Consider the following 56212-nt stretch of genomic DNA (forward strand, 5'->3'; position numbering starts at 1 on the left):
CGCCAGCTTGGAAACGGCTCACTGGGCCGAACGAGGCGGCCGGAACAAGGACCTCGGCCGCGAGCCCAGGCCCCGACGCCGGGCGACCTACACCCGCCCGCACGGGGTCAGACACCTGCTCGCCGCCTACGACCTGAGCGAAGACAAGCCCTACGGCCACATCAAACCGAAGAAGAACCGCACGAGGTTCCTGGAGTTCTGCCGCTACCTGCGCAGCCTCTACCCGCCCCAGATCCGCATCGCGATCGTGCTCGACAACTTCTCCCCGCGCCTGACCACGAAGAACGACACCCGGGTCGGCGACTGGGCCACGGCCAACAACATCGAGTTCGCCTACACACCGACCAACAGCTCCTGACTCAACCGCATCGAAGCCCAGTTCACCGCCCTACGCTACTTCGCTCTCGACGGCACCGACCACGCCAGTCACAAGGAGCAGGGCAGCATGATCCGCCGCTACATCATCTGGCGGAACAAGCACGCCGCCGACGAACGCCTTCGCGAGATCGTGGATAGGGCGAACGTTGCCTGATGCGGCACTAGGGCCACCCATTGGCCCCAGGCTGTGAAGCTGAGCCCGTATCCGATCCCGCCTCCGAAGGCCGTCCCGATCCCGAGTACGAGCCCGGACAAGAGGCCGGACGCGGGCCTCGCCATGAACCCATTGACGATCCCGCCTCCGAGTCCGAACACAAGTGCCCACGTGAGCAGATGGAAGGCCATGATCCTGCGATCTGCCCGCAACAAGCCGACAGGGCTGGTGGCGGACCCGATGTCGATGGGGGCTTCCAGCAAGGCCGTGATCCCCAGCACGAGCCCGATGCCGAGCCCGACCACGGGCACGAACGCGAGCGTGTTGACGAGCCCGTCGTCGAACTCGTCACCGAGCCCCGCGGCCACCCCCCTGTCGACAAGAACCAGCGCGAGTGCGGTCGGGAGCCCGAACGCGAGCCCGAGCATAAATCTGGAAAGGAACCTCTTGTGCCCACCCCGGTCCCAGCCGAAGGTCCGTATGCGTACGCGTGACGGCCTTGCCGCACCCCCGTAGCGGGACCCGTACAAGACCGCGAAGCCCACCCCGGCCACGAGCCCATGCGGGACCCCGGCTGTGATCCCCCGCACGAGGGCGAACCCGAGCCCGTGCGACGTTGCGATCAAGTCCATGAGTGTATTCGCGGCCCCCGTTGGTACCCCGAAGGCCAGCGCGGTCAAGAACCCGACCACCAGCATGCGCGAGGAACGGCTCATGGCGGTGCCCAGTTCCCACCATGCGAGGTCGCGCGTGCCGAGTCGGTCAAGGTGCGCAGCGAGGTAACCGAGCCAGCGTTGGGCACGTTCGAGGGCCCAGTGCCGGTCACTGCGACCGCTGGTGCCGCGGCCGATGGGGGACCCTACGATACGGCCTCGTGGGCGTTTGATGTCAGACAGTTGGCCCGGTGTCGATGGCGTTGGGCGGGGGCGGCGGGCGATGACTACGTCCCCTTCCCCGGCGAGTCTCAACTGCGGGGTACTGCCGCGCGAGTCGGTCATCCAGCTGTGTACCTGCCTGTAGAGCGCGACGACGGTCAGGTCCTCAGTGCTGTCTGCAGGTGGTGTCGGCAGTCGATGTACCTGCGGCGTGGGCGCGAGCGGCGAGGTGAGGCGAGGTGCGGGGAAATGCATTGTGAGAATGGCTATTTGACGAATCATCGGCCGGAATTGCACATGGTGGTGCGCAAACGGTGGCGCGTATGCGGTGAAGTGCATGCCGTGCCCGGCGGTCCGGTTGTGTGGCGGTACGAGCCGAGGGGCCCGGCCGGGTGACCGGTCGGATCCCTCGGCTCGTTCGGCCTTCAGGGTGAGGGGGCCGGTCAGTGACCGCCCTCGTCCACGACCGCGACCGCCTCGATGTTCTGCTCGATCGACTCGGCCGGGACGGCGGTGGCGAGGGCCCAGTAGTAGATGCCCACCGAGAACACCGCGACGATCGCCATGTCCCACCACAGCGGGATGTGGCCCTGGCCGCCGAAGCCGCCCTGCCAGGAGATGACGCCCATGCCGATGAGGTAGACCGGAAGCCACTGCGCGGCCTTCCAGTCCAGGCGCGGAGCGTTCGGCAGCCGCTTCTTCGTGGCGTACCAGGCGTAGCTGCCGAGCAGGACGTAGCCGATCACGATCGCCCAGCCGAGCCGCTCCAGGGTGGTCCATCCGGCCCAGTAGATGATCAGGCTCGCGACGACGAAGGACAGCGGCGCGATCACGTTGCCGCCGGGCAGGCGGTACGGGCGCTGATGGTGCGGCAGGCGGCCGCGGAACACGCCGAACGCCAGCGGCGCACCGGCGTACATCAGGACGCTCGCCGAGGTGATGAAGGAGACCAGCTCCTGCCAGCTCGGGAACGGCAGGAAGCAGATCACGCCGGTCACGAACGAGATGATCAGCCCGAACCACGGCACGCCGCGGGCGTCGGTCTTCTCGAACAGCCGGGGGGCGTAGCCGTTCTTGCTCAGGCCGTAGGAGATCCGCGAGGTGGAGGTGGTGTAGATCAGGCCGGTGCCGCCGGGGGACACGATCGCGTCCGCGTACAGGACCCAGCCCAGCCAGCCGAGCCCCACCACGGTGGCCAGGCCGGCCCACGGGCCGCTGATGCCGGCGTAGTCCAGCTTGGCCCACCCGTGCGCGAAGGACGCCAGCGGCAGGGCGCCGATGTAGACGACCTGGAGCAGGGTGTAGATGACGGCGCCGATCACGACCGACCCGATGGTGGCACGCGGCAGGTCGCGCTTGGGGTTGCGGCTCTCGCCCGCGAGCTGGATGGCCTGTTCGAAGCCGAGCAGCGCGAAGATGATGCCGCTGGTGCTGATGGCGCTGAGCACGCCCTTGGCGCCGAACGGGGCGAAGCCGTGGGAGGTGAAGTTGTGCGGGTGGAAGTTGGTCGCCGCGATGACGAAGATCGCCCCGAGGGGTACGGCGATCTTCCACCAGGTGGCGGCGCTGTTGGTGTGGGCCAGCACCTTCACGCCCAGGAAGTTCACCGCGACGAAGACCGCCATGAGGGCGACCGCGACGATGAACCCGCTGGTCGAGAGGGTTCCGTTGGCATGCTGGAGCGACTTGGCCCATGACCAGTGCCCGGCGTAGCCGATCATGGCCTCGACTTCGATGGGCGCCACCGTCGCCGCCTGGAGCCAGGAGAACCAGCCGAAGGACATACCGGCCAGACCGCCGAAGGCGTAGTGCGGATAGCGCGCCGTGCCGCCGGCCACCGGGAAGAGGCCACCGAGCTCGGCGTGCACCAGCGCCAGGAGCACGATCGCGACCGCGCCGATGCTCCAGGAGATGATCGCGGCCGGACCCGCCACCACCACGGCCTTCTGGGCTCCGTAGAGCCACCCGGATCCGATGATGGAGCCGACCGAGGCCCACATCAGGCCGATTAGTCCTACGTCCCTGCGCAGGGAGCCCGGTGCGCGTGCCTGCAGTGGCGTGATCTCGTCAACGCTTGCCATGAGGGGGGGCCTTTCAAGACAGCTGGCCGAAAAGTTGCCTCAGAGTAAGGAGCTTTCCGGGCTCTGCAAATAGCCGTTGACTGAATATTTATTTTCCGCGGAAAATTCATAGGGAACCCAGAGATCCGGCACCGCGACAAAACCGGGCCAGGCAGGGGCACTTGAGGACGAGAGGACGATCCGAGCGCCGAGAAAGAGCCGGCCGAAGGACCATTCATCCCACCAATGCGGCGAATTCAATTTGGCAAAAGCTTTGAGATGGTGCACCAATGGCATTACTTTCCAGCGCGTAGGGTCGTGCGTTTTCCGCCGGTGACCCCGCCCGCGCTCACATGCGGGGCACCGCACGGAGGGGACATCCTGGGGGCGGTGGACCGGCGAGGCCGGACGGCGGCCCCTCGACCCTGGAGCGCTGAGCAGCAGATGACCGGCAACCCCAGCGATGCCCCGCCTCCCCCGCCGACCGGCGCCGGCAACGGGCCCGCCGTCTCCCGCCGGGAGTTCGACGCACTCTTCGCGACCGTCCGCACCTGGGGCCGCTGGACGTCCGCCGACCGCGGCGCCTGGAACCGGGTGACCCCGGACCGGGTACGGCAGGCCACCGCCCTGGTCCGGACCGGCACGGTCATCCCGATGGCGCGCCCGTGGGACACGGCCGCCGGCCCGGACAACAGCAAGCCCGCGCTGCACTTCATGTCCGACCTCGGTGACGCCGAGGCCCCGGAACCCTCGACGTACAAGGACTTCCTCGCCGTCGACTACCACGGCAAGGCCGTCAGCCACCTGGATGCGCTCTCCCACATCGCCTACCGCGGGCACCTCTACGACGGCCGCCCCGCACACGAGCTCGTCGACTCCCGAGGGGCCCGGTTCGGCTCCGTGTCAGCGCTCGGCTGCCTGGTGACCCGGGGCGTGCTGCTCGACCTGCCCGCCGCCGCGGGGAGCGCCTGGCTGGAACCCGAGCACGCGGTGCACGCCGAGGACATCGTCGCGACGGAGCGCGCACTCGGCGTGACGGTCGGCGACGGCGACGCCGTGCTGCTGCGGTCCGGCAGCATGCGCCGCCGCCGCGAACGGGGGGCCTGGAACCCCGACGCGGCGAGCGCCGGCTTCCACGTGGACGCCATGCCCCTGCTCGCCGAGCGCGGCATCGCCCTGCTCGGCGGCGACGGCGACAGCGATGTACGGCCCTCGCCGGTCGAGGGTGTGCACTCTCCGGTCCATGCGCTGGCGATCGCCGCGATGGGCGTGCCGCTCCTGGACAACCTCGATCTCGAAGCGCTCTCCACCGCCTGCGCCGAGGCGGGCCGCTACGCCTTCCTGCTGTTGGTGGCTCCCCTGAACATCCCGGGCGGCACGGGTTCACCCGTCACCCCGATCGCGGTGCTGTGAGGCCCGCCTTCCCCCCTGTGGCCAGCACCGCCAACCACGCAAAGCCCTACAATCGAAACCAACGGTACGGCCGCTCCGGTGTACGAGCGGTCATGGCGGCACGTACCGCGAGGGAAGTGATTCGGATGGGGCTCGTGGGAGTTGACATCGGCCCCGCACGCGCCCGTGACCAGTTCCTTCGTGGCGAGTCGGTCCCCGAGACCGTGCGAAGCCCGATCTTCAACTCCTGGCAGCGCTCCCTCTCCCTGGGCCTCTCCCCGGAAGGCTGCGAACTCCCCTACCGCCCTGATCTCGATCTGGAGGGCCGGCTCGTCCGGGCAGCCGAGCCCGTACTGGACCGGCTGCAGGAGATGTTCGCCGACAGGAACATGAACGTGTCCCTCGCCGATGGCCGCGGCGCCGTGCTGGAACGCCGTTTCGGCAATCCCTCCCAGGTCAGGCGGCTGGCCGCGATCCAGAGCGTCCCGGGCTACGTGTTCGCCGAGGAGTTCGGCGGGACCAACGGCATCGGACTGGCGCTCGCCGAACGGCAACTGGTCAACGTCTACGGTGCCGAGCACTTCGCCGAACGCTCGCAGTCCAACGCCTGCTCGGCGATTCCCGTCCGGGACCCGCTCAGCGGCCGCATCGAGGGCATCCTCTGCTTCGGCTATCCGCCCAGCGACGTCGATGCGGCGCTGAACACCGTGATCCGCAGGGCGGCCGACGCCATCGAACGGCGGCTCCTGGAGCAGAGTTCGACCCGCGAGCGCACCTTGCTGCGGGCCTACCTCGACGCCAGGCACCACACCCCGACCGGCAACGGTCAGCCGGGCGAGCTCGCCGAGAGCGGACTGGACTGGCGGGACCAGATGGTCCTCAAGGAGAAAGCCACCGATCTGATCGCCCTGGCCCAGCGGGCGGCCGTGGAGGTACCGCTCCCCAGCGGACGGCAGGCGACCCTGCTGAGCCGCCCGGTCACCGGCGCCTCCGGGGTGGCGGGCCTCGCCATCGAAGCCGTCCTCTCCACCCGGCACCAGCACATCGCCGTCCCCACCACGACGGATACCCCACCCGGCACCCCGGCGCAGCCGGACCCCGGTCCCGCCGCCCCGCGGCTCCGGCGCGATCCCGGCACCGCACCCGGCCCGGCGACGGCTCCGGACCGCGATCCCGGCCCCGCCGGACCCACCACCGCCCACACGACCAGCGGATTGGTGCTGGTCGGCGAGCCGGGCGTAGGGAGGTACGCCGTGGCGGCCCGGCGCCGCCTGGAACTGCTGTCGGAGGCCAGTACCCGCATCGGCACCACCCTGGACGTCGGCCGCACCGCCCAGGAGCTCGCCGAGATGGCCGTCCCGCGCCTGGCCGACTTCGTCACCATCGACCTTCCCGCGGCGGTACTGCGCGGCGAGGAGCCGACCGACCCGCGCGCCGACCTCCACCGCACCGTGCTGCACGGCTACCGGGAGGACTGCCCCTTCTACCCTGCCGGTGAGCCGCTGGACCTCCGCCCCACGACTCCCCAACTCCGTTGCCTGGCAAGCGGGCAGCCGGTGCTCGAACCCGACCTGCGGACCGCCGCGGGCTGGATCGCCCAGGACCCCGGGCATGCCCGGCACCTCCTCGACCACAACGTCCACTCCCTGATCGCCGTCCCCCTCATCGCCCGCGGCATCGCCCTGGGCGTAGCGAGCTTCTACCGGTCGCGGGACCCCGCCCCCTTCGGCGACGACGACCGTTCACTGGCCCAGGAACTCGCCACCCGCGCCGCCATCTGCATCGACAACGCCCGCCGCTACACCCGCGAACACAGCATGGTCCTCGCCCTCCAGCGCAGCCTGCTGCCGCGCAGCTTCCCCGAGCAGAACGCCATCGAGGTCGCCTACCGGTACCTGCCCTCCGAGTCCGGAGTCGGCGGCGACTGGTTCGATGTCATCCCCCTGTCCAGCAGCCGCGTCGCCCTCGTCGTCGGGGACGTCGTCGGCCATGGGCTGCACGCCGCCGCCACCATGGGCCGACTGCGCACGGCGGCCCGCAACTTCGCCGAACTCGACCTGGCCCCGGACGAAGTCCTCACCTCCCTCGACAACCTCGTGGCGCGCCTCGACCGGGACGAGGACGGCGAGGGGCCCGCCGGAAGCACCGCCATCATCGGTGCCACCTGCCTGTACGCCGTCTACGACCCCACCTCGCAGCAGTGCGTCATGGCGCGGGCCGGCCATCCCCCGCCCGCGCTGGTGCACCCCGACGGCACCGTCACCTTCGCCGACCTGCCCGCCGGACCGCCGCTGGGCCTGGGCGGCCTCCCCTTCGAAACCGCCGAACTCCACCTCCCCGAAGGCAGTCAGCTGATCCTCTACACCGACGGACTGGTCGAAGACCGCCACCGCGACCTCGACACGGCCCTCGGCCAGCTGCGCCGGGCCCTGGCACACCCGAACCGCCCACCCGAGGACACCTGCCAGGACATCCTCCGAACCGTGGCCCCCCATCACCCCACCGACGACATAGCCCTCCTCGTCGCCCGCACCCACGCGCTGGACGCCCACCGGATCGCCACCTGGGAACTGACCACCGACCCGGCCCTGGTCTCCGGCATCCGCGCCGCCGTGACACGCCAACTGGCCGCATGGGGGCTGGAGGAGGTCTCCTTCGCCGCCGAGCTGCTGCTCAGCGAGCTGGTCACCAACGCCATCCGCTACGGCACCGCCCCCATCCAGGTGCGCCTGCTCTACGACCGCACGCTGACCTGCGAGGTCTCCGACGCCAGCAGTACCGCGCCGCACCTGCGCCGGGCGGCCACCACCGACGAGGGCGGCCGCGGCCTGTTCCTCGTCGCCCAACTCGCCCAGGCATGGGGCACCCGCTACACCGCCAACGGCAAGGCCATCTGGGCCGAGTGCACCCTGGACATGCCCGGCACCCGCCCCGGTGCCGTCGCCGCATCGTTCCTCGACGACATTCCCGCCCTGTGACCGGCCTACCGGCTTGACGAGGCAGCGCGGGAGAGCGGTGCGGGCGTCCATGCCGGTGGGTCGCGCGACCTGCACAGGCCGATCGTCACACCGTCGCGGCCAGTCTGCGCAGGGTTCTGGCCGAGGGGGATCCCGGGTCGGCGGTGATCAGGACGACTTCCTGGTCGTCCTCGGGGACGAGGAGTACGTCGCAGTTCAGCCGAAGACTGCCGGCCGTCGGGTGGTCGACGGTCTTGGTGCGGTGGCCGGGGGCGTGGACCGGGCGGGTCTCCCAGAGCCGGCGGAACTCCTCGCTGCCGGCGTGCAGTTCGGCCAGCAGGGCGGCGAGCTGCGGGTCGTGCGGGTAGCGGTCGCCGGCCCTGCGCAGCCGTGCGACCACGATGTCCCCGAACTCCTCGGCGCTGGAGCTCTCGTGCATCGGCCCTTCCCCGAGGAAACGGCGCCGGGCCAGGTTCGTCGTCCCCTGCCCGAGGTCGCCGCCCAGCAGGGCCTGGGCCAGTGGGTTCCAGGCGACGACACCGTAGGCCGCGTCGGTGACGATCGCGCCGGTCTCCGGCAGGCGCTGCAGCATCCGGGCCACGTGCGGGCGCACCCGCCGTACGGCGCCGGTGGCGGGTGGCGGCGCGCTCGTTCCGGCCAGGCGGAACAGATGGCTGCGTTCGGCCGGCGACAGACGGAGGGCCTGGGCCAGCCCGTCCAGGATGCGCGGCGACGGACGGGGACCGCGGGCCTGTTCGAGGCGTACGTAGTAGTCGACGGACATGTGGGCCAGCTCCGCCACCTCTTCGCGGCGCAGGCCCGCGGTGCGGCGCGGGGCGTTCGTGGGCAGGCCCAGGTCGTGCGGACGCAGGGCCGTGCGGCGGTCCCGCAGGAATCGGGCGAGTTCCTGCCGCGCCATGGGCGCTCCTTCCCCTGCCTGGTACAGGTTGTCCCTGGCGGGGTGGTCGCCGCCAGGGGACCGTGGCTGTCATGAACGATTGCACAGCACTGGTCACCGGTGCCAACAAGGGAATCGGCAGGCAGATCGCCCGTCTGCTCGCCGCGGAGGGCTTCGGCGTGTACGTGGGCTCCCGCGATGCCGGACGCGGGCGGCAGGCCGTCGAGGAGATCGGTGGCGCCGCGCGTCTGCTGCTCCTCGACGTGACGGACCCGGACAGCATCGCCGCAGCAGCGGAGGAGGTGGACCGACTCGACGTGCTGGTCAACAACGCGGGCATCTCGCCCTCGCTCGCCCCGGCGACCGCGTCCGGCACGGACGACTTCCGGCGCACCTACGAGACCAACGTGTTCGGGGTCGTCGCGGTGACCAACGCCTTCCTGCCCGCGCTGCGCCGTGCCCCGCACCCCCGGATCGTCAACGTCTCCAGTGGGACCGGATCACTGGCCTGGAGCACCCACCCGAACCCCCAGTTCACCCCCGGCAGCGGCGGTGCGGCCGCGTACCGGTCGTCGAAGGCCGCCCTCAACGCCCTCACCGTCCTGTACGCCCAGACCCTGGCCGAGGAGGGTTTCAAGGTCAACGCGCTCGCCCCCGGCCTGCGGGCCACCGACCTCAACCCCCGGGCGGCCGCGGCGGGCGGGGACCCGGTGGAGGCGGCCCGGGAGGCCGTACGGCTGGCGCTCCTTCCGGACGACGGGCCGACCGGCGGGTTCTTCTCCTGGGACGGAACGCCCGTGCCGTGGTGACCGGTGCGGAGGTCAGGGGTTCATGCGTGGTGCGGGTCGAGCGGCCTGATGGCGTGCAGGCGTCCCGCCACGTCGCCGCCGACTTCGAAGTCCGCGGTGTGGAACCGGTAACTCCCCGCCGGCAAGGAGACGGGCAGCGTCTCGCCCTGCTCCAGTGAGTGTCCCGGGGCCGTGGCGTCGAACATGATCAGTTGGTCATGGACGTCCAGCACGGGGCCCCGGTGCCAGTCGTCGATACCCTCGAACGAGCTGCGCGCGCCGTCGATCAGTGCCTGCTCGGACGGTGCGCAGCTCCATTGCAGCAGGCACTGGAGATCCGGCAGGTACGTGGCGGGCAGCGGCTCGTCCGCCACGACGATGCCGGGCACCTTCCGCTCCGCCGGGCCGAACTCCACGCGCCCGAGATAGTCCTCCACGAGACACGCCTCGTCGTAGTCCTCGCCCTCGATTCCCTGCCAGTCGGCGGCGTGCGCGGCGGGGACGATGACGAACGGGCCTCCGGTGGACTCGATCCATTTCGTCGGGTGGTTTCCTCGTTCGGCGGGAGTGTCCATACTGTCCATCACTTCCCCTTGCTCTCGTACAGGGGCCTCATGATAGGCGCGAGCTGCCTCGCCCAGCCCGCCTGCTGACGGCTGCACGGCAGGCATTGCGGGTAGAGGCGCTGCGGCGTCCCGTCCGGAACCCATGAGCTGATGGGTTGATGGTCGGGCACGAAGTTCCCGCCCTTCGACATCGGGTCCTTGGAGCCGCAGGTGTGGCAACCGAACTGCTCACCAAGGTCGTTGATCTTCTGTCGCTCCTCGGCGGTGAACTTCTGGGACTTGCTCTGCGCCGGAATGGACTCATGGGCGTAGTCCCCGACGACGCACACCTTCTCGGGGTCGCTGCGCTGGGCCTTCTTCTTCGGGCAACTCTCCGGGGACAGCCCCAGCGGGTCGGACCAGCTGTGGGGGTTGTGCGGGTAGGTGGCGGGATTCGGCGCGGGCTCCAGCCCGAGGGGGTCGGGCGTGGCGTAGCGCCCCGTATCGGGGTCGTAGTGGCGGTGGAAGTTGTAGTGGAGGGCGGTCTCCTGGTCGTCGTACTGGCCGGGGAACCGCAGTGGTGTGTGGGCGGTGGCATCGCGATTGCGTGCGGTGGTGCCCCAGAGCGTGCGGCGGGAGTACCAGGCGACGTGTCCGGTCTCATCGACGAGGTCCGTGGGCGTCCCGACGAGATCGGTGACGATGGCGAAGAAACGGGAGTCGATCTCGGACTGGTCCCGGTCGAGCCGTCGCTCGGTCTGTGTCAGGGGGCGGTGGTCGTCGTGATCCCAGGTCAGCGTGACGCCCGTACGGGGGGGTGGTCTGCTCCGCGAGGCGTGTGCCGTCCCAGGTGAAGACGGTTTCCTCCGCGGCTGAACCGTCGGCTGCCAGCCGGCGCTTGGCGGTCCTGCGCCCCAAGGGGTCGTATGTGTAGTTCCACACCGTCCCGTCCGGGGTGGAACAGGCGATCAGCCGGTCTTCGGCGTCCCACTCGTAGCGCCAGGTATCCGCTTTCCTCGACAGCCGGGTCTTCTGGCGGCGGAGGGTGCGGCCGGCGCCGTCGTAGGCGTACTGGATCCTGCCGGCGGTCAGGAGGCGGGTGCCGGAGTAGGTGCGCTCGCCGCGGGCGGCGGTGCGGCCGGCGTGGTCCGGCCACTGGGCGGCCGTCTGGTTGCCGGCCGCGTCGTAGGCGTACGACTCGGACCAGTTCTCGGCCGACACCGCCACGGGTCGGCCGACCGGATCCAGGTCGAAGTGCCGTTGCGTTCCCCTCAGCTCGTCGATGACGGCGGTGAGGTAGCTGTCGGGGCGGTAGCGGTAGGCGCGCGAGCGGAGGGTATCGGTCTGCGTGGCCAGCGTCTGGTGGGTGGGCCGACTGCGCTCGTCCCAGGCGGTGGTGAGCGTGACGACGTCGTGCGCGGTGCCGAAGACACGATGTACTTCACCGCCCCGGTCGGATCCGTCAGCTGTGTGACATGCCCGAACGCGTCCCGGACGACGGACGTGGTGTTCCCCAGCGGGTCCCTGACGGCCGTCGGCAGCCCCGCGGCGTCGTTGACGAAGTGCCGCGTCGCCCCCGTCGGATCCGTGACCGCCGTGACGGCCCCGGTCCCCTCGTAGGCGGATGTCGAACGCGCGCCGTCCGGAGTGGTGACCGCCGTGCGGTTTCCCTTGTCGTCCCACTCCTGCCGCCACACCGCGCCATGGGCACCGGTGATCTCCACGGGCAAGTGGAACGCGTTGCAGGTGATCGTTTGCACGCTGCCGTCGGGCAGTTGGACCGCCGCCAGGTTGTGGTCGTCGTCCCATGCGTACCGGGTGACGTTCCCCGACGCGTCCGTGGCGGAGAGGAGCTGGTCCCGGCTGTCCCATTGCTTCCGACTGGTGTTGCCCAGGGGATCGGTCTCGGCCACGACCTGGAGTCGTTCGTTGATCCGGTAATGACTGGTGCGGCCGAGGGAGTTGGTGGCCGTGGTGGTTCGGTGGCCGGTTTCGGGGTCGGTCCGGCCGTATGCGTAGTGGTAGCGCAGGTGGCCTTCGGTACCGCCCTGGGAGACGCAGCGGCCGCTCGCATCGTAGGTGTACTCGTAGCGGCTGGCGTTGGTGTCGACCCAGGCAGTCATCCGGTGCAGCGCGTCGTACTCGTACCGGCCGGGAATCCCACAGGATGCGGTGACCGCGGTGAGGTTGCCCATGTCGTCGTGCCCGTACGACACGACCAGGGCGTCACCGCCGTCTTCCGCGCCGCCGGCGAGGTACAGCGCGGTGACAAGACCCCGCTCGTCGCAGGTGAACCTGAGGTGGTGACCGCCGGAGTGCCTGATGGCCAGCGGAGCGCCGGTCTCGTCGTCGTAGTCGAAGGAGAGGTAGTTGCCGTTGCGGTCCGCCACCTCGTCGAGCGGGGCCAGGCCGGGGGCGTGTGCGGCTTCGGAGAACTAGCGGGTGAGTCCGGTCCTGGGGTCTTCGACGGCCCAGTCGCCCTGCGGTGTGCGAAACCACCGTCCGCGCATGCGCCGTCCGCCCCCGCAGCTCGATCGTCATCCCGTCCCCCTAGTTGACAATCCCCACAGCAAGCTCACCAGAAGATCTCCAACAGCTCGCAAGAAGCAGGCAAAGAGACATCCCCGACGGGGTCAACGACAGCTCTATGAAGTCCAGTTGGCGAGAATCAGCCGGCGCGCCGGATCCGCGGATCCGGCGCGCCGCGCCGCGCACATACCGACCGGCTCCACGGAAGAGCACGGCCCGAGCGCTACGTCCCCGACCTCCCCTGCGCCCGCGTCCTCACCGGCTCTGTCCCGCCGTCTGCCCGGCCTCGGCCTTAGCCTCACGCACCTGCGCCCGTTGAGCGAGGCGGTCGGCGCGCAGCGCGGTCAGGGTGCCGGAGGCGCAGAGCGCCGCGAAGCCCAGCAGGAGGCAGCGCGCGGAGCTGAGCGTCGACGGGCCGCCCAGGTTGACCAGCAGACCGGCGACCGCCGCACCGAACGCCGTCGACATGGTGAGCACCGTCGCGATCGCCGCGGCGGCCTTCTCCCCCTCTTCCTTGTCCGGCGCGCCGGCCATCGCTGCAACGGACAGGTGGGGCATGGCCAGCCCGATGCCCGCGCCCGCGAGGAGAAGAACGGGCAGCCACACGAGGACCAGTGGCAGTGGTGCGTCACGCCGCTGCAGCAGAGCCAGCACGGCGAGCCCGGCCCCGAGGAGACCGGGACCGGCCACCCGCAGCCGGCGAACCGTCCGCTGCCGGTGTGCCGAGGAGCTGACGATCTGGCTTGCCGACCAGCCGAGCGACAACGCCGCCCCGAAGAACCCGGCCGCCGCCGGGGGCAGTCCCCCCAGACGCTGACCGAACAGCGGCAGGAACGTCTCGACGGCGACACCGACCGCGAGGAGGACGATGGTCAGGTAGAGCCACCGCAACGCGGAGCCGGCCTGGTAGGTCGGGCGGGGCAGGACCCGGACCCGGCCGCGTTTCTCCGCCACCACGAAGGCCGCGACCAACGCCAGTGCCAGCGCGATGAACACCGCAGTCACGGCTTCGCCCGAGAGGGCTCCGGCGACGCTGACGGCGCCGACCGCCCCGATCACCAGCAGCAACGAGACCAGCGGTACCGGAACCGCTCCCGCCGCGGTCCGGCCGCATTTCGGCAGTGCGCGGGGCACTGACGCCGCCATCACCGCCGAGGCCGCGGCCAACACGGCGAACGCGAGCCGCCAGGACCCGAACTGGGCGAAGAGCCCGCCCAGAGCGGGACCGACGAAGTTGCCCAGGCCGAACATGGCGGAGATCAACGCGCTGCCCCGCACCCACAGGCGGCGCGGCAGCGCGGAGTAGATCAGGGCGAACCCCAGACCGGTCAACAGGCCCGCCCCGAGCCCCTGCACGCCGCGGCCGACCAGCAGCACGGGCATGGTGGGACTGGACGCGCAGACCACCGACCCCACGGCGAAGAGGCCGAAGCCGAGCAGGTAGGAGCCGATGTTGCCGCGCCGGGAGAGCGTGCGGCCGACCAGCATGGTCGCGACGACCTGGGCGGTCAGGAAGACTGTCGTGTTCCCCGCGTAGAGGCGTTCACCGCCGATCTCGGCGACCGCCGTGGGCAGCAGGCTCGCGGTCAGGTAGATGTTGACGGCTCCCACGAGTACGCCCCCGGCCAGTACCAGGACGGTGCCCATATGCCTGCCGAGCTCCCGCCACGACCCGACGCTCTGATGTTCTTCCACTTCCGAACCCCTCCATGAGTCGGTTGGTTCCGGGCATGATGGCGGGGCGGGGAGACCCGGCAATCCGGCAAAATGGACATGACCTGCGTCACACTTCGCGGCGGTCGAACCCCTCCGGGCGTCGACCCGCTCGGCAGAGACCGTGGCGCAGGCACGCTTCCGCCAATCGGTACGCCGTGTGACGGCCCGTCCGGCATGGAAGCCGGAGGGAAACCGAAGCGGGTCGTAGCATGCGCGCATGCGGTGCCGGAAGCCGCAGTGCACCGAGCGGCCGATCCCCGGAGAAGTCCGTGCATGACGCTCCAGACAACAGCCCTCCCGCGTCCCACGGTCCCGGGCCGCTGGTCCGCATCCACGGCCTCAGCAAGCGGTTCGGCGGCACACTCGCGCTCGACACGGTCGACCTCGACATCCACGCCGGCAGCATCCTGGCCCTGCTCGGCCCCAACGGCGCCGGGAAGTCCACCCTCATCAAGGTCCTCGCCGGAGTCCACCACGCGGACCGGGGCGAGGTGACGGTTGCCGGCCACCCGCTCGGCACCGAGGCGGCGGCCCGCGCCATGTCCTTCATCCACCAGGACCTGGGACTGGTGGAGTGGATGACGGTCGCCGAGAACGTCGCCCTGGGCACCGGCTACGCCCGCCGCGCCGGACTGCTGTCGTGGCGGAGGACCCGGGAGCGATGCACCGAGGCCCTGGGCATCGTCGCCGCCCACCTCGACCCGCGCGCCCCTCTCACCGACCTTCCGCGCGCCGAGCGTTCCCTGGTGGCCATCGCGCGGGCGCTGTCCACACGGGCCGGGGTCATCGTCCTCGACGAGCCGACGGCCAGCCTTCCGGCAGCGGACTGCGCCCGGCTCTTCGGCGTACTGCGCACCCTGCGCGACCAGGGCCACGCCGTCGTCTTCGTCACCCACCGGATCGACGAGGTGTACCAGGTCGCCGACGCCTTCGCCGTCCTGCGCGACGGCCGCCTCATCCGCCACGGCCCGCTCGCCGACCACAGCCCGGCCCGGCTGGTGCGGGACATCGTCGGCCACGAACCCGGCGGCTACCGCTTCTCCCCCGCCACCGGTCGCACCGTCCTGAGCCTCGACCGGGTACGGACCCCCGACACCGCACCGGTCGACCTGGAACTGCACGCCGGTGAGATCCTCGGCATGGTGGGCCTCACCGGCGCCGGGCACATGGAACTGGGCCGCGCCCTCGCCGGCGCCGGGCACCTCCTCGGCGGACGGGTCCTGCTCGACGGACGTCCCTACCGACCGGGGTCGGTCGCGGCCGCGGTCGACCGCGGCGTCGGCTTCGTGAGCAGCAACCGTCAGGAAGAGGGCTGCGCCGCCGAACTGACCGTACGGGAGAACTTCCTGGCCAACCCGCGGGCGAGCGGTCTCCCGCCCTTCCACCGGATCGGCCCCCGACGCGAACGGGCCCGGGCCACCGACCTGATCACCCGGTTCGGGGTGTATCCCCCGGACAGCGAAGCGCCGATCTCCACCCTGTCCGGGGGGAATCAGCAGAAGGTGATGGTCGGCCGATGGCTCGGGACGGGCCGGCGGCTGCTGATCCTCGAAGAGCCGACCGCCGGGGTGGACGTCGGCGCCAAAACGGCGATCTACCGCCTGCTCCGGGACGCGCTGGCCGACGGCCTCGCCGTCCTGCTCCTCTCCACCGACTTCGAGGAGGTCACCCACGTGTGCCATCGGGCCCTGGTGTTCGTCCGCGGGGCGGTGACGACGGAGCTGAGCGGCGGAGCCCTCACCGTCAGCGGACTCACCCGGGCCGCCTCTGCCATGCCCGCTCTCACCGGGACCGCGGGACCGTGACCCGCTCCCCCCGCCACCCGCCGCGGCGCAGGGTCGGACATCTCCTCGGCGCCTACGGCCTCGCGGCCCTGGCCGCCCTGCTGTTCCTGGCCTTCTCGCTCGCCCTGCCGGACACCTTTCCCACCCTGGACAACATCTCCGCGGTCCTGTCGAGCCAGTCGATCCCCGCCCTCCTCGCGCTCGGCGCGACGATCCCCATCGTCACCCGCAAGTTCGACCTGTCCATCGGCTACGGTCTCGGGCTCGCGCACGTCATGACCATGCGGCTCATCGCCGACGACGCCTGGCCCTGGCCGCTCGCCTGTCTCACGGTGGTACTCGGCGGGGCGGCCGTCGGCGCCTTCAACGGTGTGGTCGTCGAATTCGCGAGGATCGACTCCTTCATCGCCACCCTCGGCACCGGCAGCATCCTGTACGCCGTCACCGGCTGGATCACCGACGGGGCCCGGATCGTCCCCGGCCCGCACGGCCTGCCGGCCGCCTTCACCGACCTGTACGACTCCAGGTTCCTCGGCCTCCCGGTGTCCGCCTGCTACGTCCTGGCCCTCACCGCCGTCCTGTGGCTGCTGCTGGCACGGCTGCCCCTCGGCCGGTACCTGTACGTCATCGGCTCCAACCCCCGCGCCGCCGAGTTGGTCGGCATCCCCACCCGGCGCTACGTCATCCACGCCTTCGTCGGATCGGGTCTGGTCGTCGGCGCCGCCGGTGTGCTGCTCGCCGCGCAGCAGCGGATCGGCAATCCCAGCGTCGGCCTGGACTATCTGCTGCCCGCCTTCGTCGGTGCGCTGCTCGGCTCGACCGCGATCACACCCGGCCGGGCCAACGCGCTGGGCACCCTGGTCGCGGTCGTCGTCCTCGCCATCGGACTCGCCGGCATCGGCCAGTTGGGCGCCCGGTTCTGGGTCACGCCGCTGTTCCACGGCACCACCCTGCTCCTCGCCGTCGGCCTGGCCGGCTACACCGCTCGCCGACAGGTGCGACAACGGCGCAAGGAGCCTCCACGGGCTCTCCCCGACCTGCCCAAGGTCACCTCGTGAACTCCGCCCCTCATCGCCGCGCCACCCCGGCACGAGGAGTCCCGCCCCCCGCGCGTCGCCGGACCGCCCTGGACAGCGCCGTCGCCGTGTCGGTGGCGGCCGCCGTCCTCACCGGAAGCGCCGTCCTCACCGGCTGCGAACGCGGCGCTTCGGTCGGCGGTGGATCCTTCTCGCCGGGCCCGGCGAGCACCGGCTGCCCCGCCACCCTGGCCCGCGCCAAGGCCGCCGTCGAGCGGGCCGAGAAGACCGCCCCCGCGGTGAACGGCATCCCCGACGGCCCCGCGGCGGCCACCGGCAAGGACATCGTCTACGTCGCGCAGACCATGACCAACCCCGGCGTCGCGGGCGCCGCCAACGGGGTCCGGGAGGCCGCCCGCGCCATCGGATGGCACCTCCGGCTGATCGACGGCCAAGGCACCCCCGCCGGGATCCATGCAGCCTTCGACCAGGCCGTCACCCTGCGGCCCTCGGGCATCGTCATCGGCGGCTTCGACCCCGAACTGACGTCGGCTCAGGTCGTGAAGGCGGCCGCGCAACACATCCCGCTCGTCGGCTGGCACGCGGTCGGCTCCCCCGGCCCGAGCCGGAACCCCGCGCTCTTCAGCAACGTCACCACCGAGGTCGGCGACGTCGCGAAGGCCAGTGCGGACTGGGTCATCGCGCACTCCAACGGCCATGCCGGAGTGGTCGTGTTCACCGACGCCTCGATCCCGTTCGCCAGGAGCAAGTCCGCACTGATCACGAAGGAACTGGCCACCTGCCGCGGTGTGACGCTGCTGGCGGAGGAGAACATCCCGATCCCGGACTCCAGCAGCCGCACCCCCGTCGAGGTCTCCTCGCTCCTCGCCCGCTTCCGGGACACCTGGACCCACTCGGTCGCCATCAACGACGTGTACTTCGCCGACGCCGCCCCGGCCCTGCGCGCCGCACGCAGGAAGGGCGCCGAGGCCCCCTTCAACATCGGTGCGGGGGACGGCGATCCGTCCGCCTTCCAGCGCATCAACAGCCGGCAGTTCCAGGCGGCCACCGTTCCCGAGCCGTTCTCCCAGCAGGGCTGGCAGATCCTCGACGAGTTCAACCGCGCCTTCGCCGGCGCCCCCGCCAGCGGATACGTCGCCCCCGTGCACATCGCTACGGCCGCCAACAGCCGCGGGGCGACGACCTGGGACCCGCCCGGCTATCGCGCGGTGTACCGGAGGATCTGGGGCAGGTAAGCACGGTTGTCTGGTTCTGCGCACGGATGACACATGGCATGATCATTACCATCATTACCTGCTGGTAACAGCTCGGCCGGAGTGTTTCCTCCCTTCGGCCACCCCCCCATCACGCCCCCGAGGAACCAACTGTGCGCAAAAGCATCAGATTCGCCGTTTTACCTGCCCTCACGGCCGCGTCCCTGCTCGTCGTCAGCGGATGTGCGCAGGGACCGTCCGGCACCTCCGCCGCCGGGAAGAGCGACGGCAGGGGGCCGGCGGCCGCCGTCGAGGACACCGACGCGCAGTCGCCGCTCGCCGTGGCCGCGGCGCCCACCGGGGCCGGTGCCCCCAGCGCCGTGGCGAAGCCGGGGACCGGCGGCCGTCCGGCGGCCAAGTCGCCGCTGAAGCTCGTCGCGTTCGACGGGAACAGCGGCCGGGCCGTCCTCGCCGCCCCGCCGAAGGGCTCCGGCAACGGCGGGGGCCGCGGCGGCAACGAGGGCGGGCACCAGACCGGGGGCAGCGGCACGGGCTCGATACCCAAGCCCCCGGCCCCCGTTGCGGTCGGCGACGTGATCGCCAGCGCCCCTGCGCCCGGTGCGCCGCACGGCGCGCTGGCCAAGGTCACCGCGGTGGTCGGCAAGACCGAGCAGGGCACCGAGGTCAAGACCGCACCGGCCACACTGGGCGCGCTGCTCGGCGGCTCCACGGCGAAGGGGCGGGTCCCCGTCGACCCCTCCGCGGTGAAGGTCGAGCCGCTCACCCCGAACGTGAAGGTCTCCTGGGCGAAGACCGGCAGCGTGCACTTCGGGCCCGAGGGGGCGCAGTTGCCGCTGGGCAACCTGCGGGTCGACGTGAGCGCGGTGCTGCCCACGGTCAGGACGCCGGCCGGGACCGTCGACGCGTCGGCGTCGGGCTTCGTCCAACTCGCGCCCGAGGTCGACTTCTCCTACGACGGCCAGGGCCACGCCACCGGCACACCGGGCACCGCGTCGGTGAGCCTGTCCGGCGACTGGGCCTCGCAGTGGGAGCTCAAGGGCCAGGCGGCCACCACCACTCCGGACGGCCGGCCGGTCCGGGTGCCGTTCGCCAAGCTGCACGCCGACCCCGTCATCCAGGTCGGCGTGGTGCCGGTCGTGGTCAACCTCGACCTGACCTGCTATCTCCAGGTCGATGCCGACGGCAAGGTGAGCGTCGACGTCAAGCAGGACGTCAAGGGGCACTTCCGGGTCGGCGGCTCGTACAGCCGGGCCAAGGGCTGGGCGCCGATCGCCCAGGCCGACATGAACGGCACTCCGGTGACGGCGACGGCGACGGCCGCCGGAACGGTGAAGGCCGCACTGGGCACGGAGGCGAGCGTCGGCCTCTACGGCACCGTCGGTGTCACCGGCACGGTGGCCCCGTACCTGCGTGCCGAGGTCGCGGGCACGGCCACCGGCTCGTCGGACGGCACGGGCGCGCTCGTCGGGAAGTGGGCGGCGTACGGCGGCGTCGACCTCTCCGGCGCCCTCCGGGCCCACCTGGACATCTTCGGCACACCGGTCTTCGAACGGAGCATTCCGCTCGGGCCGCTCAACCGCGAGTGGAAGCTCGCCGGCGGTGAGGGCGCGGTGCGTACGCCCGCGAAGCGGCCCTGACCTCGCCGTGGGACATCGGGAAGCCCCGCCGGATCTCCGGCGGGGCTTCTTTCGCCGCTCCGCCACGGCTGGTCGGCCCGGACGGCGCCCGGCGGTCAGCGGCCCGCGCGGACGACCTTCGCGCCGTCCCGGCCGAGCGGGACCGGGACCGTCCGTGGCGCGTTCCGCCGCTCCCGCCCCGCAAGGTCCTTCTGGACGACGTTCACGTTGAGCGACACTCCCTGGCCGCCGCCGAACTTCCCACCGGCGAAGGCGGCCACCCCGTCCGAAGTGATCTCGTAACCGGTCGTGTCGACGATCGCGTGCGCGCGGCAGTCGCGGAACACCTCCTCGATGGGGACGAACCAGAGCCAGTGGTAGTCACCGTCGTGCTGGAGGTCGGCCTTCTCCTCGAACCAGATCGCCACGTTTCCCGCCAGGTTCACGGTGGCCGTCCAGGCGATGTCGTACTTCTGGGTGCCGACCACGAGCGACGCCTCGATGAGCGACTTCGGCGGGATCCGCAGCGGGAGGTCGACGCTCCAGTTCTGCGTCTCCTTGTGCGTGAACTCCTGCGTCGAGCTCAAGGTCGTCTCGATCGAGGTCGTCTCGCTGACCTTCGCCACGGCCGGGATCTCCGCCGAGACCTCCATCGTGACGCCGATCTTCAGCGACTCCGTCACCGAGATCCGCAGGTCCTGCTCGGTCGTCTTGCTCTGCTTGTACGTGACGGTCTGTTCGACCGCCGAGCCGTTGCGGTAGTTGGTGGTCACGGAGCTGACCTGGCCGGGTATCGGCGAGGGGGCGTCGGGGTCGTAGGTGATGCCGTGGTACTCCGCGCCGACCTGGTACTTGTGGTAGTCACCGAGCGCGCTCTGCCTGCCGTAGTCGGTGGACGCGGTGAACCGACAGCCGCGGGAGGCGGGGAAGCGCTCCTTGGCCATCCACGTCCCCCAGGCGTCCGTGATCTCCTGCAACGAGCGGGCCGCCGCCCGGCGCTTGGGGGCGGCCGCTCCGGCTGACGGCCCGGCACTCGGCCGGCCGGGGGCGGCGGCCGCGGTGCCGGCGGCGGCGAGGGAGCCGGGGACGGCCGCGGCGAGGCCGGCGGCCGGGGCGAGGGCGAGCAGGCGGCGCCTGGAGACATGGCTCATGGAGGTTCCAATCCAATAGGGGCGGAACGGAGGAAACGTCGTGAGCAGCAATGCAACCGACGATCTTCCGCAGCGCGTAGGGGCTTTGGTCCCGACGTCCGCGCGGACCACGTGCCCGTCAGTCGTCCTTGTCCGCACGGGCGCCGCGGGCGCCGCGGGCGGCGCGGACGGCACGTCGCACCAGCGCCAGCAGGGACAGCCGTTCCAGTCCGTGGGCGATGCTGCGGACCGGCAGCCAGGTGAACAGTTTCGGGATCACCGACCACAACTTGGCCAGCAGCACCGGCACCAGCGCCACGCCCAGCGTGACGTGCACACCCTGGGTCAGCCGGTACAGCCAGTAGGGACGGGTGGGCCAGTCGAAGAGGTAGAAGCCCAGCAGGCCCTTGTCCGGGGTCTGGTCGTTGATGCGGCCCAGTCCGGGGTTGTAGGCGGCGTACGACAGCAGTCCGGTGACGAACATCAGCGGGATGCCGAAGAGCAGCACCAGGCCGAACACCGAGGTCAACCAGGGGCCGCGGAGCAGGCTGCGCCAGAATCCCGGGCGGAACGGCCCCGGGGGCGGCGGGATCCGTCCGGCCCGCCGGGCGAGGGCGGCCGTCCGCCCTCTTCCATCGGTGCTCTCCTCCGTCCCGGGCCCACGTGGTGCGGTGCCGGTGGCGTCGCCCGTGTGCCTGGCTCATGGGCCCGACTCACGTACCGGGCACGGGTGCCCGGCTCAGGTGCCCGGTGAGTGGACAGGCTTCAAACTGCCCCAGGTCCGCTCCGCCGGTCGGGTCCGACGTGCCTGCGCGGGTCCGGCGCCAACCGAACGGGCGAACCGCTGCTCCGCACGGTGCGACGACTTCGCCCGTGCCGACCGCATCATGGTGGGGTGCGAAACCCCCGCGCGCAGCCCGCCGCAGCCGGCTCCGCCCGGCCCGGGCGTGCCACGCTGACCAGGGAGGTCGGCTGGTTCGTCGTGATCGGGGCGGCCTCCACAGTCGCCCAGGGCCTGTCGTACTGGGTGCTGCGGCACTGGTGGCCGCCCCTGTCGGCCGACTTCGTCTCGCTCGTCGTCGTCACCGTCCTCAACACGGAGGCCAACCGGCGCCTGACCTTCCGCGGATCCGGGGCCCCGGTCCTCCGGACCCACCTGGCCGCGGGCGGCCTGTTCGTCCTGGCCTACCTGGTCACCTCGGGCGCGGTCCTGCTGCTCCGCCACCTCCGGCCCACCGCCTCGACCGCGGCGGAAATCGCGGTACTGGTGCCGGGCTTCGCCCTGGTGACCGTGGTGCGCTTCACCGTGCTGCGGCTGCTCGTCTTCCGCCGCCGCTGACGCCCCCGATCACCCCGGCGCACGGCGGGGCCGAGCCTTACGGTTCCATGACGTCGGGACGCGGGGGCTGGTCGGCGGCCCCGGAGTGGTGCTCTGCTGGTCGCATGGTCGAAGAAGGACAAGACAGGCCCGTCGGGCGGCGGCTGATCCTGGGGATGCTCGGTCTGGGTGCCGTGGGAGTGGCGGCCGGGGCGCCCCTGCAGGACGGCCTGGGCCGGGTGCTCGGCGCGGTGCGCGACAAGGACCCCACCGGGATCACGGGCGCGCTGCCCGGCTCGGGCGGGTTCCGCTTCTACTCGGTGGCGTCCTCGGTCCCGCGGCGGTCCGCCGCCGACTACCGCCTCTCCGTGGACGGGCTCGTCGAACGTCCGGCGGTGTACACCCTGGCGGACCTCCGGGGGATGCCGCGTACCCGGCTGGTGCGGGACGTGCAGTGCGTCACCGGCTGGCGGGTTCCCCACACGCCGTTCGCCGGGGTGGCGCTGTCCCATCTGCTCACCGCGGCCGGGGTGCGGCCGGGGGCCGCGGCGGTCCGCTTCACCTGCTTCGACGGCGTGTACAGCGAGAGCCTCACGCTGGACCAGGCCCGGCGGCCGGACATGCTGGTCGCGTACGAGATGGCGGACCGGCCGGTGACGGACGCGCACGGCGGCCCGGTCCGCCTGTATGCCGCGCCGATGTACTTCTACAAGTCGGCGAAGTGGCTGTCCGGCATCACGGTCACCGACCGTGTCCGGCCCGGCTATTGGGAGCAGAACGGGTATGACGTGGATGCCTGGGTCGGCAGGTCGAACGGGCGTGACGATGCCCCGGTCACCTGAGCCCTCGGCCCCGGCGCGGGCACCGGAGAGGCTGCGGCGTTTCAGCGTCGCGGAGCGGTGGGTGCACCGGATCACGGCGGCGCTGATGGGCGTCCTGCTGGTCACCGCGGCCTGCCTGTACGTGCCGTCACTGGCCGAACTCGTGGGACGCCGGCGGCTGGTGGTCACCCTGCACGAGTGGGCGGGTCTCGCCCTGCCGCTGCCGCTGCTGGCCGGTCTGGTCTCGCGGGCCCTGCGCGCGGACCTGGGCCGGCTGAACCGGTTCGGCCCGCACGACCGCGGCTGGGTCCGGGCCGCCCTGCGCGGGGAACGCCGCCCCTCGGGAAAGTTCAACGCCGGGCAGAAGCTGTACGCGGCGCTGATCGCCGGATCGGCGCTCGTACTGCTCGGCACCGGTCTGATCCTGTGGTTCCCGCGTCTGGCGCCCCTGCTCTGGCGGACCGGAGCGACCTTCGTCCACGACTGGACCGCCCTCCTCGTCGGTGTCCTCGTCCTCGGTCACCTGTGGATGGCCGCCCGCGCCCCGGAGGCCCGACGTGCGCTGCGCACCGGCTACGTGTCCCGTGACTGGGCCCGGCGGGAGCATCCGCTGTGGGAGGAGGAATCCTGAACGGCTCCGCTCGTCCGGGGAGGCGCCTGGTGGAGGGGCGGACGGCCCGGGTCACGGCGTCGCGCCGGACCCCGCGGATACGGGTCCGCGGCAGCGCAGCGCCCGGCCGGGTCAGGCGGGCGGGCGGCACCGCAGAGGGCGTCCGGTCAGCAGGTGCCGGGCGGCATCGGCACGTACGACGGTACCTGCCGTGACGGCCAGGGCCGCGACGCCGTACGCCACCGCCTGCAGGGGGAAGCCGCGCAGCACGGGCCCGGCGAGGTACAGCACCGCGCCGGTGAGGGGGATCGCCAGCCACTCCCAGCGGCCGTCGAGGGCGACGAGGCCGACCACGAGCAGGGCGTACCAGGGGTAGTTGGGCGAGAGCAGCAGCAGCGCGGTGCCGGTCACCAGGAGGGCGCCGCGCCAGGGGCGCGCGGGGTCGCCGTACCACCACACGAAGAGGGCGAGCAGCACGAGCAGCACGACGGCGGTCACCGCCGCGGCGGTGTCCGGCAGCAGCAGGCGCAGCAGGGCGAAGCGGCGCACGTCGCCGGGTGCGTAGCCCTCCTCCTGGAGGTAGCCGGGCAGGTAGCCCAGGACGGAGTCGCCGGAGAGGAGGAGGTACGGCAGGTAGCCGAGCGCGATCACGGCGAGCAGGGGCGCGACCACGCGGATCACCCGGGCCGGGCCACGCCGGCCGGACAGGGCCCCGGGCAGTGTCAGGACGGGCAGCAGTTTCACGGCGACGGCGGCACCGAGGAGTGCGCCGCGGCGGGCCCCGGCGGTCGCGGTGCCGAGGGCGAGCACGGTGAGCAGGACGCCGAGCGCGTCGATGTGGGCGTTGTTGACCGCGTCGAAGGGGACGGCCGGGCACCATGCCCACAGGGCGGCGCGGGCCGGGGCCCGGTGCGGATCGCCGCGGCGGCGCACCACGGCGAGCAGGGCGACGGTGGTCCCGAACGCCAGGGCGGCGCCGCCGACTTGGAAGGGCTTGTGACGGCTGCCCGGTGGGGAGAGGGCGTGGACGGCGACGAACCAGCCCTCGGCGAGCGGCGGGTAGAGGGTGCGGACCGTGGGGCGGTTGATGCGGGTGCACAGACCGGTGTCGGTGCGGGTCAGGCCCCAGCCCGTGCAGGGACCCGTGGTGGGGAAGAGCCAGTCGTCGCGCAGTCCGGCGAGTGCGGGGGCGGCCGGCGGGTGCGCGTAGGGGGAGATGCCGGCGGCCTGGACGCGGCCGTCCCAGGCGTAGCGGTACATGTCGGTGCTGGTGCGCGGCGGGGCGGTGGTCCCGGCCAGCGCCAGGGCCGCCGCGCCCACCAGGACCAGTCCCGTGGCGGCGCGCGCCGGGACCTTGCGGACGGCCCATGCGGCGGCGGCGAACAGGCCCCAGGCGAGGGCGTAGCCGGCCAGGAGGCGGCCGGGGGCGCGCTGGCTGTCACCGGCCCGCAGGGTGCCGACGACGACCGCGGCGAGGGTGGCGAGGAGGGCGGCGGTGACGGCGGTTCGGGCCGGTCCCTTCACCGCGCTACGCCCGCGAGCAGGGTGACGGTGGCGGCGAACCGCGAGCCCGGTGGGCAGCAGGCGGCGACCGGGGCGACGTCGGCGGCGGTGTCCACGTCGCGCAGCACCGGCAGGTCGCAGACCGTCAGCTCCGCCGCGACGAGCCGGCGGCGCTGGATCTCCCCGGTGCGGTCGGTGGACATCGGGACGCCCCGTACGAGGGCGGGGGCGCGCGACGGGTCGGCGAATCCCAGCGCCCAGAATCCGCCGTCGGCCGCCGGGCCGAACCAGGCGTCGTGCTCGTCGCCGCCGACTTCCGCCAGGAGATCGGCGGTCAACTGGGGTGTGTCCATGCCGACCAGGACCGCCGGTCCGCGGTCGCAGTCGGCGAAGGCGGCCGCGATGCGGTCGTCGAGGCCGCCGGTCACCTGGGGCAGGACGTCGAAGCCCGGCGGAAGCCAGGGGCCCGGTCGGCCGTCGAGGACGAGCACGCGCCGCCGGGCGGGGGTCCGGGACACGGTGTGCAGGGTGTCGGCGAGGGCGGCCTCGGCCAGGGCGGCCGCCTCCCAGGGGGTGTAGGGCGGAGTGAGCCGGGTCTTGACCCGGCCGGGCGTGGGTTCCTTGGCGAGAACCAGGAGCGTGGCCGGGCCCGGTGCCGGGACACGGGCGCTCATCGCTCGGCTCCGGGGACGCGGGCGGTCCGCGCCGGGCCGGTGGCCGGCCGCTCGGCGAGTACCGCGCGCATGTCGCGGACCGCCTGCCAGGTGCCTCGCCAGGTGCCGGTGACCTTCGAGCGGCCCGTGCGCGGGTGGTAGGGCACGTCCGTCTCCCGTACCCGCCAGCCGGCGTCGGCGGCCCGGACCAGCATCTGCAGCGGGTAGCCGGAGCGCCGGTCGGTCAGGGCCAGGGCGATCAGCGCCTCGCGGCGGGCGGCGCGCATCGGTCCGAGGTCGTGCAGCCGCAGTCCGGTGCGCCGCCGGACCAGACGGGCCAACTCCACGTTGGCCAGGCGGGCGTGCAGTGGCCAGGCGCGGGGCGTGGTGGGCCGGCGGCGGCCGAGGACCAGGTCGGCGGAGCCGTCGAGGACGGGCCCGGCGACCTCGGGGAGCAGCCCGGGGTCGAGGGAGGCGTCGCAGTCGCAGAAGCAGACGACTTCGGCGGTCGCGGCGGTCAGGCCGGCGTGGCAGGCGGCGCCGAAGCCGCGGCGGGGCTCGTGGACGACCTGTGCGCCCAGCCGGCGGGCGATGGCCGGAGAGGCGTCGGTGGAGCCGTTGTCGACGACGATCGCCCGCCAGCCCGGCGGGATCCGGTCCAGTACCCACGGCAGGGCAGCGGCCTCGTCGAGGCAGGGCAGCACGACATCGACCGGTGACGGGGAGGAGGGGAAGGGCTCGTTCACCCCACTCACCCTACGAGCCCAAAGCGGACGAAAAGGGCTTTGCGGCCTTACGGATCGCGGACGTCGCGGCACGGGCCGGACCGGCCGTACGACCGGTCCGACCGCCGGCGGAGGGCGGTCGCCGTCCACCGGCATCGCGGCGGGTCAGCCGACGCGCAGCGGTGCCGCCGCGAACTCCGCCATCCCCGCCGCGAAGGCGATCCCCGGCCGCCAGCCGAGTTCCGTGCGCAGCCGGTGCGAGGAGGCGGTGATGTGGCGGACGTCGCCGAGCCGGTACTCCCCCGTGACGACCGGCGCCGGACCGCCGTACGCCGCCGCGAGGGCGGCGGCCATCTCCCCCACCGTGTGCGGCTCGCCGCTGCCGACGTTGTACGCCCGGGTCGTGCCCGACGGCAGGTCGTCCACCCCGGCCAGGGCCGCGAGGTTGGCCGCGGCGACGTCCCGCACGTGCACGAAGTCCCGCCGCTGGCCGCCGTCCTCGAACACCCGGGGCGCCGCACCGCGCGCCAACGCGGAGCGGAACAGCGAGGCGACGCCCGCGTACGGGGTGTCGCGCGGCATCCCGGGGCCGTACACGTTGTGGTAGCGCAGGGCCGCGGCCCGCCCGCCGGTCGCCCGCGCCCACGCGGCGGCCAGCTGCTCCTGGGCGAGCTTCGTGCCGGCGTACACGTTGCGCGGGTCGGCCGGCGCGTCCTCGTCCACCAGCCCGGGGGCGAGCGGCTCGCCGCACGTCGGGCAGGGCGGTTCGAAGCGCCCCGCCTCCAGGTCCGCGACCCGACGCGGCCCCGGCCGTACGACGCCGTGCCGGGAGCACGCGTACCGGCCCTCCCCGTAGACCACCATCGAACTCGCCAGGACCAGGCGCCGCACCCCGGCCGCGGCCAGGCCCGCCAACAGCACGGCGGTGCCCAGGTCGTTGCACCCGACGTAGGCGGGAGCGTCCGCGAAGTCCTTGCCGAGCCCCACCATTGCGGCCTGGTGGCAGACGGCGTCGACACCGTGCAGCGCATCGGCGACGGCGTCCTTGTCGCGGACGTCGGCGTGCCGCCAGTCCACCCCGTCGGGGATCGGCGGGGCGGTGCGGTGGGCGGCGGGCAGCAGGGCGTCGAGCACGCGCACGGCGTGCCCGGCCCCGGTGAGTGCGGTGACGAGGTGCGAGCCGATGAAGCCCGCGCCTCCGGTGACCAGGATCAGCATGGCACCGACCGTACGGCCGCCCGTCCGCACGCCGGCCGCACCGCGACGGAACGTCAGACTTTTGTCATTCTTCGCGCCGGTGGGCGGGGCGCGGCGTGCCGTGCCTGGTCAGCAAGCGCAGTCGGGGGATCCGGGCGGAGCCGTCAACGGGTCGACCGGTGCCCGCCGCACGCCGCCGTCGGTGTCGGCGACCGGCAGTCCCTCGCGGGTCCAGTACTCGATTCCGCCGATCATCTCCTTGACCTGGAAGCCGAGTCGGGCCAGGGCGAGGGCCGCACGGGTCGCCCCGTCGCAGCCGGGCCCCCAGCAGTACGTGATCACGGGCACCGCCGGATCCAGCAGCTTTGCGGCGCGGGCCGGGATGTCGGCGGTGGGCAGGTGGACCGCGCCCGGCACGTGCCCCTGCGCCCATGCGGCGTCCGCACGCGAGTCGATGAGCACGAAGCCGGGGTCACCGGATTCCAGTGCGGAATGCACATCGGACACGTCCGCCTGGAAGGCCAGTCGGGCGGCGAAGAAGGCGGCCGCTTCGGCGGGTGCCGCCGGCGGTACCCGGAGGGGGGCGCTGATCTGGTTCTTGGTCATGCCCCACACGCTATGCTCCCGGCCGCCTCCGCAGAACCAGTGATCCACTGCCCTGTCGGACCTGGGCCGGGGTTTCCGTGGTATTACTCGGCCATGGCCGCTGATTCCCTCGACCCCACCGACATGCGCCTCCTGGAAGCGCTGCAGCGCAACGGGCGGGCCAGTTACGCCGAGCTGGCCCGCAGCGTGGCGATGTCCCCGAGCGCCGTCACCGAGCGGGTACGCCGGCTGGAGGAGAGCGGCGTGATCTCCGGCTACTCCACCGTGGTGCGCCCGGAGGCCCTGGGGCTCGACGTGATGGCCTTCGTCCGGCTCCGCTATCCCAACGGGCACTACAAGCCGTTCCACGACCTGCTCGACACCACGCCCGAGATCGTGGAGGCCCACCACGTGACGGGCGAGGACTGCTTCGTCCTCAAGGTCGTCGCGCGCTCGATGCGCGACCTGGAGGTCACCACCGGCCGCATCGCCGCCCTGGGATCCGTCACCACGAGCGTCGTCTATTCCAGCCCGCTGCCCAACCGGTCGCTGACGACGGCCGTTTCCCGAGGCCCGTCGGCCGGGTAGCGGGCGTGCGGTCGGCCGCACCCGATGCGGCCGACCGTCAGCGGGTCAGACGTCGCCCTGTACGAGCGCGTGCAGATGCTCGTCGTGCCATCCGTCCGCGTGCAGCAGTGCGCTCCGCATGGTGCCTTCGAGGGAGAAACCGGCCTTGGCCGCGACCCGGCAGGACGCCGGGTTGGCCACCGAGTGGCACAGTCGCAGTCGATGCAGTCCGAGGTCGTCCAAGGCCCACCGGCTCACCCGTCGGGTGGCCTCGGCCATGACACCGCCGCCGCGTGCCGCGGGCAGGAGCCAGTACATGATCTCGGCGCTGCCGCCCCGGAGGTCGATGTCGCCCCACCCGATGAGCCCGACGGCCTCGCCGTCCGGTTGCGCCAGGGCCCAGATCGCGCTCAGTTCGGCCCGCCAGCGCTGGTGCATGCCCTCGATCCGCTGCCGGGCCGCTTCGGTCGTCTCGATCAGCAGGCGGCTCCACTGGCGTATCGCCGGGTCCTGACCGGCGGCCACCAGGACGTCGGCGTCGGTCGGGCGCCAGGGCCGTAACGCCCAGCCGTTCGACAGGTCGAGCACGGGTTGGCTGAGCAGGGCCATCCGGCCTGCGGGGACGACGGCCGGGATACCGGTCGGTGCGGTGGCGGCTGCGGCGGTTTGCCCGCCGGTCGGCGGGGGCGAAGAGGTGGTCATCGCGGCATCGTGCCACAGCGAGTCGGGACTCGCTCCGTTGGCCACACACCTCTGCCTGCGGGGCTTTGACGCAGCGTCAGGTACCCGGTCGGCGGCCTCCACTGGACATCGACTGGCCAGGCGGCTAAATTTCTGGCCATGCGGTCAGAAAATGGTCCGGACGGCCAATCCGGCCACGGGAAAAGCACACGGACGGCGCCCGAGCCGGCGCGCTCGCTCATCGAGAAGGTGCGTCGGGCGCAGATCATCGAGGCTGCCATCGAGGTCATCGCGGTACGGGGGTTCGCGAAGGCCTCGATGGCGCAGATCGCCGAACAGGCCGGCGTCAGCAAGGGCGTGATCTCGTATCACTTCGCCGGCAAGAACGAGTTGATCGAGCGGACCGTCGAGCAGGTCTACGAGGGCATCGGCACGTTCGTCGCCTCCCGCCTGCCGGAGCAGGCCGACACGGCCGCGTGGCTGAGCGTCTACATCGGTTCGCTCGCGGAGTACATGGCCGACCACCCGACCCAACTCGGCGCGCTCGGTGAGATCTTCACCCACTTCCGCACCGAGGACGGCGGCCTCCGGTACGGCGTCGCCTCCAGCGAGCCGCTCTACGCCCACGTGGAGGGCGTGTTCCGCACCGGCCAGCAGCGCGGGGAACTGCGCACGTTCGACGCCCGGGTGATGGCCGTCACCCTGCAGGCCGCGATCGACGACATGTTCGCGTACTGGAGCGTCCACCCCGACCACGACCTGTCGGCGCATGCCCGCGAGCTCGTCGACCTCTTCTGGCACGCCACCCGGGCGGACCGCCCGCCCGGTTCCTGAACCACACTCAACGGGGGTAATTTCCATGGCACTTGACTTCGGGCGTCCAGCGGCGCCCGCCGACAGCGCGGGGCCGGCGCGCCCGCGCCTGCACTACGTCGACAACCTGCGCATCGCCCTGACGGCCCTGGTGGTGCTGCACCACACGGCCGTCACCTACGGCAACATCCCCGCCTGGTACTACACCGAGCCCGCCAAGGACGGGAGCGGGCTGGTCCTGGACGCCTTCGTCGTCGTCAACCAGGCGTTCTTCATGGGTTTCTTCTTCATGATCGCCGGCTACTTCACCCCGGCGTCCTACGACCGCAAGGGCACCGGCCCGTTCCTCCGGGACCGGCTCAAACGGCTCGGCATCCCGCTGCTCGCCTTCCTGCTGCTGATCCGTCCGCTCACCGGTCTCGACGGGTACTTCCACCTGAAGTCCGTTTTCGCCGAGCGCGGTGACGCCCTGCCCTACTGGGTCTACTACCTGGCGAGTTGGGACGCGGGCCCGTTGTGGTTCGTGGAAGTTCTCCTGGTGTTCGCGGTGCTCTACGCCCTCGTCCGACGGCGTGGCGCCCGGCGTGACCTGCTCTCCCCCGGCGCGGCGCTCGACGGGCGACCGGCACCGCGGCCGCTGCGGCCACGCGCGATCGTCCTGTTCACCCTCGCTCTCGCCCTGGGCACCTACGGGTGGCGCATCCTCGTACCGGCCGGCACCTACGTCCCGTTTCTCGGGCTGCCCACCCCCAGCTATGCCGTGCAGTACGGGAGTTTCTTCGTGCTGGGCGTCCTCGCCCACCGCCGTGGTTGGCCGCAGTCCCTCTCCCGTCGTACGGGGCGGGTGGGCTTCGCGGTCGCCAGCGTCGCGACCCTCGCCTATCTGCCGGTCCTCGCCACGGCGAAGGCCGGGGCGACCGACGGACACGGCACCTGGCAGTCGCTGGCCGCGGCCGCCTGGGAGTCGACGTTCGCGGTGGGGGTCGTCCTGGGGCTGACCGTGCTCTTCCGTGAACGCCTCAACCGCCAGGGCCGGACGGCCGCGTTCCTCTCCCGGCACGCCTTCGGGGTCTACGTCCTGCACGCGCCGGTACTGGTCGGGCTCGGGCTGGCGTTCCGCTGGTGGCACGCCCCGGCGGTCGCCAAGTTCGCCCTGGTCGCCGCCCTTGCCCTGCCGCTGTGCTGGGTCGTGGCCTACGTCGTCCGCCGCATCCCGCGCGTCGATCGGGTGCTGTAGGGGCAGTTGGCCGGGCCCCCTCCTGCCGCAAGCGGCAACCAGCGTGCCGCGGAGGGAAAATCCACCGGCGTTCTCCGTGCGATCTACGGAAATGCGGTCAGACTCAACGGAGACGGCCTGCCGGGACCCTCACCCCGGCAGGCGCGTCACGTTGCCCCGTGCTTCCCCTCCCCCCGCATCCCGTGCCGAGGAGTCGGCAGCGCATGACCGACACCGAGCAGACCTCCCGCACCCGGCGGGCGGCGTTCCGCGCCGCGGCCTTCGCCCGTGACGGGCGCTGGCATCTGGAGATCACCAGCCTCGACCGCGAACCCGACGTCGGCGACACCCAGGCCGTGCTCGTCACCCTCTGGCCCACCGGTGCGACCCCGGACGGCGCCGGGTTCCCGGCCGACGGCCTGCGCGCGCAGTTGCTCAACAACGGCTTCGCCCTCGATGAACCCGGCGCCGGGACGGGCGGCTGGACGCGTACGGAAGGCCAGGAGCACTACACCGCGGCGTGCCATCCGGCGACGGGAGCAGTCTGATCGGCCGGTGAACGGTCGGGAGGCGGTGGTCGGGGTTCGGTGGCTCCCCCACCGCCCGAGGACGCCGTGCCGTCAGCCGGGCCACCGCGATCCCCATACCGGTGACCGCGACCACGGCGAGCAGCGGGCCGCCGAGGGTGACGACGCGCCGGAGCACCGGTGCGGCCAGGTATCCGGTGCCGGCCTCGGCGGTGGCCCACAACGGGGCGGCAAGGGCGCTGTAGGGGGCGATGCGGCGGTAGGGCAGGTGGCTCGCGCCGGCGAGGTGGGGCATCAGCGTGCGGATCACCGGAACGAAGCGGGCCAGGAAGACGGCCTGTCCGCCGCGGGCTGCCATCAGGTGCTCCGCGCGCCGCCACGCGGCGGCGGGGACGCGGCGGCCCACGCGGCCGGCCCGCAGCCGGTCGGCCAGTAGGCGTCCGGTGCGGTGCGCGAGGAAGTCACCCGCCGGCACGGCACCGGCTGCGGCCGCGATGACCAGGGGAAGGCTCAACTGCCCGGCGCGGGCCAGTGCGCCGGCGCCGAGCAGCAGGGTGAGGGTGGGCACGAAGGCGCCGAGCAGCAGCACCGACTCGGTCAGGACGGCCCCCGCGAGCACGGCGTACGCGGCGGCGCCGGGGAGGTGGCCGACGGTGTCGGGCCAGGCGGTCACCGGCCGGCTCCGGTCGAGGCCTGCCGCGGTTCCGGGAGGGCGGTAGGGGGGGCGCCGGAGCTGCCAGACCCTCGCCGGGGGCAGATTGCCCCATACGGTGCGGCAGTCGGTGGCGTAGCGGCGCCGGTGGGTGGCCAGGACCTCGTCGACGGCCCGGTGCCGGTGTGTTTCGGCCGGTGTGGCCAGTAGGGCGCGGGCCGTGCGGGTGCCCAGGTAGGCGAAGTAGGTCAGGGTGCCGCCGGGGTGAAGCAGTTCCTGGTACCGGTTCATGATCGTCTCCACCTGTTGGGGCGTGAAGTTGGTCAGGGGAAGACCGGAGACGATGACGTCGTAGCGCCGGTGGGTGTCGAGGTGCTCGATGCGGGTGTGGTGGACGTGGATCCGGGCGGGTGCGTCGGCCAGGTGCGGACGGGTCGTGACGAGGTGCCGGAGCCGGATGGCGAAGCGGCGGTTGGCGTCGACGACGTCCAGGCGGCTGCCGGCGGGCAGTTGGGGAATCAGGGCGCGGGTGATCGCTCCAGTTCCGGCGCCCGCCTCCAGGACGGTCAGCGGGCGCGGCGCGCGGGCGCGCACCGGGCCGGTCAGCGCGCGGGCCAGAGCCTTCCCACTGGGGGCGACGGCGCCTGTCGTCCGCATGTCACGGGCGGCTTCGACGAGGAACATCCAGCCCTCGGCGGAGCGTTGCGGAGGAACACGGTCGTGCGAAGTGGTCCGGGATGTCATGACCGTGACGCTAGGAAACCTCCCGCCCCGGTGGAGCCGTCGTTGGGCGACGGCCGTATCGACGAAAGTAGGGGGTCGGCGTGGCGGTTCGTCGGAAGTGGCGTACGCCGTGGGCCACTTAGGATGCGGGGAATGAGCTGGCGAGAGAGCCCGCGGTGGGCCGCCATCGGGCGGTGGGGTCTGGTGGGGGCGCTGACCGTTGTCTCCGTGCAGAGCGGCGCCGTTGCCGCCGGGGGGCGGTACGTGGCGCCGTGTCCGGCCGCCGCGGTGCTGTGCGGCGTGGCCCTCCTGGCGCGGCGGCCGCCCTGGCCGGTCGCTCCCCTGCTGACCACCGCGGCGACGGCCTGGTGGGGGTGGCCGACCATGGGGCTGCTGCTCGTCGCCCTGTTCGACCTGGCGGCGCGGAGTCGCGCCCGGGTGGCGCTGGTCTGCCTGGTCACGGTGCTGGGCGTGAATTTCCTGACCGCTCCGGAGTATTCACTGTGGCGGCCGCAGCAGTACGGGTCCAGTCCGTTCTTGTTGCTGGCCATGGTCGGGGGGTTGTGGATGGGCAATCGCCGCCGGCTGGTGGAGGCCCTCAACACGCAGGTCGAACACCTCAGTGTCGAGCGGGAGTTGCGCGAGGAGGCGGTCCGAGCAGCCGAACGCTCCCGGATCGCCGCGGAGATGCACGATGTGCTGGCCCACCGCCTGAGCCTGATCGCCCTGCACACCGGCGTCCTGGCCACCAGGTCGGATGCGGTGCCGGCGCAGGTCGGCGAGCGGCTCGCGCTGCTGCGGACCGCCTCCACCGAGGCGTTGGCCGACCTGCGCGACGTCCTCGGCGTCCTCCGCGCCCCGGATTCCGCCTCGGCCCCCGTCCTGCGCGAGGTCGACGAGCTGGTCGACCAGGCCCGCGCCGCCGGACAGCGGGTCGAGGTCCGTCTCGACGGCCGCCCCGAAGAGGCGCCGGCCGCGCACCGCCTGGCCGTCCACCGCCTGATCCAGGAGGCGCTGACCAATGCCCGCAAGCACGCGGGCGGCGCCCCGGTGGCCCTGCGCATCGACTACCGGGCGCCCGCCACCACCGTGGAGGTCACCAACTCCCCCGGCGTCCGGAGCCCGGACGCGGTCGCCTCCGGCTTCGGACTCATCGGTCTGCGCGAGCGGGTCACCGCACTCGGCGGCGACCTGCGCACCGGACCCGGCGCATCCGGTGCCTGGCGGCTGACCGCCCGCATCCCCCATCCGACCGGCAGCGAACGGAACGGCAACCGCACATGATCCGCGTCCTGATCGTCGACGATGACGCCCTGGTCCGCCTGGGCCTGACCGACCTCCTCGACGGCGACCCCGGCATCGAGGTCGCCGCCCAGGCGTCGGACGGTCTGCACGCCATCGAGCAGGCCACCGCCCATCGCATCGACGTCGCGCTGGTCGACGTCCGCATGCCGCGCATGGACGGCATCACCGCCACCGCCCGGCTGCGCGCCCTGCCGCACCCTCCGAAGGTGATCACCCTGACCACCTTCGACCTCGACGACTACGTCTACAGCGCCCTGGCGGCCGGGGCCGACGGCTTCCTGCTCAAGGACACCGAGCCGGCCGAGATCCTGCGCGCCGTGCACCTCGTCGCGGCCGGCTCCGCCATGCTCCACCCCGCCGCGGCCCGCCGTGTGATCGACCGGTACCACGCCACCAGCCGCCCGCAGGCGGCCGCCGCCCGCGCCCGCGTCGGCCGGCTCACCCCGCGCGAAGACGACGTACTGGCCCTGCTCGCCCAGGGCGACACCAACGCCGACATCGCGGCCCGCCTGGGCATGCGCGAGAGCACCGTCAAGGCCCATGTCAGCCGCATCCTGGCGGCGTTGGACGTCAGCAACCGGGTGCAGGCCGCCCTGCTGGCCCGCGACGCGGGCATCAGCACCTGACCTACGTGCCGCGGGCGCGGTGGGTCCGGCTGCCGACTCCACGGCTCCGTCCAGGCATTCACGCACAGGGAAGCGGCGTCGATCGACGCCCTCGTCCCGGCGGATGCGGCTCTCGACCGGGTGCCGTGAGGCGGCGGTTGTCAGCGGAGAGCGGGCGTCCGGTCCTCCGTCGGTACCGGGCTCAGCCGCCGGTGGCGAAACCGGGGAAGAGAGTCATACCGCCGTCCACGTAGAGCGTGGTGCCCACCACGTAGTCCATGAGGTCCGAGGCGAGACCGACGACCGCGTGGGCGATGTCCTCCGGATCACCGACGCGCCCGTAGGGAATCAGCTGCAGCAGCTCCTTCTCGGCATCGGGAGTGTTCCAGGCGCTGCGGTTGATGGGCGTCCTGATGGCTCCCGGAGCAATGGCGTTGACCCTGATCCTGTGGGGCGCGAGCTCCTGGGCGAGGGTCTCCATCATCATCTGCACGCCGCCCTTGGAGGCCGCGTAGTTGACGTGACCGGCCCAGGGGATGACCTGGTGCACCGAGCTCATGCAAATGATCTTCCCGGCGGCTCGCGACACCTCGGGGACGACCCCTCTTCGCAGGAACTCCTTCGTCGCCTCCCGAGCGCACAGGAACTGGCCGGTGAGGTTGACGTCCAGCACCTTCTGCCACTGGGCCGTCGTCATCTCGGTGAACGGAGCGTCGCGCTGCAGCCCGGCGTTGGCCACGAGGATGTCGATGGTCCCGAACTCCCGAACCATCCGTTCGATCATCGCGACGACCTGGTCCTCCTGGGACACGTCGGCCTCGTACGCCGCCGCGCGCACGCCGAACCGGGAGATCTCCTCGACCACCTGCTCGGCCTCCGCGCGCCCGGCGACGTAGTTCACGACCACGTCGGCCCCGGCGCGTCCCAGGCCGATGGCCGTCGCCTTGCCGATGCCGGAGTTCGCACCGGTGACGAGTGCCTTCTGGCCTTTCAGCAGATGCGCGGGATTGACGCCCTGAGGTGCTCCCTGAGTCACGCTCACGCCGGTTCTCCTCCTCGACTGGCCGACCGCACGACCGCTTGGGGTCTGGTTGACTCCTTTCGACACCGAACCATCCGAAAGCCCGGGCCACACGCCGGGCACGGGCGAATTGCGCCGATCGGTCGACGACGACCGGGCCTTCACGGCAGGAGCTCCGCCGCCGATCGGCGGGACAACCCTTTCCCGTGGTGCGGGCGGTGTGCGCGCGGGATAGGCTGTCTGGCAGGAAAGTCAGCATCCCTGAGCGGTTTTTTCCGCCGGTCGCCTTGTACGCGATATCCCATTCTTCCTGCGGCGACCCGACGAGCGCGGTGCACCCCCTCGCAGTCCGGGGAGGTGGGCGACGACCACATCTCTTCTCTCTCGCCGTACCGCGCCCTGCGCGCCGGAATGGCGCCGACTTCCGGGCCCGCAGCCTGCAGCCACCGTGGAGGTCGGGATGAGAGTTGTCGTTGATCTTTCCCGATGTGAAGGGTACGCGCAGTGCGCCTTCCTGGCTCCGGACGCGTTCCGGATGCACGGCGAGGAAGCGCTGATGTACGACCCGAACCCCGATGACGCCCAGCGCGACCGGGTGCTGCGCGCCGCGGCGGCCTGCCCGGTCCAGGCGATTCTGGTCGACCAGTCGGAGGGACGGGACGCACCGGCGGAGGCGTCGCCGTCATGACCAGCGCCGACAACCTGCAAGCGTTCAAGCGCGAGGGCCGCATCGTGGTCGTCGGGGCGTCACTGGCGGGGCTGCGGGCCGCGGAGACGCTGCGCGACGAGGGTTTCACCGGATCGTTGACCATGATCGGCGACGAGTTGGGCGAGCCGTATGACCGGCCTCCGCTGTCCAAACAGGTACTGACCGGGTGGGTTCCGGCCGGGAACACCAAGCTGCCGCGCCGCCGTGGCATCGATGCGGAGTGGCTGCTGGGTGTGCCCGCCAGTGGGCTGGACCTGGCGACCGACCACGTGCGGCTGGCCGACGGGCGTGAGGTTCCCTTCGACCGGGTGCTGATCTCCACCGGAGTACGGGCCCGGCCCTGGTTCGTCGAGAGCGAGGCGGCCCTGGACGGGGTGTTCATCGTGCGGACGCGCGAACACTCCGAGGCCCTGCAGCGGGCCCTCGCCGCCGGGCCCTCCCGGGTCCTGGTCATCGGTGCGGGATTCACCGGCTCCGAGATCGCCTCCATCTGCCGCGAGTGGGACATCCCGGTGACCGTCGCCGAACTCGCGCCCGCGCCGCTGGTAGGGGCACTCGGCGCCATGATCGGTCAGGTCGCGGCGGACATGCAGCGCGCTCACGGGGTCGACCTGCGCTGCGGTGTGAAGGTCACCCGGCTGGAGGGCGACGCACAGGGGCGGCTGCGCCGCGCGCACTTCGACGACGGCAGTACGCTCGACACCGACGTGGCGGTGGTGGCGCTCGGGGGCATCCGCAACACCGAGTGGCTGCGGGACTCGGGCCTGGCGGCGGGTGTCTGGGGAATCGCCTGCGACACGGGCTGCCGCGCCCTCGACCTCAACGGCCTGGTCACCGACGACATCTTCGTCGCCGGAGACGTGGCACGCTGCCCGAACCCGATCTACGAGTACCGGCTCATCTCGCTGGAGCACTGGGCCAACGCCGTGGAGCAGGCCGAGGTCGCGGCGCACAACATGGTCAGCGGCCAGGCGGATCGCTGGCCCCACCTGACCCTGCCGCTGTTCTGGTCGATCCAGTTCGGCGTCAACATCAAGTCCGTCGGCGTACCGACCTTCGCCGACGAGGTGGTCGTCACCCAGGGATCGGTGCCCGACCACCGCTTCGTCGCCGCATACGGCTATCGGGGCCGCGTCACCGCGGCGGTGAGCTTCAACAACGCGAAGTGGCTGGACCACTACCGGCAGCTCATCGAGACGGCAGCGCCGTTCCCGCCGCCGTGCCCCGCGCCCGACCAGCCCGCAGACATGAAAGCGGTGCCCGTCGACTTCCCCGGCCCCGAGCTGCTCGCCCAGGGCGCCACCGTGGTCGTCACGGGTCACGACCCGAGTGAGCGCCGTGTCACGGCCGCGTACCAGCACCGGTAGGAGGGAAGCGAGATGACCACGACCCAGGCTGCCGGCATGCTGCGCCGGATCCTCGACTACTCCTCCCGGGCCGACCCGTACCCGCTCTACGCCGAGCTGCGCAAGACACCGGTGGCCCAGCAGGAGGACGGCAGCTACGTCATCAGCACCTACCGCGAGATCGCAGGCATACTGCACAACCCGCATCTGAGCTCGGACACCCGCAACCTCACCCATCCGACGGCGGCAACCGAGGAGCAGACCACTCCGGCGTTCATCAACCTCGACCCGCCCGAGCACGACCGCCTGCGGCGTATGGCGATGCGCCATTTCGGCCCCCCGCACACCCCGCGGCTGGTGACCGACATGGAACCCGCGCTGACCGGCATCGTCAGCAGCCTGATCGACGACTTCGCGGACAAGAAGCAGATCGACATCGTCGACGACTTCGCCTACCCGTTCCCGGTCTCGGTGATCTGCCACCTGCTCGGTGTGCCACGCGAGGACGAACCGCGGTTCCACCTCTGGGTGGACGACCTCATCAACTCGATCGACTACAACCCCAAGACCGACCCGAAGGAAAAGCTGGACAAGGGCGTACAGGCCCGCAAGGACCTGCGGCAGTACCTCGGCGGGCTGCTGGACCAACGCCACGGCCGACCGGGCGACGACCTGCTGTCACGGCTGGCCAACGACGACGGGCCCGACGGGCGGATGACCGACGAGGAGATCATCTCCACCGCCAACCTGCTGCTGATCGCCGGCCACGAGACCACCGTCAACCTCATCACCAACGGCATGCTGACACTGCTGCGCCACCCGCCGATACTGCAACGCCTGCGCGACGAACCGGACTTGATCGTGCCGCTGGTAGAGGAACTGCTGCGCTACGAGCCCCCCGTGCACATCATTCCCTGGCGGGCGGCGTACAGCGACATCACCGTCGCCGACACCGTCATCCCCAAGGGCTCGCAGATCATGTTGATGTTGGCCTCGGGCAGCCGCGACCCGAACCGCTTCCACGATCCCGACCGCTTCGACCCCGATCGGCGCGACAACCAGCACCTCGGCTTCGGCAGCGGCATCCACCTGTGCTTCGGCGGCCCGCTGGCCCGCCGCGAAGCCCAGATCGCGCTGACCGAGTTGGTACGCCGGCTCGACCGGCCCGGACTGGTCGCCGACCCGCCACCGTACCGGCGCAGCCCCGTACTCCGCGGGCCGATCCATCTCCACGTCGAGCGGGGCGGCGGCTAGGCATCGGGTCTTCACCGCGCTGATGGCCCAGCCCGACGCCGACGAGGACCTGACCTGGGCGGTCTCGGCGGGCTCCACGACCGTGCGCGCTCACCGGCCTGCGGCTGGGGCCGCAAAAACCGTTGCATCGTAGGCAAGTTCGGGGCTTCGTCTGTCCTGGCGCAAGGTCGCCGGCCATGGACATGAGCGAAGAGAATGCCTGGACGAGCAGCTCACTGCCGCAGGAGTGGCCGGCCCGCCAGAAGGCTGGATTCGAGGGGTGGTCGCAGGAGACCGGCGGTGGATGGGGCTTCAGCATGGCCTCGCTGGACCGGCTCGAAGACCTCATCCGGAGCCGCTACTCATCCATCAGCAACGTCGGCCAACGTCCCGGTGAAGGGTGAAGCCTCTGGCCCTGCACATGGTTCTCTGACTACAGTCAGAGAATGGACACGGTGCAGATCGACCAGGTGCGGCGGTTCAACCGCACCGTCACCGAGCGTGTGGGCGTGCTCCACGACCACTACCTGGGCCTCGACCGGCCCATCGGTGAAGCCCGGCTCCTCTGGGAGATCGGCGAGGAGGGCCAGGACGTGCGGCAGCTGCGCGAGCGCCTCGCACTCGACTCCGGATACGTCAGCCGGCTACTGCGCTCCCTGGAGACCGACGGCCTGGTGACGGTGGAGCCGCAGCCCCGGGACAGACGGGTGCGCACCGTCCGGCTCACCGATGCGGGCCGCGCCGAGCGCGCCGTGCTCGATGGCCGCAGCGACGAGCTGGCCAGCTCTCTCCTGGAGCCGCTCAACACTGCCCAGCGCGCCCGGCTGGCCGCCGCCATGGCCGAGGTCGAGCGGTTGCTGACCGCCGCGACGGTCACGCTGGACACGGTCGACCCGGACCACCCCGACGCCCAGCACAGCCTGCGGTCCTACTTCACCGAACTGCAGGAGCGCTTCGAGACCGGCTTCGACCCCGCGCGGAGCCTACTGCCCGACGCGGGCGAACTCCGGCCACCGCACGGCCTGTTCCTGGTCGCCAGGCTGCACGGCGAGCCCGTCGGCTGCGCCGGTTTGAAGCTGCCCCCCGGCGCCCCGGCCGAGATCAAACGCATGTGGGTCGCGCCCCGCACCCGGGGTCTCGGTCTCGGCCGCCGTTTCCTGACCGAGCTGGAGACTCTGGCCGCCCGGCAAGGCTGCGACATTCTGCGCCTGGACACCAACAAGGCGCTCACCGCGGCGATCGGCCTCTACCACTCCTGCGGCTTCCAGGAGGTCGCGGCCTTCAACGACGAGCCGTATGCCCATCACTGGTTCGAGAAGCGGATCACCACGCCGACGTCGGGATGAGGTCCTCCCCGTGTTCAGCGGCCCGGACGAAACGGAGCCGGGGTCGCCCCAAGACGATCTCTTCATCGCCAAGATGCACCGCGTCCTGATGCCGTGGCGTCACCAGGCAACCGGGTAGCGGACCGGGTGCCCTCCTATGCGGCCGGGCAACAGGCCGATCGCCACCAGCAGCACGGTGGCCAGGAAGAGCAGCGGGAGGAACGGCACCGGATGCGGGGCCTGCAGCACCACGATGACCGACGTGGCGGCGGCCGGGGAGTGGGAAAGGTGGGTGAGCATCATCGCGCCCAGGGAAAGCCCGGCGGCCACCGCGGCGCCCCAGGCACTGCTCCCGGTCACCGCCAGGGTGCCGAAGCCGATCGCGGCGGACATCAGCTGGCCGCAGATCAGGTTGCGCGGCTGGGAGATCGGCAGCCCGGGCGCTCCGTGCACCAGGGCCGCGCTCGCCGCCAGGGGCGGGATCAGCAGCGGCTCGTGCAGCAGCACACCCACCCCGACCAGGAGAAGCAGGGCGCCGATGGCGAATGCCGTGGCCCTCAACACGTGCAACGGGTGCGGCCTGGGGGGTGGCAGGGGGCGGTGGTGCGGACATGCAGGGACTCCAGGCAGGCAGGTGCGGCACCCAGATCATAAACAAAATGTTGATTGAACTGTGAACGTACCCCCGGGGTGCCAGTCGGCCGGGCTGATCACGCTTCGGCGGGACCCGCCGACCGCCCACCGACGGCTCCGCGCCCCCACCGGTCCACACCGGAACCCGTCCATCGGCGCCAGCCTGGGGAACGGTATAAAAGCGGTATGGTGCGACAAGCTCCGGATGGTGCGCAGCAAGGCCCGGCCGAGCTGTCGGCGGACGACCTGCACGAGACCGTGGAGGAGGTCGCCGCGGCCGTCATGACGGCGTCCCGCCTGTTCGTCGCACTCTCCGCACGGGCACTCGCCGAGACCGAGCCGACCCTGACGCTGCCACAGCTGCGCACTCTGGTGGTGCTGCACGGCGAGGGCCCGGTCAAACTCGCCGCGCTCGCCGCGGGGCTGGACGTGAACCCGTCCACGGCGATGCGCATGGTCGACAAGCTGGAGGCCCGCGGCCTCGTGGACCGTCAGCTGAACCCCGGCAACCGTCGCGAAGTCATCCTGGCCCTCAAACCGCACGGCCGGCGCCTGGTCGAGAAGGTCCTGGCCCACCGCCATCAGGAGATCCAGGCAATCGTCGCCAGTCTGCCGACCGAGCGGCGCGCCGAACTGGTGCGGGGACTGCGCGCCCTGACCGACGCGGCCGGCGCGCAAGCCGTCGATTCGCTGACGGAGCGGTACTGACCGGCGCGGCTCCCAGGCGGACGGGCCGCGGCCGATGGGCTCGGCGAGCCGCGAGCAGCAGGCGTGCGAACGGGGCCTTCGCCGCGACGAAGGCCCCGTGGCTCTCAGTGGTCTCAGGTGGGGACGGCGTCCGGGTCACGTCGTCGGCTGCCCGGAAGGAGACGTTGCCGGTGGTGCTCCTCCGTCAGGTCGTGCCGTCGCGCGTGGAGCAGGTGGTGGAGCGTGACCGTCCCCACGACGTGGGCGTCGGGCCCGTGACCGACGACCGGGGCCTGGGTCACGCCGTGTTCGGCGAAGAGATAGGCGGCACGGCGCAGGGTGTCGTCCGGCCGGAGGGTCACCGGAGAAGGCACGCAGACGTCCGCCACCGTGCTGCTCCCCTGCAGATCGGCGTCCCTGGCGAGTGCCTCCAGCAGCTGCTCCCGGGTCGTCACCAGGCCCGTCGCGCCCTCGTCGGTCAGTACCGGGACCAACCGCCGCCCATCGCCGGCGGAACCCCCCGCGTCCCCGGTGAGCTGGATCGCCACTGCTACGCCGTCGCGGCCCTCAAGGAGGAGGGGCCGGCGTTCCATGACCTCTTCGACGAAGAACGTCTCCAGCGGGTCGGTGGAGTACTCCCTGGTCAGATGCAGACCGCGGCGGGCGATCTTCTCGGTGAGCACCGAGCGCCTGAGCAGGAGTGCGGACAGCGCATAGGCGGCGGTGGAGGAGATCAGCAGCGGCAGCACCGCACCCCAGGCATGGGTGAGTTCGAGGGTGAAGACCACTCCGGTCAACGGTGACCGCATCACCCCGCCCACCACGGCGGCCAGTCCCATCATCGCCCAGAAGCCCGGAATGACGTGCGGGAAGACCAGACTTTCGGCCGCGCCGACCGCCCCGCCGATCATGAAGACCGGAGCGAGCACCCCGCCGGAGGTCCCCGAGCCGAGCGAGAGCGACCAGATGAGGGTCTTGACGACGAGGATTCCGACGATGAGCGACACCGTGGCGCGGCCGGTCAGCAACTGCTCGATGACGTCGTAGCCGACACCGAGGGCACGCGGCTCGACCAACCCGCCCAGGCCGATGACCAGCCCGCCGATCGCGGGTCACCACATCCAGTGGAAGGGCAGTCGGGCGAAGCCGTCCTCGGCCCGGTAGACCAGCCAGGTCGCGGCGACCGCCAGTGCACCGCCGAGCAGCCCGGCCACCACGCAGAGCACGTCGACCGCGGGGGCGACGTGGAGGCCGGCGGCGGACACCGGGAAGATCGGGGCCGTCCCCAGCAGGAAACCGCGCACCACGGTGCTGACGCCGACCGCCGCGACCACCGGCACGAAGCTGCGCGGGCGCCACTCGAAGAGCAGCAGTTCCACGGCGAGCAGCACGGCCGCCAGCGGCGAGTTGAAGGTCGCCGCCATACCGGCCGCCGCCCCGGAGACCAGCAGCGTCTTGCGTTCGTCGGCACTCAACCGCAGCGCCTGCGCCAGGATCGAGCCGATCGCGCCACCGGTCATGATGGTCGGCCCCTCGGCGCCGAACGGGCCGCCGGTGCCGATGCTGATCGCCGCCGACACCGGCTTGAGCACCGCCACCCGGGGCTCGACCCGGCTGCCGCCGGTCAGGATCGCCTCGATCGCCTCGGGCATGCCGTGCCCGCGGATCTTCTCCGACCCGTAGCGCGCCATCGCGCCGATCACCAGTCCGCCGAGCACCGGCGCGCCCAGCACCAGCCACCACGGCCGGTGCTCCAGGCCCGGCGCGACCAGCGAGGTCGACCACCGCTGGTAGAACACCGCGTTGGTGACCAGCCCGATCAACCGCAGCAACGCCAGCGCCGCCACCGCACCGGCGCCGCCCACGAGCAGTGCCCAGCCGCAGATCACCAGCATCCTCGGCTGGACCGTGAAGTCACCGAGGTGCGCGCCCCGGTGCCTCGTCGTTCCCGTGCGCGCCCCGTTCACCGCGGCGACCCACCAGGTCGCGGAGCGCCGGTGGACGCCGCTCGCCCGCCTGACCCCAGGCATGTTCGTATGATTTCCATAGCAAAAGTATTGCAGTGTGCAAGATTTGCAGGCAGGTGGTGTCCAGCACCTGGACGGGCCGACGGTTGGCTCCCGGGGGCGGACACCGCCGGAAGTGCGCCTGAGTGCACCACCCCCACCACCGCAGGACGCCGAGGCGGCCGACGACGGACCGGATCACGGGGCCGGGTCGCCGCCGCACAGGCATCCCCCACGCAGGCACGCCCTCGAACCGACGCCGGCGACGCCCCGCATCCGCCCGTCAGCGCACGCTTCGCTTCGCCTCTGCCTGGTACGTGGGAGCCATCGCGAAGTGGCAGGTCAGACAGGTGAGTTCACGGGCCGGTCGGGAGAGCGTCGACTGGCCGACCCCGGCAAGTCGATGGCCGGGCTCCAGGGCGACATGACAGTGCCGGAGGCAGACGCCCACACCGCAGTGATGGCAGATACCCACGGCGTCGACGACCTCTTCGGCCCACGCGCAGTCGAAGCACTTCATGAGACTCACCCGCCTCCTGTGCGCCCACCCGAACCCATTCTATCGCCAGGCAAGTATTGCGGTAGGCAACGTTCCACACGGTCCGGCCCGGCCGCTCCGGTCGGCGACTCCCGGAGCCGCCGCCGCCCCGAGCCCCAGGCCCCGACAAGGCCCTGACCTGCGCCATCGCGGGTCAGGACGAGGGGCCGGCGGGGTCATCGAGGCCGCGGGCCGCGACGAGGTGGGCGCTGCCGTCGTCCAGCCGGTAGGACAGCCCCACCACGGCCGCCTCACGGGCCGCCACCCGCCGGGCCAGCTCCCGGTAGCGGTCCAGCAGCAGGTCGACCGTGTGGCGCACGTGCTCGGCGAGGATCTCGTCGGGTTGCACGCGCCCGGCGGCCCGCGCCGCGAGCACGCTGGGGGTGACCCGCTCGACGACGTCCCGGATGTAGCCGGTCGGCGTCACACCGGTTTCGAGTGCGGCGCAGGCGGCGGCGATCGCGCCGCACGAGTCGTGGCCGAGGACCACGACCAGCGGGCAGTCCAGCACCTCCACCCCGTATTCGACGCTGCCCAGCACCTCCGCCCCCACGACGTGGCCCGCGGTGCGGACGACGAACAGGTCGCCCAGGCCGCGGTCGAAGATGACCTCGGCAGCCAGGCGGGAGTCGGAGCACCCGAACAGCACGGCGAATGGACGCTGGGCCGGCGCGATCTCGGCGCGACGCGTGGCGTCCTGGTTGGGGTGCGCGGGCGCGCCCGCGATGAAGCGCTGGTTGCCGGCGAGCAGCAGCTCGAAGGCTTCACGAGGAGTGGGGGACGTCATGTCGCTCATAGATCCCCACCCACGACTCCGTCAATCACCCGGCCCATGCGGCCCCTCACCGACATCTCCCTGTTCCGCCCTTCACCGCACCGACTCAAAGTACATGCCGCTGGCAAATATTGCAAAGCGCAAGAAAAACTACGTATAACTCTCATCAACCCTTCCGTGGTGGCGCGTCGGGAACGCCGCGGCACGGCCAAGCTGATCCTGGTGGCACGCGACCACCCGGCACGGGGACCGGAGTGGCCGGTGCCGCCACCCGCGCACCGTGAAAGGAGCGACCGTGGTGGTACGACGCGGTACCCGCAAGGAAGCCGAACGCGTTGCGGCGGTGGCCACGGAGCAGCTGCTGCGGATCGGAACGGCCTTGCGGAGGGCACCCACGACGCCGGACCTGCGGGCGGTCTACCGGACCGACCAGAGCGTCAACGACGCGCCCTACCGGGAACGTTGGGCCCATGACCAGGTTGTCCGCTCCACCCACGGGGTGAACTGCACCGGCTCGTGCTCGTGGAAGGTGTACGTCAAGGACGGCGTGATCACCTGGGAGACGCGACCCCGACGTCCCGGCGATGGCGCACGCCCCGCTGGTGTACCAACTCCACGCCCTGCTCGCGATGGTCCTCTTCGCGCTCTGGCCCTTCAGCCGGCTCATCCACGCCTTCACCGCCCACGTCGGCTACCTGATCCGGCCGTACATCGTCTACCGCTCGCACGCCCGCGCCACGCCCTACCGCCACCCCGCCGCCGCCCGGCCCGCCGCGCGGAAACCCGCCGCCGGACGACGACAGAGCGACACCCGGCGCTGACGGGCAGGGCCACCCGCCCCGTCGGGCCGTCCGCCGCCGGTGCCCCTCACCCCAGGCCCAGGCCGTCCCGCCCGCCCGACGCGAGCGGGTCCTCGACGAGCCCGCCTATCCGCCGCACCTCGTCGAAGGGGTCGACGGCCAGCTCGCCGGCGGCCTGGATGAGGGACCGCAACGTCGGTACCAGGCCCGCCCGTTGCTCGGCCGGCAACCGGCCGACCAGCGTGCGGATCTCGGCCCGGCGGTGCGCGAGGACCTGCTCCACCACGTCCCGTCCCGCTGCCGTGAGTCGCAGAACGACCTCGCGGCGGTTGTCCGGGTTGGTTCGGCGATCGACCAGGCCGACCGCTTCGAGCTTGTCGACCATCCGCATCGCGGTCGACGGGTTGACGCCCAGGGTGGCCGCCATCGCCACGAGCTTGAGGGGTTCGCAGCTCTCCAGCACCACCAGGGCCCGCAGCTGCGGCAGGGTCATGGCGTCGTCTATCGAGGCGAGGGCGCGTGCCGAGACGGCGATCAGCAGACGGGACGCCGCCATGACGGCGACCGTGACCTCCTCGGCCTCCTCATCAAGATCAGACCACTCGGCGGGCCGGCCGGAGGGCTTCTGCGATGCGGCTTCGTCAATCGGCATGGGGAAGGTTATACCGGCCCGCCCGCAACCTCTGCCCTCACCGGCACCGTACGTCACCGGTTACCGCGCGTCCGCCGTTCCTTCCCGTCCCCATCCGCTGCGAGGTGCGGCGACGAACACCCCTGCGCCGTCACGCAGTTGCGCTCGACCGATCTCCGGCACCTCCCCCACAGAACGCCGAAATCAAGCCACCGTTGACCGAAACCACTCCTGCCACACAACTCCGCATTGCCTTAATTTTAAGCTTCAAAAATCGCGAGGAGGGGCTTCCAGGAATGGAAATCGGCAGCAGAATCAGAGGGATTTCCGCTTCCACCGTGGGGCGTCGAGTGGCGACGTTCGGCGCGGTGGCGGGAATTGCCGCAGCGTCCGTGATTGCCGTCCCGGGCACCGCCAACGCGGCGCCGATCGCGGCCTACAACGGCGTATGCGGACCAGGATTCACGGTCATAGACTCCCTGCCCGTCGGAAACGAGGGGACGGTGTACCTCACGTACCAGAGGTCCTCGGGCAGCAATTGCGCGGTCAGTATCCGCAAGGGGACGGGCGGAACGGTCCCCATGTCGGTATTCCTCATGCGTTCCGACGATTCCTCGACCTGGATCTCGGACGAGGGGGATTACACGACGTACGCCGGCCCCGTGTGGGTCAACGCCAGAGGTGCGTGCGTGGACTGGGGCGGCGTCGTCGGCGGCGGCTACAGCCACCGGGAGAACGACCACTGCGGCTAGGAGGGACCGGCCCCCGGCGATCCGGCGTCCGGCTGGCGCCCGGCCGCCGGTGCCACCTCGTCGGGGCCGCGCCGTCAGTGGCGCGGCCCCGGAGATTCACACGCGTTCCGCGGCGATCAGCAGGTACTGGAAGCTGCCGTTGCGGTAGGCGTTGAGGAAGGTGTCCTCGATGCCCGTGACCAGGTGGTCGGCTTGGCGGCGAAGTTCCCAGTACGGCAGCGCGGCCTCCGTCAGGTCCTCGACGTGCACGGGGACGAGCCGGTTGCGGGCCATGGCGCGGAAGTACTCCGAGCGCGGGTGGATGTCGCAGATGTAGTGGGCGTTGATGAGCGACACCTCGCGCGAGGCGCGCCCGTACGAGTCGTTGTAGCAGCCGGTGATCGTGACGTAGCGGCCACCGCGCCGGAGCAGCCGCGCGTGCTCCGCGAACAGCAGCTCCAGTTCGACGTACATGGTCGACTCGTTGTTCCACGACGCCGCGTACGCGCCGGCGGTGAAGCCGGTGTCGAGCATGTTGCGGTGGTGGTAGCGCACCTTGTCGTCGATACCGCGTTTGCGGGCCTGCTCGTTGGCGAAGTCGGCCTGCTTGGCGGAGATCGTGACCCCGTCGGAGTGGCAGCCGTAGCGCAGGTGCGCGACCACGCTGCCGCCCCCGCGCCCGCACCCGGCGTCGAAGACCCGGTCGGTCGGCGCGACGTCACCGAGGTGGGAGGCGAGGAGTTCGGCCTGGGCGTGCTCCAGCCGGTGCAGTTCTCCGGTGACCCGCTCACGGCGGAGGTCGGGGTTCTGCTCGTCCAGTACCGACCAGTCGGCGTCCCCGATGCCGTAGTGGTGGTGGTACAGGTCGTCGATCTTTCCGAGTTCGAGGTTGACCGGGTTTTCCTCGGCGTTCCAGTAGTCCGCGACCCGTGACTGGTACGTGGACTGGGTCGGCACCGGTGTGCGTGCTGCGGTGTCGGCGTGTGCGATGGTCAACGGTGACTCCTTGCAGTGGTGCGTGGATCGGTCTACCAGTAGTTGGGCAACTGGTAGCGTTCGGTGTTGGTGGCGTGCCACTCGTGGTTGCCGGCGACCCAGTCGGTCAGGCCCCGGACGTACTTTTCGAGGAGGGGCGAGAGGGCGCACAGCGGCGCCGACTCCGCCTCGAACGCCTCGAAGACCTGGTTGTGGATCTCGACGCTCTTCAGGTAGGCGGCCTTCAGGCCGCGCTTGTCGTTGGCGGCCACCACCTGCGGCAGGTTCAGGTGGTTCGGGTCACTGGCCAGTTCCTTGGTGAAGGAATAGAGGTCGTTGACGATGGTGGTGGCGTTGCAGGCCAGGGCGGTGACCCGCTGGACCTCGGGCCGGGCGTAGAGGACTTCGGGCAGTTCGTAGCCGTCCACGGCGTCGACCAGGGACAGGCAGGGGCGGAAGTTGTTGAACTGCCGCATCACCAGGTACTCCCAGACCTGCGGTGCGTACCGCGACTCCGCCCAGGAGGCCTCCGCGAGGTAGCCGAGGTGCAGCCGGGCCATGTCATGGACGAACCGGCCGGTCTGACTGGGGGTCGCGACAGCCGCGTAGTCCTGCAGGGCCCAGTGGTACGAGCGCAGGGGGCCGTCGGCCTGCACACCGCGGCGCCACTCCTCCTCGTATACGGGGGTGCTGTGGAACGGGTCGAGGGCCGACTGGGCGATGATCAGACGGCCGCCCAGGCTGCTGCGCGCGGCGCCCCGGCCTTCGTCCTCCTCGCAGTAGCAGCTGTCGACGATGTTCTCGGCCAGCAGCAACTTGCCGGCGACGGTGAGGCGTTCGAGGTCGGCCGCACCGGGATGCTGGAGGACGACGGCCCGGCCGACCTGGAACTCCGCGAAGTCACCGGTCCACTGCGCGGGGAAGAGATCCAACTCGCGGGCCCAGAGCTCCAGCCTGCGGTCGATCTCCTTGGCCTTTTCCGGGTCGGCGGGGGCGGCGGGCCGGTACTTCAGCCCGGGGACGGCCCCGCCGCGGCGGGCCCGAAGGTCGCGGGCGAGGTTCGGCGGGCCGGGCATCGAGAACCCGGCGGCGGTGTTGGGGGGCGTGCTCATGGTTCGTACTCCACCGGGTCAGTCGGCGCTCCGGCCGAGCTGGACGTTCTCCAGGATTCCGACGGCGTCGGGCACGAGGATGGCTTGCGAGTAGTAGGCGGTGACGAGGTACTTGATGATGGCGGCCTGGTCGACGCCCATGAAGCGGACGTTCAGACCCGGCTGGAACTCCTCGGGGATGCCGGTCTGGTACAGGCCGACGACTCCCTGGTCCGCCTCGCCGGTACGCAGCGCGATGATGCTGCTGGTGTGCGCGTCGCCGATCGGGATCTTGCCGCACGGGAAGATCGGGACGCCCCGCCAGGCAGGGACCTCGTGCCCGTCGACGTCCGCCGTGCCCGGCACCAGACCGCGTTTGTTGCACTGCCGGAAGAAGGCGGCAATCGCCTTCGGATGGGCCAGGAACAGCCGTGTCTTGCGGCGCATGGACAACAGCTCGTCCATGTCGTCGGGGGTCGGCGGGCCGGTGTAGGTGCTGATGCGCTGGCCGTAGTCGGCGTTGTGCAGCAGTCCGAACTCCCGATTGTTGACCAGTTCCCACTCCTGGCGCTCGCGGATCTCCTCCACAGTGAGCCGGAGTTGCTGCTGGGTCTGGTCCATGGGTTCGTTGTAGAGGTCGGCTACCCGACTGTGCACCCGGAGCACGGTCTGGGTCAGGGAGAGTTCGTACTCGCGCGGGGCGAGTTCGTAGTCGACGTATCCGCCGGACAGTGTCGGCTCGCCGACGTGTCCCGCCTGCACCGGCACATCCGCTTCCCCCTTGCGGTTCATGGGGAGCTGCTGCCGCTCCGCGTACGCCGCCAGGTGCGCGGCCAGGGACGGCGCGCGGTCGGTGAACTCCCGGATCACGTCCCAGGGCAGCACCAGCAGCACGCCCGCCGTCTCGGCGCGGACCGAGCTCAACCACAGCGGGTCGGGCCGGCCGATCGCCTCGTCCCCCATCTGGTCGCCGTCCGTGACGACGCCGACGATCTCCTCCTCGCCGTACTTCCCGGCCTGGTAGCGGGCGAAGCGGCCGTGGACGACGAGGTACGCCTCGGTGGCGGGCTGCCCGGCCTCGAAGAGGACCTGGCCGGCCCGGACCTCCCGGACGCTGAAGCGGCCGGCGATCTCCTTGAGGACCTCGATGTCGTCGTAGCCGCGCAGGACGGGCAGTTCGGTGAGGGTCTCCGGGATCACCTTGATGTGGTCCGCACCGTTCTGCTCGAACTGGACCCGGCCCCGGCCGACTCGGAGTTGCAGACGCCGGTTGACCCGGTAGGTGCCACCCTTGACATCCACCCACGGGAGCATCTTCAGCAGCCACCGCGAGGTGATGGCCTGCATCTGCGGCTCGGACTTGGTGGTGGTGGCGAGTTGGCGCGCGGCCTGTGTGCTGAGACTGGTCCGTGCGCTGTCTGCGGGTGGTTCGAGTACGGGCTCTTCGGTGGCGGAACCGGTGACGCTGTCCGGTGTGGACACATTCCCTCCCGGGACGTGAACAGAGGTGAGCAGAACGGCCAGTGGTGCGCAGGGTGGCCGTGCGCAGGGACAAGCGAAACAGGCGAGAGATCATCTCGGTACGGCGTGAAGGGGGGCGGCTTCGTATTCCGAGGGCGCAAACACCGGGATGTTGCAGACAGATCCGAATCCCGCTTCAATACGCCCCTCACTCACGGCGCTTGCCAGGCATACACGCGCCGGAACAGGGAATATCAACATCCCTCGTACGTGTCTGTTTCGCACAACGATCCGAAACAGGCAACGGGGCTCTCCCTGGCGCAAGGCGCGTGCCGCCGCATCCCGTCCGGCACCCTGTCCGGCCTGCCACGCGGTGCAGACGCAACGCGGCGGCAGACATGCGGCTTCCCCGGGAAAGTGTGACTGCGAACCACCGCTCCGCAGGCCGGCCTTCCGGGTGTGCCGGCCACCGTCGAGGACGGATCCGTCCGGAGCCCGGACACCACCCCCGTGCTCGTGGAGCCGTTAGGCCGCAACCGGGTGCGTCCCTGGAACGAACGATGCGCCCCGCCCCTGCCGAAGCAGGGACGGGGCGCATGGCCCCTCAGCTCGTGGTCGGGTGTGGCTGTGCGGACTTCGCCCAGATGGCGAGCAGTTGCTCGTACTCGGCTTGTTCCTCGGGCCATAGCGGCCGACCGACTCGGGCGGCCATGAACGCGCGTATCCGTTCGTTGGCCTCGGCAGTGGCGTCTGGGACGCATGTGGGCGTCATGTCGCAGATGATAGGTGCCTGAGTGGTCTGCGGCCATTACCGCTTTTGGATGACGTTCACAAGCTCTGCCCCTGATGTGACGTTTCCTCACCATCCACGATGCCGCGGGCCATCAGATCCTCGCCCACCGGACAGCCCCGGAACGGGTGACAGCGCGGGCGCCGCGGCACACGTTCACAGATCCTGCGCAGCCACGGCCGCCGGGCGACGGGAAGCCGCGCCAGGGCGCGGAGGCGGGCGTATCCGGGAAGCGCGGCCCGCGATGCCGGAGCACTCGACGCGGCGCCGCATCGCGCGCACGCGAACACCGCCACACGCTCTCCGCGCCCCTCCGGCCAACGGATTGCCCTTGCTTACCGGAACCGAGAGAAATCCGTTCCGAGCGCCCTGGCAACTGGTTTACCGGAGTGTGGCGCGCCATTACCGGAGAGGGGGAGAATCTTTATCGACGGATCTCAGCCCGTCGGCTGCTTTGCGCCAGTTCGATTGACTGTTGACGCGGATAGCGCCCCCTTCCGTCCACTACCGAGCGTAACCATTTGAACTTTTTGTGCCGAATGTTGCATTTTTGGCCATTGCCGACTTTCGGCCTTTTGGGAATCCCGGGCGATCGAGGCGTCGGCGTTCCGGGTGGACCGTGGACGGCGCGAACCAGCAGGTGGTGAACCTCGTGTGATGCTGCGTCACACGGTGGCCCAACCCATGGAGAACGGTCGGGTTGATCCTTCTTCGTTGTGTGCAAGGGCGCATTTTTATTGGCCTACACCTGCCTGTTTCGCCCTCCGGTCGGGTCCTACGTTCTTCAACGACCCATTCGGTCGGATCGGAAAGGGGCATGGGGATTCCTGGTTCCACCTTTGGCCGGGCCGTAAAAAGTGCCGGAGGGTGAGCCCGGGGAACCTCGTTCAGCGTCACGCCCATGGGTGAGAAACGTCTGCGCAGGGGCGGAAAGGTCGACGGCGTCGCTCTCCTACGCCAGGAATTCAACCGGAGAGCCGTCTTCCCTTGGCCATCCGTGTTACGCCTGAAGGTGGATGTCGCATTCTCCCGGCTCGGCGTGCCGTGATCCGTCCGACTGTGTTCGCAAGGTGAGAAGGCTCGGCACACATTTCCGTCCGGCAGCGATGTCCTGCGCATCGCCGTAGGGACGGCGCGGAAATCTCGCATTCTTTCGGGTCTGGTCCCGGTGGTCGGCACGACCGCGCCTGCGGCGTGCCCGCACCGGCCCGGCCGACGCGCTCATCACGGTGAACGCGCTCTGCTGCACCGCACCACGGCACGCCTCCCCCGGCACTGCGGCACGCCACGGGCTCGTCCCGACCGCAGTTCCGGTGAATCGCATTCGCCCGCACAACGCGTATGACGCGCTCAAGGAGCTCGCATGGTGAGAGAACCTGCCGAGGGCCCTCCCGACGGCCCGCCGGAATCCGCAACGTGTCCCCGGGGCAGCGGGGATTCGACAGCCGGCGTGGAGCGCGCCTTCGCCGAGTTGCTGGCCGAGGTCGTGGGTACCGAACGGGTCCCGGTCGACGGGCATTTCTTCGCCGACCTCGGCGCCGACTCGCTGGTGATGGCGCATTTCTGCGCACGAGTCAGAAAACGACCGGATCTGCCGCCGGTGTCGATGAAGGACGTCTACCAGCACTCGACCATCCGGAGTCTGGCGGCAGCACTGGCCGAGGCCGCACCCGAACATGCCATCGCGGCCGCCCCGGCCGATCCGACGCCGGCCGAAGCGCCGCTCCCCGGGAGTACCGTGCGCTATGTCCTGTGCGGAGCAATGCAGTTGCTGTTCTTCCTCGGATATTCCTACCTCGTCGCATTCACGACCGCGAGCGGCTATCGGTGGGTCTCCGACGGTTCGGGGCCGAGCGGCGTCTACGGGCGAGCGGTCCTCTTCGGCGGCGCCGAATTCCTCGGCCTGTGCGCATTCCCGGTGCTGGTCAAATGGCTCCTCATAGGTCGGTGGAGGTCTCGCGAGTTCCCGGCCTGGGGGGTGGCCTACCTGCGCTTCTGGATCGTCAAGGTGCTGGTGCACGCCAACCCCGCGGTGCTGTTCGTCGGCAGCCCGGTGTACGTGCTCTATCTGCGGGCCCTCGGCGCGAAGATCGGCAAGCACGTCACGATCCTGTCCCGCACCGTCCCGGTCTGCACCGACCTGCTCACCGTCGGCGCCGGCACGGTGATCCGGAAGGACGCGTTCTTCCTCTGCTACCGGGCCCATGCCGGAAGGATCCAGACCGGGGCGGTCACCCTCGGTCGGGACGTGTTCGTCGGCGAGCGGACCGTGCTGGACATCGACACCGCGATGGGGGACGGCGCGCAACTCGGCCACACCTCCGCCCTGCAACGCGGCGAGTCCGTGCCCGGTGGCCGGCGGTGGCACGGTTCTCCGGCGCAGCCGACCGAGGTGGACTACGTGCGGGTGGCGCCGGCGCGGTGCGGTACCTGGCGACGTGGCGCGTTCGGCGTGCTCGGCCTGGTGAAGGCGTTCCTCGTCGTCGTGCCGCTGGTCGTCGCCGGCACCGCACTCCTCCTGACCCGGGTACCCGTGACGGGCGGCCAGGAGGACCTCGCCCGGCGGTCCTTCGCCTCTGCCGCGTTCTACCTCGACGCGCTGGTTCTCTCCCTCGTGGCGTTCTGCGGATTCGTCATCGTGGGGCTGGCCGTGCTCTGCACCGTGCCGCGCCTGTCGCGCCGGGTGATCAAGCCCGGGACGACCTATCCGCTCTACGGCTTCCATTACGCCGTGCACCGCACCCTCGCGCGGATGACGAACCTCAAGTTCTTCATCTGGCTCTTCGGTGACAGCTCCTACATCGTCGGCTACCTGCAGCGTCTGGGGTACGGCCTCTCCCCCGTCGAACAGACCGGCTCGAACTTCGGCATCGGGCTGCAGCACGACTCCCCCTGCCTGAGCGTCGTCGGCAGCGGCACGATGGTCGCCGACGGCCTCTCGCTGATCAACGCCGAGATCTCCCGCACCTCCTTCAGCGTCTCCCGCACGGAGATCGGGAAGCGCAACTTCCTCGGCAACTACATCGCCTACCCGGCGCAGGGCCGCACGGGCGAGAACTGCCTGCTGGCGACCAAGGTGATGGTCCCGCTCGACGGTGAGATCCGGACCGGAGTGGGACTGCTCGGCTCGCCGTGCTTCGAGATCCCGCGGTCGGTGGAGCGCGACACCCGCTTCGACCACCTGCGCGGCGGCGACGAACTGCGCCGCCGCCTGGCCGCCAAGAACCGCTACAACCTCCGCACCGTGGGCCTGGTCCTGTTCATCCGGTGGGTGCACCTGTTCGGCGTGACGCTGCTGACCCTGGCGACCGCCACCCGCGACGACGGGCTCGGGAAGCTCCTGGACGCCGGATACCTGGTGTGCGCCCTGGGGTTCACCGCCGTCTACTACGCGCTGGTGGAGCGGTGCATGACGCGGTTCCGTCCGCTGCGGCCGCAGGTGTGCTCCATCTACGATCCGTACTTCTGGCACCACGAGCGCCTGTGGAAGGTGCCCGACATCCACTTCAACGCGTTCAACGGAACGCCGTTCAAGAACGTCCTCTGGCGGCTGCTGGGGGTCCGGCTCGGCCGCCGGGTCTTCGACGACGGCTGCCACCCCTCCGAGCGCACCCTCACCGCCATCGGTGACGACTGCACCCTGAACGCCGGCAGCCGGATCCAGTGCCACTCTCAGGAGGACGGCACCTTCAAGTCCGACCGCAGCACCCTCGGCGCGGGCTGCACCCTCGGGGTCGGCGCGCTGGTCCACTACGGCGTGACGATGGGCGACGGCGCGGTGCTCGCCGCCGACTCCTTCCTCATGAAGGGCGAGGAGGTGCCCCCGCACGCGCGGTGGGCCGGGAACCCGGCCGCCGAGACGCGCGACCGCCGGCAGCGGACGTAC

The 56212-nt window shown here is 71.2% G+C and carries 51 protein-coding genes and 6 pseudogenes (1 of these 57 cut by a window edge); 27 read left to right on the top strand and 30 right to left on the bottom strand.

The features are described from left to right. Window positions 1–532 (top strand): annotated as a pseudogene (locus CG747_RS38120) (transposase); the annotation flags it as partial. On the opposite strand, the gene CG747_RS38125 reads toward CG747_RS38120, so the two are convergent. The 3 genes from CG747_RS38125 to CG747_RS47595 all read right to left on the bottom strand — a co-directional run bounded on the left by CG747_RS38125 (window position 457) and on the right by CG747_RS47595 (window position 3758). Further along, window positions 457–1164, bottom strand: a complete 708-nt coding sequence (locus CG747_RS38125; RefSeq protein ID WP_146022227.1) for a hypothetical protein — start codon at window positions 1162–1164, stop codon at window positions 457–459. The pseudogene CG747_RS38120 and the gene CG747_RS38125 overlap by 76 nt on opposite strands. A gap of 686 nt (window positions 1165–1850) precedes the next feature. Further along, window positions 1851–3488: an APC family permease gene (locus CG747_RS38130; RefSeq protein WP_100606479.1), complete on the bottom strand. Its 1638-nt coding sequence runs from the start codon at window positions 3486–3488 to the stop codon at window positions 1851–1853. A gap of 39 nt (window positions 3489–3527) precedes the next feature. Beyond that, on the bottom strand, window positions 3528–3758 hold the full coding sequence (locus CG747_RS47595; RefSeq protein WP_146022228.1) for a hypothetical protein: 231 nt from the start codon (window positions 3756–3758) through the stop codon (window positions 3528–3530). Between the two features lie 153 nt (window positions 3759–3911). On the opposite strand from CG747_RS47595, the gene CG747_RS38135 reads away from it, so the two are divergent. Both CG747_RS38135 and CG747_RS38140 read left to right on the top strand, forming a co-directional pair. Then, a complete protein-coding gene (locus CG747_RS38135; protein ID WP_100606480.1) occupies window positions 3912–4880 on the top strand; it encodes a cyclase family protein in 969 nt (322 codons plus the stop codon). A 125-nt stretch (window positions 4881–5005) separates the two neighbouring features. Beyond that, entirely contained in the window at window positions 5006–7837 is a 2832-nt protein-coding gene (locus CG747_RS38140) for a SpoIIE family protein phosphatase (RefSeq protein ID WP_100606481.1), read from the top strand. A gap of 85 nt (window positions 7838–7922) precedes the next feature. On the opposite strand, the gene CG747_RS38145 is transcribed toward CG747_RS38140, so the two are convergent. Continuing rightward, on the bottom strand, window positions 7923–8735 hold the full coding sequence (locus CG747_RS38145) for a helix-turn-helix transcriptional regulator (protein WP_100606482.1): 813 nt from the start codon (window positions 8733–8735) through the stop codon (window positions 7923–7925). Window positions 8736–8806: 71 nt separating this feature from the next. On the opposite strand from CG747_RS38145, the gene CG747_RS38150 reads away from it, so the two are divergent. After that, window positions 8807–9523 (top strand): SDR family oxidoreductase, encoded by a 717-nt coding sequence (locus CG747_RS38150; protein WP_100606483.1) that lies wholly within the window; start codon window positions 8807–8809, stop codon window positions 9521–9523. Window positions 9524–9543: 20 nt separating this feature from the next. Here the strand turns inward: CG747_RS38150 and CG747_RS38155 are convergent, their stop codons facing one another. From CG747_RS38155 to CG747_RS38175, 6 genes and pseudogenes are all read right to left on the bottom strand, one after another. Continuing rightward, window positions 9544–10086, bottom strand: a complete 543-nt coding sequence (locus CG747_RS38155) for an Imm21 family immunity protein (RefSeq protein ID WP_180985880.1) — start codon at window positions 10084–10086, stop codon at window positions 9544–9546. After that, window positions 10086–10397 (bottom strand): hypothetical protein, encoded by a 312-nt coding sequence (locus CG747_RS48470; protein ID WP_180985881.1) that lies wholly within the window; start codon window positions 10395–10397, stop codon window positions 10086–10088. The genes CG747_RS38155 and CG747_RS48470 overlap by 1 nt, the downstream gene beginning before the upstream one ends. 111 nt (window positions 10398–10508) lie before the next feature. Beyond that, a pseudogene (locus tag CG747_RS51125) lies at window positions 10509–10814 on the bottom strand (RHS repeat-associated core domain-containing protein); the annotation flags it as partial. Beyond that, window positions 10708–11274 carry an RHS repeat domain-containing protein gene (locus tag CG747_RS38165; protein ID WP_100606485.1) on the bottom strand — a complete coding sequence of 189 codons (567 nt, stop codon included), beginning with the start codon at window positions 11272–11274 and terminating at the stop codon, window positions 10708–10710. The pseudogene CG747_RS51125 and the gene CG747_RS38165, both read right to left, overlap by 107 nt. Before the next feature lie 44 nt (window positions 11275–11318). Beyond that, window positions 11319–12437 carry an RHS repeat protein gene (locus CG747_RS38170; RefSeq protein WP_100606486.1) on the bottom strand — a complete coding sequence of 373 codons (1119 nt, stop codon included), beginning with the start codon at window positions 12435–12437 and terminating at the stop codon, window positions 11319–11321. A 394-nt stretch (window positions 12438–12831) separates the two neighbouring features. Continuing rightward, window positions 12832–14271 carry an MFS transporter gene (locus CG747_RS38175; protein WP_257981006.1) on the bottom strand — a complete coding sequence of 480 codons (1440 nt, stop codon included), beginning with the start codon at window positions 14269–14271 and terminating at the stop codon, window positions 12832–12834. A 290-nt stretch (window positions 14272–14561) separates the two neighbouring features. Between CG747_RS38175 and CG747_RS38180 the strand changes: the two genes are divergently transcribed. The 4 genes from CG747_RS38180 to CG747_RS38195 all read left to right on the top strand — a co-directional run bounded on the left by CG747_RS38180 (window position 14562) and on the right by CG747_RS38195 (window position 19964). Next, window positions 14562–16097, top strand: coding sequence for a sugar ABC transporter ATP-binding protein (locus CG747_RS38180; RefSeq protein ID WP_100606488.1), 1536 nt, complete (start codon window positions 14562–14564; stop codon window positions 16095–16097). After that, window positions 16094–17134, top strand: coding sequence for an ABC transporter permease (locus tag CG747_RS38185; protein WP_100606489.1), 1041 nt, complete (start codon window positions 16094–16096; stop codon window positions 17132–17134). Before CG747_RS38180 ends, CG747_RS38185 begins: the two co-directional genes overlap by 4 nt. Before the next feature lie 68 nt (window positions 17135–17202). Beyond that, complete coding sequence (locus tag CG747_RS38190; protein ID WP_100606556.1) at window positions 17203–18348, top strand: substrate-binding domain-containing protein; 1146 nt, start codon at window positions 17203–17205, stop codon at window positions 18346–18348. A 131-nt stretch (window positions 18349–18479) separates the two neighbouring features. After that, window positions 18480–19964 carry a hypothetical protein gene (locus CG747_RS38195; RefSeq protein ID WP_100606490.1) on the top strand — a complete coding sequence of 495 codons (1485 nt, stop codon included), beginning with the start codon at window positions 18480–18482 and terminating at the stop codon, window positions 19962–19964. 95 nt (window positions 19965–20059) lie between these two features. Here CG747_RS38195 and CG747_RS38200 read toward each other — a convergent pair whose 3' ends face one another. Then, window positions 20060–21094, bottom strand: a complete 1035-nt coding sequence (locus CG747_RS38200) for an ETX/MTX2 family pore-forming toxin (protein WP_100606491.1) — start codon at window positions 21092–21094, stop codon at window positions 20060–20062. Between the two features lie 178 nt (window positions 21095–21272). Continuing rightward, a pseudogene (locus CG747_RS38205) lies at window positions 21273–21665 on the bottom strand (hypothetical protein); the annotation flags it as partial. Between the two features lie 303 nt (window positions 21666–21968). Here CG747_RS38205 and CG747_RS38210 point away from each other — a divergent pair. The 3 genes from CG747_RS38210 (at window position 21969) to CG747_RS38220 (ending at window position 23843) form a co-directional block, all read left to right on the top strand. After that, window positions 21969–22412: a GtrA family protein gene (locus CG747_RS38210; protein ID WP_100606492.1), complete on the top strand. Its 444-nt coding sequence runs from the start codon at window positions 21969–21971 to the stop codon at window positions 22410–22412. Window positions 22413–22516: 104 nt separating this feature from the next. Then, entirely contained in the window at window positions 22517–23233 is a 717-nt protein-coding gene (locus CG747_RS38215) for a molybdopterin-dependent oxidoreductase (RefSeq protein WP_100606493.1), read from the top strand. Continuing rightward, entirely contained in the window at window positions 23217–23843 is a 627-nt protein-coding gene (locus CG747_RS38220) for a cytochrome b/b6 domain-containing protein (RefSeq protein ID WP_100606494.1), read from the top strand. The genes CG747_RS38215 and CG747_RS38220 overlap by 17 nt, the downstream gene beginning before the upstream one ends. A 111-nt stretch (window positions 23844–23954) precedes the next feature. Here the strand turns inward: CG747_RS38220 and CG747_RS38225 are convergent, their stop codons facing one another. The 5 genes from CG747_RS38225 to CG747_RS38245 form a co-directional block, all read right to left on the bottom strand. Continuing rightward, entirely contained in the window at window positions 23955–25346 is a 1392-nt protein-coding gene (locus tag CG747_RS38225) for a glycosyltransferase family 87 protein (protein ID WP_257981007.1), read from the bottom strand. Further along, the gene (locus CG747_RS38230) at window positions 25343–25999 is read right to left on the bottom strand and encodes a DUF2064 domain-containing protein (RefSeq protein WP_100606496.1); all 657 of its coding nucleotides are present in this window, start codon (window positions 25997–25999) and stop codon (window positions 25343–25345) included. Before CG747_RS38230 ends, CG747_RS38225 begins: the two co-directional genes overlap by 4 nt. After that, a complete protein-coding gene (locus CG747_RS38235; protein WP_308303834.1) occupies window positions 25996–26724 on the bottom strand; it encodes a glycosyltransferase family 2 protein in 729 nt (242 codons plus the stop codon). Before CG747_RS38235 ends, CG747_RS38230 begins: the two co-directional genes overlap by 4 nt. Window positions 26725–26868: 144 nt before the next feature. Then, a complete protein-coding gene (locus tag CG747_RS38240) occupies window positions 26869–27921 on the bottom strand; it encodes an NAD(P)-dependent oxidoreductase (RefSeq protein WP_100606557.1) in 1053 nt (350 codons plus the stop codon). Between the two features lie 108 nt (window positions 27922–28029). Next, a complete protein-coding gene (locus CG747_RS38245; RefSeq protein WP_100606498.1) occupies window positions 28030–28506 on the bottom strand; it encodes a rhodanese-like domain-containing protein in 477 nt (158 codons plus the stop codon). 93 nt (window positions 28507–28599) lie between these two features. Between CG747_RS38245 and CG747_RS38250 the strand changes: the two genes are divergently transcribed. Next, on the top strand, window positions 28600–29073 hold the full coding sequence (locus CG747_RS38250) for an Lrp/AsnC family transcriptional regulator (protein WP_100606499.1): 474 nt from the start codon (window positions 28600–28602) through the stop codon (window positions 29071–29073). A gap of 45 nt (window positions 29074–29118) precedes the next feature. On the opposite strand, the gene CG747_RS38255 is transcribed toward CG747_RS38250, so the two are convergent. Continuing rightward, window positions 29119–29754, bottom strand: a complete 636-nt coding sequence (locus CG747_RS38255; RefSeq protein ID WP_100606500.1) for a GNAT family N-acetyltransferase — start codon at window positions 29752–29754, stop codon at window positions 29119–29121. 138 nt (window positions 29755–29892) lie between these two features. Between CG747_RS38255 and CG747_RS38260 the strand changes: the two genes are divergently transcribed. From CG747_RS38260 to CG747_RS38270, 3 genes are all read left to right on the top strand, one after another. Further along, window positions 29893–30567, top strand: coding sequence for a TetR/AcrR family transcriptional regulator (locus tag CG747_RS38260; protein WP_100606501.1), 675 nt, complete (start codon window positions 29893–29895; stop codon window positions 30565–30567). Window positions 30568–30592: 25 nt separating this feature from the next. Continuing rightward, window positions 30593–31783, top strand: coding sequence for an acyltransferase family protein (locus tag CG747_RS38265; protein WP_100606502.1), 1191 nt, complete (start codon window positions 30593–30595; stop codon window positions 31781–31783). Between the two features lie 203 nt (window positions 31784–31986). Further along, the gene (locus CG747_RS38270; protein WP_100606503.1) at window positions 31987–32310 is read left to right on the top strand and encodes a hypothetical protein; all 324 of its coding nucleotides are present in this window, start codon (window positions 31987–31989) and stop codon (window positions 32308–32310) included. On the opposite strand, the gene CG747_RS51130 is transcribed toward CG747_RS38270, so the two are convergent. Then, window positions 32198–33685: a VTT domain-containing protein gene (locus CG747_RS51130; protein ID WP_374701871.1), complete on the bottom strand. Its 1488-nt coding sequence runs from the start codon at window positions 33683–33685 to the stop codon at window positions 32198–32200. The genes CG747_RS38270 and CG747_RS51130 overlap by 113 nt on opposite strands. 132 nt (window positions 33686–33817) lie before the next feature. Here CG747_RS51130 and CG747_RS38285 point away from each other — a divergent pair, with 132 nt between their 5' ends. Both CG747_RS38285 and CG747_RS38290 read left to right on the top strand, forming a co-directional pair. Then, complete coding sequence (locus tag CG747_RS38285; RefSeq protein ID WP_100606504.1) at window positions 33818–34948, top strand: sensor histidine kinase; 1131 nt, start codon at window positions 33818–33820, stop codon at window positions 34946–34948. Beyond that, window positions 34945–35595, top strand: coding sequence for a response regulator transcription factor (locus CG747_RS38290; protein ID WP_100606505.1), 651 nt, complete (start codon window positions 34945–34947; stop codon window positions 35593–35595). Before CG747_RS38285 ends, CG747_RS38290 begins: the two co-directional genes overlap by 4 nt. Window positions 35596–35776: 181 nt before the next feature. Here the strand turns inward: CG747_RS38290 and CG747_RS38295 are convergent, their stop codons facing one another. Continuing rightward, window positions 35777–36616 carry an SDR family oxidoreductase gene (locus CG747_RS38295; protein WP_257981008.1) on the bottom strand — a complete coding sequence of 280 codons (840 nt, stop codon included), beginning with the start codon at window positions 36614–36616 and terminating at the stop codon, window positions 35777–35779. A 439-nt stretch (window positions 36617–37055) separates the two neighbouring features. Between CG747_RS38295 and CG747_RS38300 the strand changes: the two genes are divergently transcribed. The 5 genes from CG747_RS38300 (at window position 37056) to CG747_RS38320 (ending at window position 41229) form a co-directional block, all read left to right on the top strand. Further along, window positions 37056–37283, top strand: coding sequence for a ferredoxin (locus CG747_RS38300; RefSeq protein ID WP_100606506.1), 228 nt, complete (start codon window positions 37056–37058; stop codon window positions 37281–37283). Next, complete coding sequence (locus CG747_RS38305) at window positions 37280–38671, top strand: NAD(P)/FAD-dependent oxidoreductase (protein WP_100606507.1); 1392 nt, start codon at window positions 37280–37282, stop codon at window positions 38669–38671. Before CG747_RS38300 ends, CG747_RS38305 begins: the two co-directional genes overlap by 4 nt. Window positions 38672–38683: 12 nt before the next feature. Beyond that, window positions 38684–39904, top strand: coding sequence for a cytochrome P450 (locus CG747_RS38310; protein ID WP_100606508.1), 1221 nt, complete (start codon window positions 38684–38686; stop codon window positions 39902–39904). Window positions 39905–40080: 176 nt separating this feature from the next. Next, the gene (locus CG747_RS38315) at window positions 40081–40287 is read left to right on the top strand and encodes a hypothetical protein (protein ID WP_100606509.1); all 207 of its coding nucleotides are present in this window, start codon (window positions 40081–40083) and stop codon (window positions 40285–40287) included. Window positions 40288–40329: 42 nt separating this feature from the next. After that, on the top strand, window positions 40330–41229 hold the full coding sequence (locus tag CG747_RS38320; protein ID WP_100606510.1) for a helix-turn-helix domain-containing GNAT family N-acetyltransferase: 900 nt from the start codon (window positions 40330–40332) through the stop codon (window positions 41227–41229). A 99-nt stretch (window positions 41230–41328) separates the two neighbouring features. Here CG747_RS38320 and CG747_RS38325 read toward each other — a convergent pair whose 3' ends face one another. Continuing rightward, window positions 41329–41778, bottom strand: a complete 450-nt coding sequence (locus CG747_RS38325; RefSeq protein ID WP_100606511.1) for an HPP family protein — start codon at window positions 41776–41778, stop codon at window positions 41329–41331. A 249-nt stretch (window positions 41779–42027) separates the two neighbouring features. Between CG747_RS38325 and CG747_RS38330 the strand changes: the two genes are divergently transcribed. After that, window positions 42028–42549 carry a MarR family winged helix-turn-helix transcriptional regulator gene (locus CG747_RS38330; RefSeq protein WP_100606512.1) on the top strand — a complete coding sequence of 174 codons (522 nt, stop codon included), beginning with the start codon at window positions 42028–42030 and terminating at the stop codon, window positions 42547–42549. 113 nt (window positions 42550–42662) lie between these two features. Here CG747_RS38330 and CG747_RS50150 read toward each other — a convergent pair whose 3' ends face one another. The 4 genes and pseudogenes from CG747_RS50150 to CG747_RS38345 all read right to left on the bottom strand — a co-directional run bounded on the left by CG747_RS50150 (window position 42663) and on the right by CG747_RS38345 (window position 45868). Further along, window positions 42663–43121: a CBS domain-containing protein gene (locus CG747_RS50150; RefSeq protein WP_257981013.1), complete on the bottom strand. Its 459-nt coding sequence runs from the start codon at window positions 43119–43121 to the stop codon at window positions 42663–42665. A 123-nt stretch (window positions 43122–43244) separates the two neighbouring features. Beyond that, window positions 43245–44558 (bottom strand): annotated as a pseudogene (locus CG747_RS38335) (chloride channel protein); the annotation flags it as partial. 259 nt (window positions 44559–44817) lie between these two features. Next, complete coding sequence (locus CG747_RS38340; protein ID WP_100606560.1) at window positions 44818–45054, bottom strand: DUF2180 family protein; 237 nt, start codon at window positions 45052–45054, stop codon at window positions 44818–44820. Window positions 45055–45226: 172 nt separating this feature from the next. Then, complete coding sequence (locus CG747_RS38345) at window positions 45227–45868, bottom strand: carbonic anhydrase (protein ID WP_100606513.1); 642 nt, start codon at window positions 45866–45868, stop codon at window positions 45227–45229. Between the two features lie 322 nt (window positions 45869–46190). Here CG747_RS38345 and CG747_RS51135 point away from each other — a divergent pair. Then, window positions 46191–46415 (top strand): annotated as a pseudogene (locus tag CG747_RS51135) (hypothetical protein); the annotation flags it as partial. Then, a pseudogene (locus CG747_RS50155) lies at window positions 46414–46668 on the top strand (respiratory nitrate reductase subunit gamma); the annotation flags it as partial. The pseudogenes CG747_RS51135 and CG747_RS50155, both read left to right, overlap by 2 nt. A 46-nt stretch (window positions 46669–46714) precedes the next feature. On the opposite strand, the gene CG747_RS38360 reads toward CG747_RS50155, so the two are convergent. Continuing rightward, the gene (locus CG747_RS38360) at window positions 46715–47299 is read right to left on the bottom strand and encodes a MarR family winged helix-turn-helix transcriptional regulator (RefSeq protein ID WP_100606514.1); all 585 of its coding nucleotides are present in this window, start codon (window positions 47297–47299) and stop codon (window positions 46715–46717) included. A gap of 194 nt (window positions 47300–47493) precedes the next feature. On the opposite strand from CG747_RS38360, the gene CG747_RS38365 reads away from it, so the two are divergent. Next, a complete protein-coding gene (locus tag CG747_RS38365) occupies window positions 47494–48030 on the top strand; it encodes a spore-associated protein A (RefSeq protein ID WP_257981009.1) in 537 nt (178 codons plus the stop codon). A gap of 96 nt (window positions 48031–48126) precedes the next feature. Here CG747_RS38365 and CG747_RS38370 read toward each other — a convergent pair whose 3' ends face one another. From CG747_RS38370 to CG747_RS48475, 4 genes are all read right to left on the bottom strand, one after another. After that, a complete protein-coding gene (locus CG747_RS38370; RefSeq protein ID WP_100606516.1) occupies window positions 48127–49005 on the bottom strand; it encodes a geranyl diphosphate 2-C-methyltransferase in 879 nt (292 codons plus the stop codon). A 32-nt stretch (window positions 49006–49037) separates the two neighbouring features. Continuing rightward, window positions 49038–50096: a family 2 encapsulin nanocompartment cargo protein terpene cyclase gene (locus tag CG747_RS38375; protein ID WP_100606517.1), complete on the bottom strand. Its 1059-nt coding sequence runs from the start codon at window positions 50094–50096 to the stop codon at window positions 49038–49040. A gap of 18 nt (window positions 50097–50114) precedes the next feature. Then, complete coding sequence (locus tag CG747_RS38380) at window positions 50115–51557, bottom strand: family 2B encapsulin nanocompartment shell protein (RefSeq protein ID WP_100606518.1); 1443 nt, start codon at window positions 51555–51557, stop codon at window positions 50115–50117. 583 nt (window positions 51558–52140) lie between these two features. Further along, complete coding sequence (locus tag CG747_RS48475) at window positions 52141–52308, bottom strand: hypothetical protein (protein ID WP_180985884.1); 168 nt, start codon at window positions 52306–52308, stop codon at window positions 52141–52143. Between the two features lie 1381 nt (window positions 52309–53689). Here CG747_RS48475 and CG747_RS38385 point away from each other — a divergent pair. Beyond that, window positions 53690–56212: the 5' portion of a Pls/PosA family non-ribosomal peptide synthetase gene (locus CG747_RS38385; RefSeq protein WP_100606519.1), read on the top strand. 159 nt of this gene lie beyond the right edge of the window; 2523 of the gene's 2682 nt are visible here — the first part of the coding sequence; it begins with the start codon at window positions 53690–53692; its stop codon lies beyond the right edge, outside the window.

Source organism: Streptomyces sp. CB02959, assembly GCF_002803155.1.
Lineage (GTDB): Bacteria > Actinomycetota > Actinomycetes > Streptomycetales > Streptomycetaceae > Streptomyces.

Excerpts from the sequence above, each read along its gene's own strand:
- CG747_RS38315 (WP_100606509.1), top strand. The coding sequence starts at position 40,081 with ATGGACATGAGCGAAGAGAATGCCTGGACGAGCAGCTCACTGCCGCAG.
- CG747_RS38255 (WP_100606500.1), bottom strand. The coding sequence starts at position 29,754 with ATGACCACCTCTTCGCCCCCGCCGACCGGCGGGCAAACCGCCGCAGCC.
- CG747_RS38360 (WP_100606514.1), bottom strand. The coding sequence starts at position 47,299 with ATGCCGATTGACGAAGCCGCATCGCAGAAGCCCTCCGGCCGGCCCGCC.
- CG747_RS38290 (WP_100606505.1), top strand. The coding sequence starts at position 34,945 with ATGATCCGCGTCCTGATCGTCGACGATGACGCCCTGGTCCGCCTGGGC.
- CG747_RS50150 (WP_257981013.1), bottom strand. The coding sequence starts at position 43,121 with ATGGAACGCCGGCCCCTCCTCCTTGAGGGCCGCGACGGCGTAGCAGTG.
- CG747_RS38220 (WP_100606494.1), top strand. The coding sequence starts at position 23,217 with ATGCCCCGGTCACCTGAGCCCTCGGCCCCGGCGCGGGCACCGGAGAGG.
- CG747_RS38345 (WP_100606513.1), bottom strand. The coding sequence starts at position 45,868 with ATGAGCGACATGACGTCCCCCACTCCTCGTGAAGCCTTCGAGCTGCTG.
- CG747_RS38305 (WP_100606507.1), top strand. The coding sequence starts at position 37,280 with ATGACCAGCGCCGACAACCTGCAAGCGTTCAAGCGCGAGGGCCGCATC.
- CG747_RS38245 (WP_100606498.1), bottom strand. The coding sequence starts at position 28,506 with ATGACCAAGAACCAGATCAGCGCCCCCCTCCGGGTACCGCCGGCGGCA.
- CG747_RS38285 (WP_100606504.1), top strand. The coding sequence starts at position 33,818 with ATGAGCTGGCGAGAGAGCCCGCGGTGGGCCGCCATCGGGCGGTGGGGT.
- CG747_RS48475 (WP_180985884.1), bottom strand. The coding sequence starts at position 52,308 with ATGACGCCCACATGCGTCCCAGACGCCACTGCCGAGGCCAACGAACGG.
- CG747_RS38230 (WP_100606496.1), bottom strand. The coding sequence starts at position 25,999 with ATGAGCGCCCGTGTCCCGGCACCGGGCCCGGCCACGCTCCTGGTTCTC.
- CG747_RS38340 (WP_100606560.1), bottom strand. The coding sequence starts at position 45,054 with ATGAAGTGCTTCGACTGCGCGTGGGCCGAAGAGGTCGTCGACGCCGTG.
- CG747_RS38215 (WP_100606493.1), top strand. The coding sequence starts at position 22,517 with ATGGTCGAAGAAGGACAAGACAGGCCCGTCGGGCGGCGGCTGATCCTG.
- CG747_RS38155 (WP_180985880.1), bottom strand. The coding sequence starts at position 10,086 with ATGGACAGTATGGACACTCCCGCCGAACGAGGAAACCACCCGACGAAA.
- CG747_RS38125 (WP_146022227.1), bottom strand. The coding sequence starts at position 1,164 with ATGGACTTGATCGCAACGTCGCACGGGCTCGGGTTCGCCCTCGTGCGG.
- CG747_RS38375 (WP_100606517.1), bottom strand. The coding sequence starts at position 50,096 with ATGAGCACGCCCCCCAACACCGCCGCCGGGTTCTCGATGCCCGGCCCG.
- CG747_RS38265 (WP_100606502.1), top strand. The coding sequence starts at position 30,593 with ATGGCACTTGACTTCGGGCGTCCAGCGGCGCCCGCCGACAGCGCGGGG.
- CG747_RS38240 (WP_100606557.1), bottom strand. The coding sequence starts at position 27,921 with ATGCTGATCCTGGTCACCGGAGGCGCGGGCTTCATCGGCTCGCACCTC.
- CG747_RS38150 (WP_100606483.1), top strand. The coding sequence starts at position 8,807 with ATGAACGATTGCACAGCACTGGTCACCGGTGCCAACAAGGGAATCGGC.
- CG747_RS38260 (WP_100606501.1), top strand. The coding sequence starts at position 29,893 with ATGCGGTCAGAAAATGGTCCGGACGGCCAATCCGGCCACGGGAAAAGC.
- CG747_RS38270 (WP_100606503.1), top strand. The coding sequence starts at position 31,987 with ATGACCGACACCGAGCAGACCTCCCGCACCCGGCGGGCGGCGTTCCGC.
- CG747_RS38310 (WP_100606508.1), top strand. The coding sequence starts at position 38,684 with ATGACCACGACCCAGGCTGCCGGCATGCTGCGCCGGATCCTCGACTAC.
- CG747_RS38135 (WP_100606480.1), top strand. The coding sequence starts at position 3,912 with ATGACCGGCAACCCCAGCGATGCCCCGCCTCCCCCGCCGACCGGCGCC.
- CG747_RS38200 (WP_100606491.1), bottom strand. The coding sequence starts at position 21,094 with ATGAGCCATGTCTCCAGGCGCCGCCTGCTCGCCCTCGCCCCGGCCGCC.
- CG747_RS38130 (WP_100606479.1), bottom strand. The coding sequence starts at position 3,488 with ATGGCAAGCGTTGACGAGATCACGCCACTGCAGGCACGCGCACCGGGC.
- CG747_RS51130 (WP_374701871.1), bottom strand. The coding sequence starts at position 33,685 with ATGACATCCCGGACCACTTCGCACGACCGTGTTCCTCCGCAACGCTCC.
- CG747_RS38300 (WP_100606506.1), top strand. The coding sequence starts at position 37,056 with ATGAGAGTTGTCGTTGATCTTTCCCGATGTGAAGGGTACGCGCAGTGC.
- CG747_RS38140 (WP_100606481.1), top strand. The coding sequence starts at position 5,006 with ATGGGGCTCGTGGGAGTTGACATCGGCCCCGCACGCGCCCGTGACCAG.
- CG747_RS38250 (WP_100606499.1), top strand. The coding sequence starts at position 28,600 with ATGGCCGCTGATTCCCTCGACCCCACCGACATGCGCCTCCTGGAAGCG.
- CG747_RS38145 (WP_100606482.1), bottom strand. The coding sequence starts at position 8,735 with ATGGCGCGGCAGGAACTCGCCCGATTCCTGCGGGACCGCCGCACGGCC.
- CG747_RS38320 (WP_100606510.1), top strand. The coding sequence starts at position 40,330 with ATGGACACGGTGCAGATCGACCAGGTGCGGCGGTTCAACCGCACCGTC.
- CG747_RS38330 (WP_100606512.1), top strand. The coding sequence starts at position 42,028 with ATGGTGCGACAAGCTCCGGATGGTGCGCAGCAAGGCCCGGCCGAGCTG.